This window comes from Bradyrhizobium ivorense (genome assembly GCF_900696085.1).
Classification (GTDB): Bacteria; Pseudomonadota; Alphaproteobacteria; order Rhizobiales; family Xanthobacteraceae; genus Bradyrhizobium; species Bradyrhizobium ivorense.
The window spans coordinates 1,415,496-1,471,901 of sequence record NZ_CAADFC020000004.1 but is presented as its reverse complement, the minus strand read 5'-3'; the positions used below and the strand labels follow the sequence as shown (position 1 = coordinate 1,471,901).

The window sequence follows — 56,406 nt, the reverse complement described above, 5'->3', positions numbered from 1 at the left end:
CGAAGCTGGCGGCTTCCGGATGCTTCTCGGGATAGGCGGAGACCGAAATCTCGATATCGGGATGGCGCTTCTTGATTCCGGCAACGAGCTCGGCCGAGCTCTGATAGCCGTCGGGATGGGTGAAATAGGGCGTGCCGATGCCGGCCGGCGGATCGCCGCGCAGCGCGACGATGTGGCGGACGCCGACCTCGTGATAGCGGTCGACGATCTCGTCGATCTCGGCGCGCGAGGAGCCGACGCAGGTCAGATGAGCGGCCGGCAGCAGGTCGGTCTCGCGCAGGATGCGGGTGATGGTCGAATGGGTGCGCTCGCGGGTCGAGCCGCCAGCGCCATAGGTGACCGACACGAAGTTCGGCGTCAGCGGCGCGAGACGGTTGATGGTCTCCCACAGATTGCGCTCCATCTCCTCGGTCTTCGGCGGGAAGAACTCGAAGGAGATTTTGGGCGCGCGATGCCCATTCGACACGGGAGAAACGGTCTCGGTCATGATACGCAAGGGCTCCGCAGCAGGTGGGCAGATGTCTCGCCTGGATATGGAGCCCCCAAGATAGGCGAAACCGGCCGTCCGAAACAGCCCATCGCACATGGGAAATTGCCCATTATTGTGAAATGCTTTGCAATCAATTCTCTCGCGAGTGAGAATTTGTGGGCAAGATGTTCGCTGCGTCGTTTGCGCAATTAATTGAAATTATTGAGTAAATATGCTTGTGGCTCGAGCCTGCGCCATCTGTCGGATGTGGGCTAGATTAGACCATCAGCAAACGGTCCTATTTCGTCCCAAAGCACGGGCCGTCAACGCCGGCGACACCGGCCCTCCGGCGCGGGCCTGATCTGCACGGCGGAGGGCTTTGTCGGCCCGCGGGGCGCCACTAGGTTCAGCGCCATGATTCCGCTCTCCGTTCTCGATCTTTCCGTCGTCACCACCGGCACCAAGCCGGCCGCGGCGCTGCGCAACAGCATCGATCTGGCGCGCCATGTCGACGGCCTCGGCTATGTCAGGTACTGGCTGGCCGAGCACCACAACCTCGCCTCGGTCGCGAGCCCGGCGCCGGACCTGATGATCGGGCAGATCGCGGCGGTGACGCGGCACATCCGGGTCGGCTCCGGCGGCGTGATGCTGCCCAACCATGCACCGCTGGTGGTCGCCGAGCGCTTCAAGATGCTGGAGGCACTGTTTCCCGGCCGCATCGATCTCGGCCTCGGCCGCGCCCCCGGCACCGACGGCGCCACCGCCTACGCGCTGCGTAGCCGGCTCGACAAGCGCGAGGGCGACGATTTCCTCGAGCGGCTGCACGAGCTAACCTTGTGGGAGACCCGCGATTTCCCGGCCGGCCATCCCTACAACAATGTGGTGGCGATGCCGGACGACTCGCCGCTGCCGCCGATCTGGCTGCTCGGCTCGAGCGATTATTCCGCCGAACTCGCCGCCCAGGTCGGAATGGGTTTTGCGTTCGCGCATCATTTCGCCACCCACGACGCGGTCGCGGTGATGACCAATTATCGCGCGCATTTCACGCCGTCAGGCTGGCGCGCGGCGCCGCAGGCGATTCTGGCGGTCGCGGCCGTCGTGGCGGAGACCGATGCCGAAGCGGAAGAGCTCGCGCTGTCGATGGATCTCAACCGCCTGCGCCGCGACCGCGGCCAGTATCTGCCGCTGCCCAGCGTCGAGGAGGCAAAAGCCTATCCCTACAGCGACGCCGAGCGCGCCGCGATTACGCGCAACCGCGCCCGCTTCTTCGTCGGCAGCCCCGCGACCGTGCTGACGAGATTGCAGCCGCTGATCACGGCGACACAGGCGGATGAGCTGATGGTGATCACCGCGGTGTATGACCACGAGGCGCGGAAGAAGTCGTACAGCCTGCTCGCGGAGGCGTTTGGGCTGAGCAAGAAGGTGGCGGCATAAATGCCGTCGTCCCGGCGAAGGCCGGTAACTTTTATGTCTGCTGACAAAACCGTCATCCTTAGGTGCGAGCCTCTTCGGCGAGCCTCGAAGGATGAATCGGCCAGCAGCCGGGCCGTCGACCCTTCGAGGGCCGCTGAAGAAGCGGCCACCTCAGGGTGACGGTGATAGGATGCACGCTAGGCCCGGACGACGCAAGGGAAGGCCCGGCCTAATCCCGCGTCTCGCTGAACGTGGCGCGGAACGGATGACCCGGATAAACCCCGACGATGCGGAATTCGCGCGAGAAGAATTTCAGCTCCTCCAGCGCAAAGGCCAGCCCGCGGTCCTCGGGGTGACCGTCGACGTCGGCGTAGAACTGGGTGGCGAAGAAATTGCCGTCGACCATGTAGCTCTCGAGCTTGGTCATGTTGACGCCGTTGGTGGCAAACCCGCCCAGCGCCTTGTAGAGCGCGGCGGGCAGGTTGCGCACCCGGAACACGAAGGTGGTGACCAGCGGCCCGGAGCCCTGCGCCGCCCATTTGGCCTCGCGCGCCAGCAGCACGAAGCGGGTGGTGTTGTGGGCCTCGTCCTCGATGTCCTCGGCCAGGATGTCGAGGCCGTAGATCTCGGCGGCGAGGCGCGAGGCGATCGCGGCGACGCTCTTGTCCTTGCGTTCGGAAATGTCGCGGGCGCTGCCGGCGGTGTCGGCGGCGACCATCGGCCTGATGCCGAGCTTGCGGATCACGCGCCGGCACTGGCCCAGCGCATGGACATGGCTCTCGACGCTCTTGATGTCGGAAAGCTTGGTGCCCTTGATCGCCATCAACTGGTGGCGAACCGGCAAAAACCATTCGCCGACGATGAACAGGCCGGAGGCCGGCAGCAGGTGATGGATGTCGGCGACGCGGCCGGCGACCGAGTTCTCGATCGGGATCATGCCGAGATCGGCCTCGCCCGAGGAAATCGCGGCGAGCGCGTCCTCGAAGGTCGCGCAGGGCAGCGGCTCGGCGTCGGGATAGGCCTCGACGATCGCGATATGGGAATTGGCGCCAGGCTCGCCCTGGAATGCGATTTTCAGCTTCTTGGTCATCGGTTCTTTCCTGGCCGGCCTTTTAGCACCCGGTCAGGCTTTGGAAAGTATCCTGCGCGCGGTTTCGAGGTCGGCCGGGGTGTCGACGCCGCGCGGGACGGTGTCGACGATGGTGACGTCGATCCGCATCCCGGCCTCCAGCGCGCGCAGTTGCTCGAGCTTCTCCTGCTGTTCCAGCGGCGAGGGCGGCAGCGTCACGAACCGCTCCAGCGCAGCGCGCCGGTAGGCATAGAGGCCGATATGGTGGTAGCGCGGTCCGTTGCCGTAGGGCGCGGAGGCGCGGGTGAAATACAGCGCGCGGAGCCGGTTCGGCCCGATCGGCGAGCCGACCGCCTTGACCACGCTGGGGGCCTGGTCCTCCTCCTCGGTATGGATGCGCGAGGCCAGCGTCGCGATATCGACCGCGGGGTCGGCCAGCGGCGGCATCACGCTGCGGATGGTGTCGGGCGTGATGGTCGGGAAATCGCCCTGCAGATTGACCACGATCTCGGCCGTCCCGTCCGGATCGAGCATCGTCATCGCCTCATGGATCCGGTCCGAGCCGGACGGGTGGTCGGCATGGGTCATCACCACCTCGCCGCCATGGGCGGTCACGGCCGCTGCGATCTCCGCCGTGTCGGTCGCGACCGCGACCCGGCCGATTCCGGCCGCCTCGGCCCGCCGCAACACGTGCACGATCATCGGCAGGCCGGCGATATCAAGCAGCGGTTTGCCGGGCAGCCGGGTGGCGGCCATGCGGGCGGGAATCAGCACCAGAGTACGAGGTTCGGTCATTGGCGTCGGGGCCTGTCCGGCCAGCGGAAATTGACGGGGAGGAGGTTGAATTCGGCGCGTTTATACGGGTTGCCAGAGCGCGGGCAAACCGATATCTCAAACCGGCTTGGGGGCGGTGCGAAAGGCCGATTCCCAGGTCTCTCCCCGCGGCCGTATTCCCGGCCTGAAGTCGACATTCAAGGCCCGGAGCCTGACCCCGATGGACTCCTTCGAACTGAACAAGATTCTCGGTGCGGTGCTCGGCACCTGTATTTTTGTCCTGGTGCTGAGCTTTGCCGCCGGCGCGGCGTTTTCGCCGAAGCTGCCGCAGAAGCCGGGCTTCGAGATCGCGGTTAAGGAGGAGACCCATGGCGGTGGCGAGGCCGCTGCGGCGTCGTCCGAGCCGATCGAGAAGCTGCTGCAGACCGCCTCCGTCGAGAAGGGCGCTGCCGCGGCCAAGAAGTGCCAGGCTTGCCACACCTTCGAGAAGGGCGGTCCCAACCGCGTCGGCCCGAACCTGTTCGGCGTCGTCGGCGAGAAGAAGGGCGAGGGCCGCGGCTTCAACTTCTCGGCGGCCATGAAGTCCAAGGGCGGCGAATGGACCTTCGACGACCTCAACAAGTTCCTGACCAATCCGAAGGGCTTTATCCCGGGCACCGCGATGGGCTTTGCCGGCGTGCCGAAGGACAGCGAGCGCGCCGACATCATCGCCTATCTGAATTCGAACTCGGAGCACCCGGCTCAGCTTCCGACCGCTTCGAAGTAGCGATTTGCTTCGCCACATTCCGCACCGATCAAACGGCCAGGCAATGCCTGGCCGTTTTCGCATGGAAATCACCTGTCGCGGGGTTGTTATCGGGACGTTTCGCCGCACCGGATTTGTTCCCGGGCAATTATCATGAGGAAAAAGCAACGTAATTTGTCGAACCGTTGCCTTATATTGGGTCCCATCTAACCGGGGGCCGCGAGCAGGAAGAGCGAAATTGGCGATCACCCGACGACACCTCCTACAAGGCACCGCGCTGGCCGCCATGGCGCCCGCGCTCGGACTCAACTCGGGGCTTTCGGCGATCACGCCGGCCCTGGCGAACGATGCTCCCGACGGGTTGAAATGGCGGCACGGGCTGTCGACCTACGGCGAAATCAAGTACCCGGCCGATTTCAAGCGCTACGACTATGTCAGGCCGGACGCACCGAAGGGCGGCGTGGTGCGGCTGTTCCAGCCCGGCACCTATGACAGCTTCAACCTCGTCGTTGCCGGCTTGAAGGGCACCGTGTCCACGGCGGTCAGCCGCATCTACGACTCGCTGATGGAAGCCTCGCTCGACGAGCCTGATACGTATTACGGCGAACTTGCCGAGGGCGCAGCCTTCCCCGACGATTTCTCCTATGTGATCTACCGCCTTCGCGCCGGTTCGCGTTGGCACGACGGCAAGCCCGTCACGCCGGAGGATGTGATCTTCTCCTTCCAGGCGCTGAAGGCCAACAGCCCGATGTTCAGCGGCTACTACCGGCATATCGAAAAGGCCGAGAAGATCGGCGATCGCGAGATCAAGTTCACCTTCGACAGCCCGGGCAACCGCGAGCTGCCGATGATCACCGGCCAGCTCATTATCTTCCCCAAGCACTGGTGGGAGGGCACCGATGCGCAGGGCAACAAGCGCGACATCACCGCGAGCACGCTGGAGCCGCCGCTCGGCTCGGGGCCGTATCGGATCAAGGAATTCGTGGCCGGACGATCCGTGGTGCTCGAGCGCGTCAAGGACTATTGGGGCAAGGATATTCCCATCGCGATCGGACAGAACAATTTTGACGAGCTGCGCTACGAGTATTTCCGGGACGACACTGTCGCGCGCGAGGCGTTGAAGGCCGACCAGTTCGACTGGTACGGCGAGCGCAGTGCGAAGGAATGGTCCACGGCCTATGACGTTCCCCCAGTCCGTGAGAAGCGGCTGCTCAAGGAGCTGTTCACGGTCCGCAATGTCGGGCGGATGCAGGGCTGGGTGTTCAATCTCAGGCGCCCGAAATTCGCCGATCCCCGGCTGCGCCGTGCCTTCAACTACGCGTTCGATTTCGAAGAGATGAACCGCGTGCTCTCGACCGGCGAGTATCACCGCGATTCCAGCTATTTCGACGGCATTCCCGATCTGATGGCGACCGGTCTGCCGGAAGGCAAGGAACTCGAGATCCTGGAGACGGTTCGGGACAAAGTGCCGCCCGAGGTCTTCACGACGCCCTACAAGGATCCGGTCGGCGGCACGCCGGAAAACGTGCGGGCCAATCTGCGCGAGGCGACGCGGCTGTTGAAGGAAGCCGGCTTCGAGATCCGCGATCGCAAGCTGGTCGATTCGTCCGGCCAGCCGTTCACCGTCGAGATACTCGGCAACAGCGGCGATTCCGGCATGGAGCGAATTGCGCTGTTCTACAAGCCGAGCCTGGAGCGCCTCGGCATCACCGTCAATCTGCGCGCGGTCGATACCGTGCAGTATCAGAACCGGGTGCGCGATTTCGATTTCGAGATGGTTACCCATGTCTGGGGGCAGTCGATCTCCCCCGGCAACGAAGAGCGCGACAATTTCAGTTCCCAGGCTGCCGATCGGCAGGGCTCGAACAATCTTCCCGGCATCAAGAATCCGGCGGTCGATGCCATCATCGAGCGCATCATCTTCGCGGGCAGCCGCGCCGATCAGGTCGCGGCCGCAAAGGCGCTCGACCGTGTCTTGCTCTGGAACTTCTATCTGGTTCCCCACTTCAATTACGACAAGCAGCGTTACGTGTACTGGGATCGTTTCAGCCATCCCGACCCGCTGCCGAAATACGGTGTGTCGGGATTCCCAAATCTCTGGTGGTACGACGCCGACAAGGCGGCCAAGCTCAAGCGTTCATAACGTCAAGGATTCGCGCATGGCGCTGTTTACCCGTCGGCACGCACTCGGTCTCGGCATCGGTGCGTTGAGTGCTGCAGGATTTCGTGCCACGCCGGCGTTGGCCGAAAACGGAGCCGAGATGCACGGCATGTCGGTGTTCGGCGACCTGAAATATCCGGCGGATTTCCAGGTGTTCGACTACGTCAATCCGAAGGCGCCGAAGGGCGGTTTTTTTTCAACGATCCCTTCGACCCGCGCCTATAACCAGTCGTTCTATACCTTCAGCTCGTTCAATGCCTTCATCCTCAAGGGTGAAGGTGCGAAGGGAATGGAATTGACCTTCGATTCGCTGATGGCGCGCGCGGCCGATGAACCCGATGCGATGTACGGGCTGGCAGCAAAATCGGTCTCGATTTCTCCCGACAAGCTCACCTACCGTTTCACGATGCGGCCCGAAGCGCGTTTCAATGACGGCTCGAAGCTGACGGCGCAGGACGTCGCCTTTTCGCTCAACACGTTGAAGGAGAAGGGGCATCCACTGATCGTGGTGCAACTGCGCGATTTCGTGAAGGCCGAGGCGGCCGACGACGCCACGGTGATCGTGACTTTCGCGCCCAACCGCGCCCGCGACGTGCCACTTTATGTTGCAAGTCTGCCGATCTTCTCGAAGACCTATTACGCGACCAGGCAATTCGAAGAGTCGACCATCGAAGTGCCGCTCGGCTCCGGGCCGTACAAGGTCGGTAAGTTCGAAGTCAATCGCTTCGTCGAATACAATCGCGTCAAGGATTGGTGGGCCGCCGACTTGCCGGTCAATCGCGGCAGCTACAATTTCGACATCGTGCGCTACGAATTCTACCGCGATCGCGACGTCGCGTTCGAAGGCTTTACCGGCAAGAACTATCTCTTCCGCGAGGAATTCACTGCGCGAGTCTGGGCGACCCGGTACGATTTCCCCGCCATCAAGGACGGGCGGGTCAAGCGCGAGACGTTGCCGGATGAAACGCCGTCCGGTGGACAAGGCTGGTTCTTCAATACCCGTCTCGACAAGTTCAAGGACCCGCGCGTACGCGAGGCATTGGTCTATGCCTTCGATTTCGAGTGGACCAACAAGACCATCATGTATGACGCCTACGCGCGTAGTGTCTCCCCGTTCCAGAATTCGGACATGGTGGCGACCGGTCTGCCGTCGCCGGAGGAATTGAAACTGCTCGAACCGTTCCGCGGCCAAGTGCCGGACGAGGTGTTCGGTGAGCCTTTCGTGCCGCCAGTATCGGATGGGTCGGGGCAGGACCGCGCACTGCTGCGCAAGGCTACACAACTGCTCAACGAGGCAGGATGCATCGTCAAGGACGGCAAGCGGCGACTGCCCAATGGCGAACCCCTTACGATCGAGTTTCTACTCGACGAGCCGACATTCCAGCCGCATCACGCCAGCTTCATCAAGAATCTTACCCCGCTTGGGATCGACGCCAACATCCGGCTGATCGACGTGGTGCAGTATCGTGCGCGGGTCGAGGCTTTCGACTTCGAGGTGACGACGCAGCGTATTAGCATGTCGGCAACGCCCGGCGACAGCCTGCGGCCTTACTTCACGTCCCACGCCGCCGCCACCAAAGGCTCGTACAATCTCGCTGGCGTGGCCAATCCGGCGATCGACGCATTGGTCGAGAAAGCCATTGCTGCCGAGACACGAGCGGACCTGACTTTTGCCTGCCGCGCGATCGATCGGGTATTCCGAGCCGGCCGCTACTGGGTGCCGCAATGGTATTCCGGCAAACATCGCGTCGCCTATTGGGATCAGTTCGCGCATCCGGAGAAGCCGGCGAAATATGCCCAGGGCGTCGGCGCGCCCGAGAACTGGTGGTACGATGCGGCGAAGGCCGCGAAGCTCGAGCAGGCGAAGTAGCCGATGAGCGCCTATATCGCCCGCCGAATTCTGCTGATGCTGCCGACCCTGCTCGGCATCCTGTTCGTGTCCTTCGTGGTCGTGCAGTTTGCGCCGGGCGGGCCGGTCGAGCGCGTCATCGCGCAGATCAATGGCGCCGACACCGGCGGCACCTCGCGTGTCTCGGGCGGCGGCGGCGATCTGGCCGCGCAGCGCGGCCAGGGTGCCGGGGCAGCCGGTGCTGCGATCAACTCGAAATACCGCGGCGCGCAGGGGCTCGATCCCGACTTCATCAAGAAGCTCGAGGTGCAGTTCGGCTTCGACAAGCCGGCGCCGGAGCGCTTCGCGCTGATGGTGTGGAATTTCGCCCGCTTCGATTTCGGCAACAGCTATTTCCGCAGCGTCAGCGTGATTCAGCTGATCAAGGAGAAGCTGCCGGTCTCGATGTCGCTCGGCATCTGGATGACGCTGTTGACCTATCTGATCTCGATCCCGCTCGGCATCCGCAAGGCGGTGCAGGACGGCTCGCGGTTCGACACCTGGACCTCGGCGGTGATCATCATCGGCTTTGCGATTCCGGGCTTCCTGTTCGCGATCCTCCTGATCGTGCTGTTCGCCGGCGGCTCGTTCCTCAACATCTTCCCGCTGCGCGGTCTCACGTCAGACGGTTGGTCCCAGTTCCCGTGGTACTGGAAGATCATCGACTATTTCTGGCATCTGACGCTGCCGCTGGTGTCGATGGCGCTCGGCGCGTTCGCCACCATGACGCTGCTGACCAAGAACTCGTTCCTCGACGAGATCCGCAAGCAGTATGTGATGACCGCGCGCGCCAAGGGCTGCAGCGAGCGCCAGGTGCTGTACGGCCACGTCTTCCGCAACGCCATGCTGATCGTGATCGCGGGTTTCCCGGGTGCCTTCATCCACGCCTTCTTCTCCGGCTCACTGCTGATCGAGACCATCTTCTCGCTCGATGGGCTTGGTCTGCTCGGGTTCGAGAGCGTGCTGAACCGCGACTATCCGGTGGTGTTCGGCACGCTGTTCATCTTTTCGCTTGTCGGGCTCGTGGTGAACCTGCTCTCCGATCTCGCTTATATGTGGATCGATCCGCGGATCGACTTTGAGGCGCGGGAGGTGTGATGACGATGCTCGCGCCCCAGCCGGTCGAAACCACGACGCAATCGCCGCTCGGCGAAGCCGTGCCCGCCACGCACCACGGCTTTGCACCGTCGCCGCTCAACAGGCGGCGCTGGCAGAATTTCAAGGCCAACCGCCGCGGCTACTGGTCGTTCTGGATCTTCCTGACCCTGTTCGTGGTGTCGCTGTTCGCCAACTTCATCGCCAACGACAAGCCGCTGCTCGTCAAATATGACGGCCATTTGTATTGGCCGGTGGTGGCCAACTACGCCGAGACCACGTTCGGCGGCGACTTCGAGACCGAGGCCGACTATCGCGATCCCTATTTGCAGAAGCAGATCGCGGCCAAGGGCGGCACCATGATCTGGCCGCCGATCCGCTACTCCTATGACAGCCGCAATCTGGATCCGCCGACCCCCGTACCGTCGAAGCCGACCTGGCTGCTGACCGAAGCGCAGTGCAAGGACGTGGTGCAACGGAAAGGGCTGACCGGCTGCCGCGACCTCGAATACAACTGGCTCGGCACCGACGATCAGGGCCGTGACGTGGTCGCGCGGCTGATCTACGGCTTCCGCATCTCGGTGCTGTTCGGCCTGACGCTCACCATCCTGTCCTCGATCATCGGTGTTGCTGCCGGCGGCGTGCAGGGCTATTTCGGCGGCTGGACCGATCTGATCTTCCAGCGCCTGATCGAGATCTGGACCGCGATCCCCTCGCTGTACCTGCTGCTGATCATCTCGGCGGTGCTGCCGCCCGGCTTCTTCATCCTGCTCGGCATTCTCCTGCTGTTCTCCTGGGTCTCGCTGGTCGGCCTGGTGCGCGCCGAGTTCCTGCGCGGCCGCAATTTCGAATACATCCAGGCGGCGCGCGCGCTCGGCGTCTCCAACGCCGTGATCATGGTCCGCCATCTGCTGCCGAATGCGATGGTCGCGACCATGACGTTCCTGCCCTTCATCGTGTCGTCCTCGGTGATGACGCTGACGGCGCTGGATTTCCTCGGCTTCGGCCTGCCGCCCGGCTCGCCGTCGCTTGGCGAATTGCTGTCGCAGGGCAAGGCCAATGTGCAGGCGCCGTGGCTCGGCCTCACCGGCTTCTTCTCGGTCGCGATCATGTTGTCGCTCCTGATTTTCATCGGCGAAGCCGCGCGCGACGCCTTCGATCCGCGCAAGACGTTCTCGAAGGGCTAACGCATGGATGCCAGCAACCAGCCCCTGCTCGATGTCAGTGACCTCTCGGTCGCGTTCGGCCGCGCGCTCGCGGTCGACGGCATCTCGTTCTCGATCAAGCGCGGCGAGTGCGTCGCGCTGGTCGGCGAGTCCGGCTCGGGCAAATCGGTCAGCGCGCTGTCGGTGCTGAAGCTCTTGCCCTATCCGGCGGCGTCACACCCCACGGGCGCGATCCGCTTCCGCGGCCGCGATCTGTTGACCGCATCGGATCAGGAGATGCGCGAGGTCCGTGGCAACGACATCTCGATCATCTTCCAGGAGCCGATGACCTCGCTCAATCCGCTGCAGACCATCGAGACCCAGATCGGCGAGATTCTGTCGCTGCACCGGGGGATCGGTGGCAGCGCGGCGCGGGCGCGGACGCTGGAATTGCTGCGCCAGGTCGGCATTCCCGAGCCGGAGACGCGGCTGCAGAGCTATCCGCACCAATTGTCCGGCGGCCAGCGCCAGCGCGTGATGATCGCGATGGCGCTCGCCAACGACCCCGATCTTCTGATCGCGGACGAGCCGACGACCGCGCTCGACGTCACCGTGCAGGCGCAGATCCTGGCGCTGCTCGCCGAGATCCGCGCGCGGCTCGGCATGAGCCTGCTGTTCATCACCCACGATCTCGGCATCGTCCGCCGCATCGCCGACACCGTCTGCGTCATGAACAACGGCAAGATCGTCGAGCAGGGGCCGGTCGAGCAGGTCTTCACCGCCCCGCAGCACGCCTACACCAAGGCTTTGCTCGCGGCCGAGCCGAAGCCGGATCCGGCGCCGCCGCAGCCGGACGCGCCGGTGGTGATGTCGGCGGACAATCTCAAGGTCTGGTTTCCGATCAAGCGCGGGCTGCTGCGCTCGACCGTCGGCCACATCAAGGCGGTCGACGGCGTCAGCCTCGCGGTGCGCAAGGGCGAGACGCTCGGCGTGGTCGGCGAATCCGGCTCCGGCAAGACCACGCTTGGGCTGGCGCTGCTGCGGCTGATCTCCTCCGATGGTCCGATCGTGTTTCTCGGCAACGACATCCAGGGCCTGCGCTTCAAGCAGATGCGGCCGTTCCGCCGCGACATGCAGATCGTGTTCCAGGACCCGTTCGGCTCGCTCAGCCCGCGCATGTCGATCGCCGACATCATCGCCGAAGGGCTCGAGGTGCACCAGAAGCAGCTGTCACGCGAGGAGCGCGAGGCGCGGGTGGTCAAGGCGCTGAAGGATGTCGGCCTCGATCCCGAATGGCGCTTCCGCTATCCGCATGAATTCTCCGGCGGCCAGCGCCAGCGCATCTCGATCGCGCGCGCGGTGGTGCTGGAGCCGAACTTCATCGTGCTGGACGAACCGACGTCGGCGCTCGACATGCTGTTCCAGGCCCAGATGGTCGACCTGCTGCGCGACCTGCAGCGCAAGCGCGATCTCACCTACATGTTCATCTCGCACGATCTGCGCGTGGTGGCCTCGCTGGCGAGCCACCTGATCGTGATGAAGTCGGGCAAGGTGGAGGAGGAGGGGCCGGCCTCCGTGCTGTTCAAGACCCCGAAGAGCGACTACACCCGCGCTTTGTTCGCCGCCGCGTTCCGGCTCGAGGCCGACGGCGACGGCGCGGTGGCGACGTAGCGATGCTGTCGCTTCGTTCTGTCTAGGATAGTGAAGTCTCAAAGGGGCGTCGTAAGGAGAGCACGCCGGTCAGGCTCCCTCCCCCCTTGCGGGGGAGGGTGGGGAGAGGGGTAAGCCCCAAGCGAGATGATCGACCTGGATTTCGCTTTCCCAATTCTGGCCATGCGTCGTTCAACGAATAGGGCGGAGAGAGTTCGCCGCGTGGCACCCCTCTCCCTAACCCTCCCCCGCAAGGGGGGAGGGAACCCGGCCGCCGGTGCTCACCTCACGCGATCCGACTACAGCCGCTTGATCGCAGCAACCTCGCTGCCGGCGGCCTTGATCCGCGCGATCGCGGCCTGGGTGTTCTCCACCACGGTTGCCATGTGATGCGCGTTGGCGTGCACGATGGTGGTGGCAGCGCGGACGATGGCGACATGGCCCTTCCAGAAGATCAGGTCGCCGCGCTGCGGATGCTTCGCCTCCGCGGCTGTCAGCGAGCGGCCGAGGCCGTCCTGCTGCATGTCACTGTCGCGCGGGCAGCCGGTGCCGGCTGCCGTCAGCGCGACCTGCACCAGGCCGGAGCAGTCGATACCGAGGCTGGATTTGCCGCCCCAGAGATAGGGCGTGCCGACGAACTGCTCGGCGACCGCGACGAAATCCTTTGCCATCACCTCGAGCGGAGCGACGTGCTGACGCGGCAGGTGCCAGCCTTCGCGAGTCACGGCAAACGGGCCCTCCTCGCGGATGACCGTCAGCTTGGTGCCCAGCGCCAGCGCCTCGACCGGCGGCAGCTTGATCGACGGCCCCGGGAAGGCGAGCGTGCGCAGCGTCGTCACCTTGTGCGTCGGCGCTGCACCCGGCCTGGTCAATGCCGCATCGGGAATCCAGCCGACATAGCCGTCATCGCCGAGCTGGCCCCACGCCCAGCCTTCGCCGTTGCGGTCGTAGATCGTGACCCGCTCGCCCTTCAGCGCCTGCGTCATCTGCTCGGCGTCGGACGCCGGGGCGCGGCGCAGCGGCGCGATCGCCTCGCCGACCTCGTAATCCTGGCCCTCGACGAAGCGCGCCGCCCGGACCTTGCCTTCGAGATACTTTGCGGCGAGGTCGTCGCGGGCCGGGGTCAGGCGGGGGTCATGCATAGCGCTGGCTCAAGAGTTTGTAGATCGCGCGCGCGGCCTGGCACTCGCCGCCCTCGGGGCGGCCGGGCTTGGCCGACGGCGTCCAGCCATAGATGTCGACATGCAGCCAGCTCGCCGCATGCTCGACAAAGCGCTGCAGGAACAGGGCGCAGGTGATCGAGCCGGCAAAGCCTCCCGACGGCGCGTTGTTGATGTCGGCGGTCTTGGAGTCGAGCCAGGCATCGTAGGCCGGCCACAGCGGCATCCGCCACAACGGATCGTTCTCCCCCCTGGCGTGCGCGGCGACGTCGGCGGCGAGCGTCTCATCATTGGTGTAAAAGGGCGGTAAATCCGGCCCCAGCGCGACACGCGCCGCGCCGGTCAGCGTGCCGAGATCGACCAGCAGGTCGGGCCTCTCCTCATCGGCCAGCGCCAGCGCGTCGGCGAGCACCAGCCGTCCCTCGGCGTCGGTGTTGCCGATCTCGACGGTGACGCCCTTGCGCGAGCGGAAGATGTCGAGCGGACGGAACGCATTGCCGGCCACCGCATTCTCGACCGCCGGAATCAGCACGCGCAGCCGCAGCTTCAGCTTGGCGTCCATCACCATCTGCGCCAGCGCCAGCACGTTGGCGGCGCCGCCCATGTCCTTCTTCATGAGCAGCATGCCGCTCGACGGCTTGATGTCGAGGCCGCCGGCATCGAAGCAGACGCCCTTGCCGACCAGCGTCACCTTCGGGTGGGCCGGGTCGCCCCAGCTCAGATCGATCAGCCGCGGTGCCCGCGTCGAGGCCATGCCGACGGCGTGGATCAGCGGAAAGCCCTGTTCGAGCGCCTCGCCGGTGATGCAGTCGAAGCCGGCGCCGAACCGCGCCGCCAGCTCGCGCGCGGCGTCGGCGAGCTCGGCGGGACCCATGTCGTTGGACGGCGTGTTGATGAGGTCGCGCGCCAGCGCCGCCGCATCCGCCATCCGCGCGATCTCTGCGGCATCGATGCCGTCTGATGGCACCAGTCGCACCTCGGGCACTTCATTTTTGCGATAGCGGCCGAAGCGGTATGCGCCGAGCGCGAACGCCAGCGCGGCGAGCCTCGTGTCATGCGGCGCGTTGGCAAAACGGTAGACGCCCGGCGGCAGCAGGCCGGGCAGCGCGCCCGGCCGGAACGGATCGCGCGCCTTGTGGGTCTCGTCCTCGAGACCGAACAGCACCTGCGCGATGCTGCCGTCGGCGGCCGGCAAGGTCAGGCACTTGCCGGGCTTGGCGGCAAAGCCGTTGGCTTCGGCAAACTGCCGCGCCGGCGCCGGCAGCTCGTTCCGGATCGCGTCCCAGGTCGATTTGGTGACGAAGGTGATCGGGATGGCGGCGGGGGTGGTTGCGGTCTCGAACACGGATGACATGCGGCTCTCGGCTGTTCAGGCGTCGTCGGTCGTACACGCCTTTCGCGGGCGATGGTAGCGCGCCGGCGTTGCGCGGCGGTGACCGGAACCTGCGGCATCCGGCGGTGGCGCGATCAGCCAATTAACCAGACGTTAGGGTTAACAGTCTATTGCTGGCACGCTCGGCTCGATCCATTTGCCCGATTTGTGAGTCAAAAGTGCCATGCGTCGACAATCCAGCCTGACCCGGCATGTTGCCCGGCATCTTGCCTCTGCCGCCCTGGTGGCGGCCGTGGCGGCGGGCCTCGGCGGGTGCCAGACCATGTCTGATGTGAAGGGGGCGCTGGCGTCCTCCTCCGCTTCGCGGTCGGACCCGGTGCCGGACGACCCGCGCAGCGCCGTCGAAGTCTATGGCGAGCGCTATCGCAAGAATCCCAAGGATGTCGACGCCGCGATCGCCTATGGCGAGGGCCTGCGCAAGACCGGCCAGCGGTCGCAGGCCTGCGCCGTGCTCGAACAGGCGACGATCGCCAATCCCGGCAACAAGCCGCTGCTGGCCGCCTATGGCCGCGCGCTTGCCGACAACGGCAATTCGCAGGCCGCGTTCGACGTGCTCAGCCGCGCCCACAGCCCCGACAATCCGGACTGGCGCATCCTGTCGGTGCAGGGAACCACGCTCGACAAGATGGGCCGTCACGACGAGGCGCGGCGCTATTATGACAGCGCCCTGCGGATGGCTCCCGAAGAGCCGTCGATCCTGTCGAATCTCGGTCTCTCCTACATGCTGACCAAGGAACTGCCGAAGGCCGAGGAGACGCTGCGCCGCGCCTATGCCAGCGCCCGCGCCGACACGCGGATCCGGCAGAACCTCGCGCTGGTCGTCGGCCTGCAGGGCCGCTTCGCGGAGGCCGAGACCATCGTCAAGGCCGATCTGCCGGCCGAAGAGGCCGCGGCCAATGTCGGCTATCTGCGCGACATGCTGAACCGCAGGGCTGGCCCGAAGACGGCCTCGCGCGCCGCGCCGGTGCTCGCCAAGGACGATTAGGCCGCTCGGCTCAGATCGTAGCCCGGATGAAGCGCAGCGCAATCCGGGACCGGCATTTCCGCTGACCGACTTTCCCCGGATTTCGCTTCGCTGCATCCGGGCTACGCGATGTCGCAGTTTCCCGCCTCCGCTTGAAAAGGGTGAGGGTGCGATTGCGCGATTTCGGAATATTGGAAGAATACCGCTGAGTTGCCCGACGTGTCAAGCTGCCTGGTCGAGCGTGCCTGGTCGAGCGCCGGCGGCCACCGGCTACTTTGCATGGGGTTGTTTTTCACATATTGGCAGCATCGCCCCTGCGACGGCCCTTCAAGGGGGGATAAGGCCGCCGCCGCGGGCTCAATGCATCGTCGCGATCTTGATGTAGGACGGTCCGAGAATCACGATGAACAGGCAGGGCAGGAAGAACAGGATCATCGGCACGGTCAGCTTGGGCGGCAGCGCTGCCGCCTTCTTCTCGGCCTCGTTCATCCGCATGTCGCGGTTTTCCTGCGCCATCACCCGCAGGCTCTGGCCGAGCGGGGTGCCGTAGCGCTCGGACTGCTGCAAGGCCATGCAGACCGACTTCACGCCTTCGAGGCCGGTGCGGCGGGCCAGGTTCTCGTAGGCGGCCTTGCGATCCTGCAGGTAGGACAGCTCCGCCGTGGTCAGCGCGAACTCCTCCGACAGCGCCACCGACTGGCCGACGATCTCGCTGGCCACCTTGCGGAACGCGACCTCGACCGACATGCCGGACTCGATGCAGATCAGCAGCAGGTCGAGCGAATCCGGAAAGGCGCGCTTGATCGAGAGCTGACGCTTGGTGATCGCGTTGTTCAGGAACAGCATCGGCGCCTGGAGGCCGGCATACATCGCCGCGACGCAGATGCCGATCTTGACCGTGAGCGACCAGCCCGCGCCGGCGATGAAGAACGTATAGATGATCGCGGCGACCAGCATCACGACCGGCGACACCGCGCGCGCCGCCAGGAAGTAGACGTACGGGGCGTGGCCGCGGTAACCGGCCATCACCAGCTTCTCGAGCGCGGACTCCTGGGCGACCCATTTGGTGAGGTTCAGGTTGTCCACCATGCTGGAGACGGCCTGCTTGGGCGTCTGGCGCAGCGAGACCTTCTCCGACTTGGCGAGGCGCTCGCGCTCGCGCTGCCGGATCCGCTCGCGCTCGCTGGCGACGGCCTTCATGCGCTTGTTGAGATCGCCGCCGGCCAGCAGCGGCATCACCAGCGTATAGACCGTCGCGCTCGCCGCGAAGAAGGCAAGCATCATGGTCATGAACCTGACGTCGTGGAGCTTGCCGATGAGGAAATCAATCATGCTGCACCGTCAGAAATCGAAGTTGATCATCTTCTTCATCACCATGATGCCGATCGACATCCAGACCACGCAGGCGACCAGCATCAGCTGTCCCATCGAGTTGGTCCACAGCAGCGCGATGTAGTCGGGCGTGGTGATGAACACCAGGATCATCACGATCGGCGGCAGTGAGCCGATGATGCCGGCGGAGGCCTTCGCCTCCATCGACATCGCCTGGATCTTGTCGGCCATCTTCTTGCGGTCGCGCAGCACCTTGGACAGGTTGCCGAGCGCTTCCGACAGATTGCCGCCGGATTTCTGCTGGATCGCGATCACGATGCCGAAGAAGTTGGCTTCCGGGAGCGGCATGCGCTCGTAGAGCCGCGCGCAGGCCTCGCCGAGCGGCATGCCGACTGCCTGGGTCTCGATGATGGCGCGGAACTCGCTGCGCAGCGGCTCCGGCGAATCGTTGACCACCACCTTGATCGATTCGAACAGCGGCAGGCCGGCCTTGATGCCGCGCACGATGACGTCGACGGCGTCGGGCAGCGCCTTCAGGAAAGCCTTTTCCCGCCGCTTCTTCAGGAAGCCGAGCAGCCAGCGCGGCATGCCGAGGGCCATGGCGAACCCGATGCCGGCCGCGCCGAGCATGCCGCCGCCGGCCAGGAATGCGGCGCCGAACCCGAACAGGCCGAGCACGCCGGAAATCATCCAGAACTTCTGCTCCGACCATTCCAGTCCGGCCTGCGAGATCCGCATGGCGAGCGGGACCTTCTTGTCCTTTTGGGCGCGCGCCTCGAGCTCCTTCAAGGAGCCCTCGACCTGCTCGCGGCGCGAACGCTGCGCGCGGTCGGCCTGTCGGGTGGCGGCGGGCTCGCTGCGCGCCACCGACGCACGGCGGGCCTCGGCCTTCTTCTCGCCGGAGAGGTAGGGATACAGGAAGACCCAGGCGAGACCGCCCACGAAGGCGGCGGCGAGGAAAGCGAGGGCTAGGGTTTGCATTTGCATGGTGCGTCCCCTTAGGCCGGCGGCGGGGCTTCGGAGGCGTCGAGCGCCGCCGCAAGCCGCTTCTCTTCGTTGTAGTAGCGGGCGCGTTCCCAGAATTTCGGCCGGCCGATCCCGGTCGAGCGGTGCTTGCCGATGATCTTGCCGTTGGCGTCTTCGCCGACGACGTCATAGACGAAGATGTCCTGGGTGATGATGGTGTCGCCTTCCATGCCCATCACCTCGGTGATGTGCGTGATGCGGCGCGAGCCGTCGCGCAGGCGCGCGGCCTGGATGATGACGTCGATCGAGGCGCACATCATCTCGCGAATGGTGCGCGACGGCAGCGCGAAGCCGCCCATCGTGATCATGGATTCGCAGCGCGACAGGGCTTCGCGCGGGTTGTTGGCGTGCAGGGTGCCCATCGAGCCGTCGTGGCCGGTGTTCATCGCCTGCAACAGGTCGAACGCTTCGGGTCCGCGGACTTCGCCGACGATGATGCGCTCGGGACGCATACGCAGGCAGTTGCGGACCAGTTCGCGCATCGTGACCTGGCCTTCGCCTTCGATGTTCGGCGGCCGGGTTTCCAGCCGCACCACATGCGGCTGCTGCAGCTGGAGTTCGGCGGCGTCTTCGCAGGTGATGACGCGCTCGTCGTGCTCGATATAGTTGGTGAGGCAGTTGAGCAGCGTGGTCTTGCCGGAGCCGGTGCCGCCGGAGATCAGGACGTTGCAGCGGACCCGGCCGATGATCTGCAGGATCGCTGCGCCTTCCGGCGTGATCGCGCCGAACTTAACCAGCTGATCCAGCGTCAGCTTGTCCTTCTTGAATTTGCGGATGGTGAGCGCGGGCCCATCGATCGCCAGCGGCGGCACGATGGCGTTGACGCGGGAGCCGTCGGCGAGGCGGGCGTCGCAGATCGGCGAGGATTCGTCGACGCGCCGGCCGACCTGGCTGACGATGCGCTGGCAGATGTTGAGCAGCTGCTGGTTGTCGCGGAAGCGGATGCCGGTGCGCTGGATCTTGCCGGCGACTTCGATGAACACCGTGCCGGCGCCGTTGACCATGATGTCGGCGATGTCGTCGCGCGACAGCAGCGGTTCCAGCGGGCCGTAGCCGAGCACGTCGTTGCAGATGTCGTCGAGCAGCTCTTCCTGCTCGGCGATCGACATCACGATGTTCTTGATCGCGATGATCTCGTTGACGATGTCGCGGATTTCCTCGCGCGCCGATTCGCTGTCCAGCTTGGCGAGCTGGGCGAGATCGATCGCCTCGATCAGGGCGCCGAAGATGGTCGCCTTGACCTGGTAGTAATTGTCGGAGCGGCGGGTCTCGACGACGGGAGCGGGCGGCGGCTTCGCCGGCGCAAGCGGCGGCGACGACATCACGGGTGCGGCGGTCTCGCGCGGCATCGCCGCCGGTCCGGCAGGTTCCGGCGCCTGAAACGCGGGCTTGGGTGCCCGCACATCCACATCGTTTCCGCTACGCTTACCAAACACGACGTCTTCACTCCATGCGGGCTATTTCGCCCGCAGCTTTTCCAGCAGGGGTGACAGGAACGATCCCCTCGGCTTCTTGGTTTCGCCGCGGCCTGTCAGCCGCTGCGCCATCTGCAGGAACATCTCGACCGCGCGGTGATTGGCGGCAATTTCCGCGATCATCTGCCCGTTGTTGGCGGCCGAGCCGAAGATCTGCGGATCGAACGGAATGGTGGCGATCGGCTGGCTTTCGATCGCCTTGGCAAACTCGGCGGCGGCGATCTCCGGACGCTTCGGCACACCGACCTGGTTCAGGCAGTACAACGGCGCACGGTCGTTGGGCCGGGATGCCTTCAGGAGATCGAACATGTTCTTGGCGTTGCGCAGATTGGCGAGATCGGGCGCCGCCACGATCAGGATGTCGTCGGCCGCGATCAGCGCGCGCTTGGTCCAGCCCGACCATTGGTGCGGCACGTCGAGCACGATGCAGGGCATCGTGCCGCGCAGCGTGTCGAACACCGCATCGAACGCCTCGGCGCCGAAATCATAGACCTTGTCGAGCGTCGCCGGCGCCGCCAGCAGGCTCAGATGGTCGGTGCATTTCGACAGCAGGCGGTCGACAAAGGCGGTGTCGACGCGGTCCGGCGAGAACACCGCGTCCGCGATGCCTTGCACCGGGTCCTGGTTGTAGTTGAGGCCGGCGGTGCCGAATGCGAGGTCGAGATCGGCCACCACCGAATCCAGCGCCAGGTCGCGGGCGATCGCCCAGGCGATGTTGTGGGCGATGGTCGAGGCGCCGACGCCGCCCTTGGCGCCGACGACGGCGACGATGCGGCCGACCGCCTTGGCCTCCGGCGCCGAGAACAGGTTGCAGACCGCGCGCACCACGTCGATCGCATGCGCCGGCGCGATCACGTAGTCGCTGACGCCGCGGCGCACCAGCTCGCGATACAGCGTGACGTCGTTGACCCGGCCGATCACGACCACGCGGGTGCCGGCGTCGCAGACCGTGGCGAGCTGGTCGAGGCCGGCCAGCACATCGCTGCGGCCTTCGGTTTCGAGGATGATGACGTTGGGCGTCGGCGCCGAGCGGTAGGCCTCGATGGCGGCCGCCATGCCGCCCATCTGGATCTTGAGATGCGCCTTGGCCAGCCGGCGGTCCTCGCCCGCAGACTGCACGGCGGCGGCGGTCTCGACGGTCTCGCAGAACGCCTGGACCGAAACCCGCGGTGCCGGCGCAATGTGATCCTCCACCGCCGGCGGCGTGACGTCCGGCTGCTCTTCGGAGTTTTGCTGCGCGTAGGTGATCATTTGCCGGTGTCGCTGAGTTTGGCCTTTTCGGCCTCGGAATAGGTCGTCGCGGTGCTGTCACCCTTGCGATATTTGTCGAAGGCGATGCTGCGACGCGGCGTGTAGGCGGGGGTCTCCGCCCGCGGCTGCACGAGGTCCGCCGGATCCTCGACCATGGCCGCCAGGTTGCGTTGATTGGCGCAGCCGAAATTGTAGTACTGCTTGTTCTCGAGGTAGGACTTGTTGTGGATCGACGGGCCGAGATCCTCCGGCCAGATGCCGCAGGGTCCGGCGGTGGCCGTCATCTTCGGATAGTTGACCCGGATCGCCGGCAACTGGCGTGGATCGTCGGGACGATATTTGCGAACCAGGATGCCGCGCGGCGGCACGCCGGCGGCGGCGAAGATCGCCTGGATCTCGCGCAGCGATTCCTGGGCGGCGCGCGCATTCGCCGTGTCGGCGGGAACGTCGACGGCCACCGCACCGGTGCCCTCGCGCATCCAGTCCCGCGCCAGACCCATCACCTGGGCGCGCTGCTCGGCGGTCAGGCCGCCGCGGCTGCGGCCGACGAATACCACGACCGAACGATCGGTCTCGGTGACCGCGATCGGATGACGCTGGCGGTAGTCGGCCGGCGCATCGATGTAAGCGAGACTGTTGTCGGGGCTGTGCTGGCAGGCGCCCAGCGCTACGGCGAGCCCGACCAGCGCGCCAGCGAGAGCGAGGGGGCGCTTGCGATCGGCTGAAGTGGTGGATGTCGTCTGTGTCATGTCCCCGCCTCAGTCGGTGATGAAGCCGTAAGTGCCACGGTAGTTCCGGGCCGGCTCGGTGCGACCGGGCACCCCGTAGATGCGATTGATGCTGCCCAGCAGGTCGGCCTGCGGGTCGGAGGCGTTGGTGAAGCCGTCATCCGGACGCGAGAGGTCCTTCTGGGCGACGGCGCGGACGATATAGGGCGTCACCAGCACCATCATTTCAGTCTGGTTGTTGACGAAGTCGCGGCTGCGGAACAGCGTTCCGAGCACCGGCAGCGACGCCAGCCCGGGCAGGCCGTTGATGGCCTGCTTGGTCTGGTCCTGGATCAGGCCGGCCATCGCCATCGAGCCGCCCGACGGAATCTCCAGCGTGGTCTCGGCGCGGCGGGTCTTGATCGAGGGGATCGTCGTTCCGTTCTGGCCGCCGGTCAGCGAGTTCTCGGTCGACACTTCCGAGACTTCCGTCATCACCCGCAGGCTGATCCGTCCCTCGGTCAGCACGACGGGCGTGAAGTTGAGCGAGATACCGAATTTCTTGAAGCTGACCGTCTGGACGCACTGCCCGATGGCGCCGCTCGTCGTGGTCTGGCAGGTCACGCCGGTCGGAATCGGAAATTCACCGCCCGAGATGAAGGTGGCCGATTCGCCGGAGATCGCCGTCAGGTTCGGTTCGGCGAGCGTGCGGACGACGCCGGCGCTTTCCATGGCGCGGACCGTCGCCGACACCGACGGGGCGGACCCGAACGAGGTGGTGATGGCGTTGGTGGGCACCAGCGGCGCGTTGTTTGCCGTAAACGGGTTGCTGTTGGCGAACTTCACCACCGCCGTGCCGTAGTTGAGGTTGGCGGTGAGGTCGATGCCGAGCTGCTTGATCAGTCTGCGCGAGACTTCCGCGACGGTCACCTTCAGCATCACCTGGTCGCGGCCGCGAACCGTGATCGAGTTCACGACTTTTTCGGCGCCGCCGACCAGCCGCGTCGCGATATCGGCGGCCTGCTGCGCCTCGATCGGGGTCGCCGCGGAGCCGCTCAGCATGACGCCGTCGCCGACGCCCTCGATCTGGATGTCGGAATTCGGCAGCGCCTGGCGCAGCGCCGCGCGCACGCCGTTGAGGTCGCGCTTGACCGCGATGTCATAGGCCGCGATCTGCTGCCCGGCGGCGTCGAAGAACACGATGTTGGTCTGGCCGACCGTCGCGCCGATGATGTAGGCGCGCTGCGCCGAGCGGACCACCGCGTTGGCGATCTTGGGATCGGCGACCAGCACGTCCTTGATGTCGCGCGGCAGGTCGATCACCAGCGACTTGCCGACGCCGAGCGACAGGAAGCGGGCGTTCATCTGGCCGTCGGCCGCGGCAGGCGCGGCGGCGCGGTAATCGCCCGCCAGCACCGGGGTCAATGCCGGGTTGAGGGTGAGCGCCGCGACGGCCGAAAACGACAGGGCGCGGACCAGCAAGGTCCGCATCGTCCGTGGTGTTGCCCCGCACTTCATCTCGTGTGCCCTCATCGTCACTTCTGCATTGTCGCCTGGCTGGCGACGCCGTAGCGGATGACGTTGACCGTCTCGCCGCGTCTATTGTTGTCGTCTTCGGTGGGGGCATCGACCACATTGGCGTCGGCGATGCTGCGCAGCGCCAGCGACAGCACGCCGCTCTGGCGCGAGCGAGCCAGCGTTTCGGTCTGCTCGGGCTTCAGCTCGAGCGTCACCGTCTTGCCGACCACCGTGTTGGAGCCGTCCTTTTCCTTGGGCGCCTGGTCGATCGCCAGCACGCGGACATTGGTCAGGATGACCTCGGTCCTGATGATATCGGCGCCGTTGCGGTCGGGATTCTTGTCGCGCTTGGACAGCAGGACGTCGACCTTGTCGTTCGGCAGGATGAAGCCGCCGGCGCCGGTCTCGGGTGAAATCTCGGTCGATACCGCGCGCATGCCGCTCGGCAGGATCGCCGCCATGAAGCCGCCGCCGTCGGATTTGACGAGCTTCTGCTCGCGGATCGGCTCGCCCTGGATGAACGGGGCGCGGACGATCGAGCCGGTGACGTCTTTGATGGCCTCGGCGTTGGTGTCCCTGCGCAGGAAGCTGGTGCTGGCGGTGGCGGCCGGCCAGGTCTGCCACTGCAGATCCTCGGCTTTCACCGTGGCGCCGAGGCCGATGTCGGTGCGTGCGACCAGGACGTCGACCGTCGGCAGCTGCGCGACCGGGGGCGCGGGCTCCGGCTTGTTGTCGCTGCCGCTCGCGAGATAGAGCGCCGCGAGGCCGGCGCAGCCTGCAATAGCGAGGACCAGAATGCGGGCCGTATTCATTACGCTTCACTTTCCACATGACGCCGCGACGCCGCCGCCGCCGTGATGGGAGTTGACCAGCTATTCGTCAAAGCATGGTTAATGAGGCGTATCTAAATCGCCTTAACGAGCGGTTACCCGTTGCTTTCAGCGCATGGCAAAGTGCGCGAGGTCCAGCGCCTTAATCCAGTCCGTCTCCGGATAGACCAGCAGCGCGCCGAGCGCGAGCGCAATGCCGTAGGGGACGCCGGCCTGCTTGTCGTGGAGCCGGGCGATCCAGGCCTGCGACGCCAGCGGGTAGGGCAGCGGCCATTGCCTGACCTGCAGCAGCAGCACGGTCAGCGCGCCGCCGAACAGCGACGCAAACACCAGAAAGGCGAGCAGGTGGTCGAACCCCAGCCAGAGGCCGGCCGCCGCCGCCACCTTGGCGTCGCCGCCACCGACCCATCGCATGGCAAACATGCCGAACGCCACCACCAGCACCAGTGCGCCGGCGCCGGCATGGCTGAGGATGTCGTAGGCGCCCATCCCGCTCAGCGGCGCCAGAATGAAGAAGCCGGCCAACAGGCCCAGCGCGACCCGGTTCGGGATCGTCATCGTCAGCAAGTCGCTCGCCGCCGCGAATGCCATCAGGGCCGGAAACAGCATCAAGCGTGCGATATCGATAATCATGGGCGAACGCCGTCAAGCTGGAGCGAGGTCGTGACCCGACGCTAGCGGCCAATGGTGAACAATCGGGAAAGGACCGGCCGCGCCTTTCAGCCAGGCATGCCGGCCGGGTCCGATAAATAGCAAAGGTCCCGGCCACGCCGGGACCTTTGAATGCCGAGGTGCCGGAGACGGCTTACTTCAGCGAGCCCGAGATCGAGTTGAAGGTGCCGGACAGCTTGGAGCCGACGCCGTTGACCGCGGCAATGATCGCGATCGCAATGCCGGTCGCAATCAGGCCATACTCGATAGCGGTCGCGCCGGATTCGTCCTTCACGAAACGCGAAACGAGGTTCTTCATCAATCACTCCTATGTACACGTGGCTGGTCGAACTAGGTTTGGTCTGGCCGGCGTTCTCAGCACCGTGACCATTGCCGCACCGTAGGGTTCGACGATTTCGGCGCAGTTAATTTGATTGCAGAAACTGCGGCGGAACCTGCTGTTGTTACGCACAGTAAATTTGGCATTAAACGGCTTGCTAAAATTGCAGATTGTTGCTGCGGCCCAACGGCTTGCTGCGGCGTTCACAGCTCCTTAAGCGCGAGCCTTTACCCATGGGCCTTCTGCAGAACGAGGCCGTGATGTCCAGCTTGCCGTTTGAAGTCGCCGAGATGATGGGCCAGACGCTGGCGAGGGTGGTGCCGATCACGATCGTGCTGGCGGTCATCTTCGCGGTGCTGACTCACTTCTGGGCCTGCAATCCCGGCAAGCCCTGGTGGCGCAAGCGCGAGCTCGTCACCGACATGTGCTACTGGTTCTTCGTGCCGGTGTTCTCCCGCGTGTTCCGCATCGGGCTGCTGGTGGTGGGCGCGGCCGCGGTCTTCAACGTCCACGGCGCCGACGACCTCATCGCGTTCTACGAAAACGGGCACGGTCCGCTGTCCGAGCTTCCGCTCTGGCTCCAGGCGATCATCTTCGTCGTCGCCGCCGACTTCATGCTGTACTGGCTGCACCGGATGTTTCACGGCGGCGGCTTCTGGAAGTATCACGCCATCCATCATTCATCCGAAGACCTCGAATGGATTTCGGCGGCGCGCTTCCATCCCGTCAACCTGTTGATCGGCACCATCACCGTCGACGTGATCCTGCTGATGGCCGGCATCTCGCCCAACATCATGGTGTGGGTCGGTCCGTTCAACACCTTCCACTCGGCGTTCGTGCACGCCAATCTGAACTGGACGCTCGGCCCGTTCAAATACGTGATCGCGACTCCGGTGTTCCATCGCTGGCATCACACCGCGCTCGAGGAAGGCGGCGACACCAACTTCGCCGGCACCTTCCCGCTCTGGGATATCCTGTTCGGAACGTTCCGCATGCCGGAAGGCAAGCTGCCCGACGATTACGGCGTCGACGCCGAGCAGGGCGTGCCGCACGAAATCGGCGGACAGCTGGCGTATCCGTTCAGGCAATGACATCGTCGTTCGGCCCGTGACGCCATGAGCGCTGAGATGAGTGCTGAGGTCGCCATCATTCCACGCGAGCGGACCTCGGCGTTTGCCGCGGTCCCCGCCTGGTTCTGGATCGCCTGTGGCGTCTACGCCCTGCTGCTGATCGTCGGCGTCAGGCTGCTCGGCGATCCCGACACCTACTGGCAGATCACCGTCGGCCGCTGGATCCTCGATCACGGCGCGCTGCCGTCGGTCGACATCTACTCGTTCACCAAGGCGGGCGAGCCGTGGGTGTCGTCGTCCTGGCTGGCGCAGCTCGTGTTCGCGAAAGCCTATGATCTCGCCGGCTGGAGCGGGCCCGTGGTGCTGACCGCGGCTTGCGCCGCCGCCGCCTTCGCGCTGCTCGCCGCCATCCTCTGCCGCGCGATGCCGGCGACCTATGCCTGCGTCGTGACGCTGGCAGCATTCATGCTGACATGCGGGCACCTGCTGGCCCGCCCGCACGTGCTGGTGCTGCCGATCACGCTGCTGTGGGCGAACAGCCTGATGGTCGCCAGCGAGCGTCGCGAGGCGCCGTCGTTCTGGCTGCTGCCATTGCTCGCGCTGTGGGCCAATCTGCATGGTGGCTTTCTGTTCGGTCTGGTGCTGCTCGGCGCCTTCGCGCTCGATGCGATGTGGAATGCCGCCCCGGCACAGCGGATGTCGCTGGCGCTGCGCTGGACGGCGTTCGGCATCGGCGCGCTCGCCGCATGCTGCGTGACACCCTACGGCTGGGGCTCGATCCAGGCCGCGCTGAAGATTCTCAGCCTCGGTGAGCTCTTGCATCTCATCGCAGAGTGGATGTCGGTCGACTTCAGCCACCTCGGCATGTTCGAGGCGATCCTGCTAGGCCTGATCGGCGGCGCGCTGTTCTGCGGGGTGCGGTTGCCGCCGGTGCGGATTGTCTTGGTGCTCGGCCTGCTGCACATGGCGCTGTCCCATGTCCGGAATATCGATCTGTTCGCCCTGCTGCTGCCGCTCGCCGTGCTCACGCCGGTGGCGTCGCAGTTCGGCCTGCGCGCGGCGGCTGCCGTCCGGCTGAAGGCCGCTCCGGCGGCGCTGCTGGTCGCGGGGCTCTGCGTCACCACCGTGGCGGTTGCGGCGCGCGGGGATGTCGCGCCGCCGGCCGTGCATTCGCCGGCCGCCGCGGTCGATGCGCTGAAGGCGCACAACGCCAGGCGAGTGCTGCACGATCTGCAGTTCGGCGGCTACCTGATCTGGCGGCAGGTGCCGGTGTTCGTCGACGGCCGCGCCGAACTCTACGGCGAGAAATTCGAGATGGACTATTACCGCGCGCTGCAGCTCAAGGACGTCGACGGCTTTCTCGACCTGCTCAAGACCTACGACATCGACGCGGTGATGCTCGAGCCGACCACGCCTGCCGTCAAATTGCTCGACCGCATCGGCGGCTGGCAGCGCCTCTATGCCGACGAGCGGGTGGTGATCCATGTGCGTAGCGCCAATTGAGCCCCAGGGCGGAGCCACGCCGCCATGACGACGCGCAATCAATCGCTGGATCTGTTGCGCGGCATTGCCATCCTGATGGTGGTGGCCTCGCACTGCGCCAACCATGCGACGAGCTTCATTCCGGGGTTTCTCGCCTTCACCTATGACTACGGTCAGCTCGGGGTGCAGCTGTTCTTCATCGTCAGCGGCTATACGATGATGCTGACCTATGGCGGCAGGACCGATCTCGCGGCCGCGGGCTCGTTCTATCTGCGCCGCGCGTTCCGGATCGTGCCGCTGTTCTGGATCGCGATCGTGTTCTATCTCGTGATCACCAGGGGCGAAGGCGTCAAGCAATGGGCTCCCGAGGGCCTCGGTGCCCCGGATGTCGTCCTGACCGCGCTGTTCCTGCATCTGTTCAGCCTGACCGCGTTCAACTCGGTGGTCCCGGGAGGCTGGAGCATCGGCGTCGAGATGCAGTTCTATCTGCTGTTTCCGCTGATCATTCGGCTGTTCAGGCAGCCGAACGGTCCGGTGGCCTGCTATGCCCTGATTGCCGCAACGAGTGTGGCGGCCGGCGCGCTGGCGAAGTTCTATCTGGTCCCGCACCTTGCCGCGTCATTGCCACCGCAGCAGGCCTATCTCGCCGAGGGCTTCTACTTCTGCTGGTTGCCCCGCCAGGTGATCTGCTTCGGTCTCGGCCTCCTGTTTTACGATATCGTCGAGCGCGGCAATCGGCCCCGGCTCGGCGCGTTGCTGTTGGCCGGGGCGTGCCTGACCTCGGCTTGGGGCGCGCAGGTCGCGCTGCTCGGGGCGATGGCCTACGTCCTGCTCAAGGGCAGCGTTGCGAATTCGGTGCTGGGCCTGCTCGGACGTCACTCCTATGCGATCTATCTGGTGCATTTCCCGGTGGTGCCGGCGATCGCGGCGTGGCTGCATGTCGATATTCTGCTGCTGACAATGCTGGTGGCAGGAGCCTCGCTGGCGTTGAGCTATTTCATCATCGAGCCCATGATCGAGCGGCGCTTCAACCGGCTGGGTCATCAGCTGGCTGCGGATCTCGGCCGCAGCCGGGGCGTCGCGACCGCCTGAGGCGCGATCGGCGCGTCAGCCCATCGGCGCAAAGCGATGGGGTAGGGCGCTGGCCGATCCGTCGCCGAAGTCTCGACATGCGCGCAATTCGGCGGGCGATTTTTGCTCTTCTTAAATGAATTGCCGTCAGATTCGCCTGCGTCGGGCGCCGGTCCGCTGCGTATCGCTTTTGCCGGCTTGTCAACGTCCCGGGGTAGAGTATGTCGTTTCAGACCCAGCGTATTCGCGCCGTCGCGCGCATTGGATTCATCTCGCTCGCCGCAGCCGTGCTGCTGTGGCCTGCCATCTCTACGGCTGCGCCGGATCCCGACAGGATCGCGGTCAATGTCGATCAGGCCAAGCTCGTCAAGCTGCCCTCGGGGATCGCCACGATCGTGGTCGGCAACCCCCTGATCGCCGACGTGACCTTGCAGAACGGCGGGGTCGTCGTCGTCACCGGCAAGGGCTACGGCGCCACCAACTTCATCGCGCTCGACCGCACCGGCCAGGTACTGGTGGATCGCCAGATCCAGGTCGAAGGCCCACCTTCCGACCAACTCGTCACGGTCTATCGCGGCATCGATCGCGAGACCTACAGCTGCATGCCGGTCTGCCAGCGTCGCATCACCCTCGGCGACGGCGAGAACTACTTCAAGGCGACGATGACCCAGGCCGGCTCGCTCAGCCGGGAGGCCACGACGTCGGGGGCCGTTGCGTCCCGGCCGTCCAACTGAAACGTCTCGGCTGCGGCGCTTCCACGCGCCGGGGCCGCCACCCGGCATGGTTAACACTGACCTAACGGATCGGGTCGCCCTGTCTCGATCCGGCGAAACACTTCAACAATGAGTCTTGGGTAGTTGTTGCCGCCATGCTGATCCGGGGTTGTTAATGCCGCTGCCCGCTCGTTCTTCCCGAAACCTCCTGCGTCGCTTTCGCCGTAACGACCGTGGCTCGGCCGTGGTCGAGTTCGCGCTGATTGCGCCCCTGTTCTTCGGCTTGTTGTTCGCGATCATCGAGGTCTCGATGATCTTCTTCGCCAGCCAGGTGCTCGAGACCGTGACGCAGGATTCGGCGCGCATGGTCATGACCGGTCAGGCGCAGGGCGCGTCGTACACCCAACAGCAGTTCAAGGACTTCGTCTGCGGCCGGGTCGCCGCGCTGTTCGACTGCACCAACGGCGTCTATGTCGACGTGCGCAGCTATCCCAACAACGGCTTTGGCAGCATCAACATCGCGCCTCCGATCGACAGTAGCCAGGCGTTCAATCCCAACATGAAATACTGTCCCGGTAGTGCCGGCGACGTCGTGGTGGTGCGCCTGTTCTATCAATGGCCGCTGTTCGTCACCAAGCTTGGCTTCAACACCGCCAACCTCGCCAACGGCAAACGCCTGCTGACCGCGACCGCGACGTTCAAGAACGAACCCTCCGGCGTCAGTGGCGCGACATGCTCATGAGCAAAGTCATGAAGACCGTACCTGCGATCCTGCGCCGCGTCACCACCGCATTCAGGGACGACTGCCGGGGTCTGGCAGCCGTCGAATTCGCGTTCATCCTGCCGCTGATGCTGGTGATGTTCTTCGGCACCGTCGAGATCTCGTCCGGCGTCGCGGTCGACCGCAAGGTGACGCTGATGGCGCGAACGCTGTCGGACCTGACGTCCCAGGCGATTCAGGTCTCGGACAGCGATCTCAAGGCCTTCTTCACCGCCAGCGTCGGCATCATGACGCCCTACGACGCCTCGCCGACCAAGGCGACGTTGTCTGAGATCTACATCGACAGCAACAAGATCGCGAAGATCAAGTGGAGCAAGGCCGCGACGATTGCCAGCGGCGCCACCCAGGCGACGCTGACGAACTCGACCCGCACCGTGGGGCAAGACGTCTCCAGCCTGATTCCGACGGCGCTGCTGGTGCCGGGCACCTATCTGATCTTCAGCGAGATCAGCTACAAATATGTTCCGACGATCGGCTATGTGATGGCGAAGACGGGCATCAACCTCAGCGATGTTGCCTATACCCGTCCGCGGCAATCGCTGTGTGTGATCTATCCGACGACATCGCCTTTGCCGTTGTGCCCGACGTGACGGCATCAGCTTTCTGATCGAATATGCGGCGTGCGAGCGCGCCCTAAAACAACAAGCCCACCTGAGGGTACGGCAAAAACAACAAGGGCCGCACCCGGGGGTGCGGCCCTGCTGTTTTGACGCAATTTCCCGGAGCATTTCGGCTCCCGGAAATCGGCTTATCCGGCGGCGCGCAGATTGTCGGCCGAGGATTTGCCGGAACGGCGGTCAGCCACGATCTCGTAGGAGATCTTCTGGCCTTCACGCAGAGTGCCAAGGCCGGCGCGCTCGACTGCACTGATGTGCACGAACACGTCGTTCCCGCCTTCATCCGGCTGGATGAAGCCGTAGCCCTTGGTCGCGTTAAACCACTTCACGGTTCCCATGCTCACGTGGGTAGTCCCTTCTCAGATATACAAGTTCAAGACCCGCTGATTGGCGGGGTGGTGAGATCGAATTTTTGGAAGGGTCGTCAGCGTCTGAACCGGCTGTACCGGTGTTAGCTAATGTCGTCCGGCCGAAAATCGATGGGCCCTATATTATTCGATAGAGGGGCTCAAAACAATCCTGACGTGCGCGATTTTTTGGCCGGCGGGCCCGCCGGCCAATTGCCGCGCAGGACATCAGGGTGTCATGCGCGCAACAGTTGCAAACTTGCGGCCTAGCGGCGGCGGAACTGGCCGCCGCGCTGCGGTCCGCCCCGCGGCGGGCCGCCCGGCGTGCTCGGGCGCTCGTCCTTGTGACGGAAGATCAACCGGCCCTTTTCGAGATCATAGGGCGACATTTCGATCGTGACGCGGTCGCCCGCGAGCGTCTTGATGCGGTTCTTCTTCATCTTGCCGGCGGTGTAGGCGACGATCTCGTGCCCGGCATCGAGTTGCACCCGGTAACGAGCGTCAGGGAGGATTTCGGTCACCAGTCCTTCGAACTGGATCAGCTCTTCCTTAGCCATGTGGTTCTCCAGATCGAGCGACGGCTAGTGCTGCGGTTGCTTGTTGCGGTTGGGTTGCTGTTTCGGCCGGCTCTCGCGATGCAAGAAGGCGACGCCTTGAATGCTCTCGCTGCTGCCGGTCTGCGACGGACGTGGCGACTCGCCCCGGTTCGTCTGCGCTGCCCCATTATTACCACCTCGACGGCGGCGGCGGCGAGGCCCTTTTGCGCTTTGGGCATGCTCATTCCCACGGACATTATGTGCGCGGGGCGCAGAGCGGCCGCTCCGGTGCGGCTGGGCGGCCTGCGCCGGTGCGGCGGCGTCGCGGTTGCCATCACGGTTGCCTGGCGTGCGGCGGTCTTCCCGCGGCACGGTGATCCGGATCAGCCGCTCGATATCGCTCAGATAGCCCATTTCCTCGGCGCCCGCGACCAGCGAGATCGCGACCCCGTCGGCGCCGGCGCGCGCGGTGCGGCCGATGCGGTGGACATAGGTTTCCGGGATATTCGGCAGGTCGAAATTCACCACATGGCTGATGCCGTCGACGTCGATGCCGCGGGCGGCGATGTCGGTCGCCACCAGCGTGCGGATTTCGCCGGAACGAAATGCCGCCAATACGCGTTCCCTATGGTTTTGCGATTTGTTGCCGTGGATGGCGTTGGCCTCGATGCCGGCCTTGGCGAGGCCCTTCACCACCTTGTCGGCGCCATGCTTGGTGCGGGTGAAGACCAGCGCGCGGTCGACCGGCTCCTGCTTGAGGATCTGGGCCAGCACCGCCGGCTTGGCCGTGAAATCGACCTGGATCGCGCGCTGGGCGATGCGGTCGACGGTCGAGGACACCGGGGTCACCGCGACGCGGGCGGGGTCGCGCAGCATCGCCTCGGCGAGCTCGGCGATGTCCTTCGGCATGGTGGCCGAGAAGAACAGCGTCTGCCGCCGGATCGGCAGCTTGGCGACGATTTTGCGGATGTCGTTGATGAAGCCCATGTCGAGCATGCGGTCGGCTTCATCGAGCACCAGGAACTCGACCTGGTTGAGCTTGAGCCCGTTGCTCTGCACGAGGTCGAGCAGGCGGCCGGGGGTGGCCACCATTACCTCGACGCCCTGCATGACGGCGCGGACCTGGCGGCCCATCGGCACGCCGCCGATCGCCAGCGCCGAGGACAGCCGGATGTGGCGGCCATAGGCGTTGAAGCTGTCGAGGATCTGCCCGGACAGTTCGCGGGTCGGCGACAGCACCAGCACGCGGCAGCTCTTCGGCTGCGGGCGGACGCGGTTCTCGAGCAGCCGGTGCAGGATCGGGAGCGCGAACGAGGCGGTCTTGCCGGTGCCGGTCTGGGCGATGCCGACGACGTCACGGCCGGCCAGCGCGAGCGGGATGGTCTGGGCCTGGATGGGGGTCGGCGTGAGATAGTTCTCTTCTCGAAGCGCGCGGGCGATGGGATCGGCGAGGCCGAAATCCTGAAAGGAGGTCAAAAGGGTCGTTCTTTCCATAAAAGCGATCGTCGTCCCGGCGGAAATCGCCAGGATCGCACGAGGGCGTCGGGACACCCGCGTGTCTGGGGCATCAAGCTTGGTTGGGTGAAAGGCGAGCCAGAAGCCGTTGAAACGACCCGGAACACGCAGCTCGCGCGGCACACCGCGATTCTCGCGGGCACGGCATGGATATGGACCAGGAACGCGGCGCTTTCAAGGTGTTATGCTGCCCTGCGGCATTGACGTTCGCCGATCAACCGCGCAAAGCGCTCGCAAAGTTGTTGCCGGAAATTTAGCCAAAAGGGTGTTTTTGCCTACAAAATAGCCTTAATGCCCTTTCGGCATACATTTTTGTAGCCCAACAATTAGGCATCGAGCTCCCGTATTTTCCCGGAACTTGATAAATATTGTAGAAAAATCATAAGCTTAAGTCGTCTCCGTACCGTGGCATAGTTCTTGCGATTCCCTTAATCGCAGGCGGCCAGACGGGCCGTTTCGCAAGCGTTCACGCCTGCGTCAGGGAGATGACATTTCATGCTTACTCGGCTTACTCACGACATAGCGACGATGACCCGTCGCCGCCTTCTCGCGGCGACCGCCGGCCTGGTTTTGGGCTTGGCAGCGGTCTCGCCGTTCTCGCCCGCGCAAGCGGCCGACGACACCATCAAGGTGGGCGTCCTGCATTCGCTCTCCGGCACCATGGCCATCAGCGAGACCACGCTGAAGGACACCATCCTTTTCCTGATTGACGAGCAGAACAAGAAGGGCGGCGTGCTCGGCAAGAAGCTCGAGGCCGTCGTGGTCGACCCCGCCTCGAACTGGCCGCTGTTTGCGGAGAAGGCGCGCGAGCTGATCACCAAGGACAAGGTCGCGGTCGTGTTCGGCTGCTGGACCTCGGTGTCGCGCAAGTCGGTGCTGCCGGTGTTCAAGGAGCTGAACAACATCCTGTTCTACCCCGTGCAGTATGAGGGCGAAGAGTCCGAGCGCAACGTGTTCTACACCGGCGCCGCGCCGAACCAGCAGGCGATCCCCGCCGTCGACTATCTGATGAAGGAAGAGAAGGTGAAGCGCTGGGTGCTGGCCGGCACCGACTACGTCTATCCGCGCACCACCAACAAGATCCTGGAAGCGTACCTGAAGTCGAAGGGCGTCGCCCAGGACGACATCATGATCAACTACACGCCGTTCGGTCACTCCGACTGGCAGACCATCGTGGCCGACATCAAGAAGTTCGGCTCGGCCGGCAAGAAGACCGCCGTGGTCTCCACCATCAACGGCGACGCCAACGTGCCCTTCTACAAGGAGCTCGGCAACCAGGGCATCAAGGCGACCGACATCCCGGTGGTCGCGTTCTCGGTCGGCGAGGAAGAGCTCGCCGGCATCGACACCAAGCCGCTGCTCGGCCATCTCGCCGCCTGGAACTACTTCCAGTCGATCAAGACGCCGGAGAACGAGAAGTTCATCAAGGAGTGGCAGGCCTACACCAAGAACCCGAAGCGCGTGACCAACGATCCGATGGAAGCGCATGTGATCGGCTTCAACATGTGGGTGAAGGCGGTCGAGAAGGTGAAGTCGACCGATCCGGACAAGGTGATCGATGCGCTTCCCGGCACCGAGGCGCCGAACCTGACCGGCGGAATCTCCAAGATGCTGCCGAACCACCACATCACCAAGCCGGTGTTCATCGGCGAGATCAAGGGCAACGGCCAGTTCGACGTGGTCTGGAAGACCCCGGGCCTCGTCGCCGGCGACGCCTGGTCGAAGGAGCTCGATGGCTCCAAGGACCTGATCGGCGACTGGGTCGAGAAGAAGTGCGGCAATTACAACGTCAAGACCAACAAGTGCGGCGGCCAGGGGTCTTAAACTCCCTGAGCTGACAACGACACACACAACCTTCCAACACCGGAGAAGGCGGCGCGATCCGCCGCCTTCTCCCCCACTCCTGCCGGGGTACTCACGTGTTTGGCTTTTGTTTCGGTCGCGCGCACGCGCTGTTTCTGTCCATTCTGCTGCTGAGCTGCTTCGCCTTGCCGGCGCTGGCCGGTCCGTTCGAGGATTCGGTCGCCAAGTTTGCCAATGACGAATTCTCCGACACCGAGGCTGCGGTCGGCGAGGTTGCGTCGTCGGGCAATCCGCAGGCCTTTCCCATCATCAGCTCGCTGAAGGACGGCCGGCTGTCGGCCGATCCTGACAGCAAGAAGGTCTTCATCACCCAGGCCGACGGCAAGATCGTCGATGCCGCCAGCGGCGCCGCGGTCGACAAGCTGCCGGACAACGCTGCCGCGGTCCGCCTCAACAACCGCCTGCGCCGCAGCGTGGAGGCCGCGCTCGGCGGCCTGACGCTGCTGTCGCCGGATCCGGCGAGGCGCCTCGCCGCCGCGCAGTCGGTGTTCAAGAGCCACGAGGAGAACCTGCTGCCGACGGTGGACAGCGCGCTCGCCAAGGAGAGCGTCAAGTCGATCAAGCAGGCGTTCACCGAGGCGCGCGCCGCCATCATCCTGTTCAAGTCCGACGCGTCGGAGAGCGACAAGCTCGACGCCATCTCCGTGGTCAAGGCGCGCGGCGACCAGGAAGCGCTGGCGCTGCTCACCAGCCTCGGCGGCGACGCGCCGCCGCTGGTCGCCAAGGCCGCCACCAGCGCAGTCGCCGCGATCCAGAGCAATCTTGCGATGTGGTCGATGGTGCAGAACGCCTGGTACGGCCTGTCGCTCGGCTCGGTGCTGCTGCTCGCCGCCATCGGCCTTGCCATCACCTTCGGCGTGATGGGCGTCATCAACATGGCGCATGGCGAGATGGTGATGCTCGGGGCCTACACCACCTTCGTGGTGCAGGAGGTGATCCGCACCCGCTATCCCGCGCTGTTCGACTATTCGCTGCTGATCGCGGTGCCGCTGGCCTTCCTGGTGGCGGGCGCGATCGGCGTGCTGATCGAGCGTAGCATCATCCGCTTCCTCTACGGCCGGCCGCTGGAAACCCTGCTCGCGACCTGGGGCCTGTCGCTGGTGCTGCAGCAGGCGGTGCGCACCGCGTTCGGCCCGACCAACCGCGAGGTCGGCAACCCCTCCTGGATGAGCGGCGCCTTCGAGCTCGGCCAGATCACCATCACCTATAACCGGCTCTGGATCCTGTGCTTCACGCTCGCCGTGTTCGCGATCCTGCTGGCGATGCTGCGCTACACCGCGCTCGGCCTCGAGATGCGCGCGGTGACCCAGAACCGCCGCATGGCGGCCTCGATGGGCATCGCCACCTCGCGCGTCGACGCGCTGACCTTCGGCCTCGGCTCCGGCATCGCCGGGATTGCCGGCGTGGCGCTGTCGCAGATCGACAATGTCAGCCCCAATCTCGGCCAGAGCTACATCATCGACAGCTTCATGGTCGTGGTGTTCGGCGGCGTCGGCAATCTCTGGGGCACGCTGGTCGGCGCCTTCACGCTCGGCATCGCCAACAAGTTCCTCGAACCCGTGGCCGGCGCGGTGCTCGGCAAGATCGCGATCCTGGTCTTGATCATCCTGTTCATCCAGAAGCGGCCGCGCGGCCTGTTCGCGCTCAAGGGACGGGCGGTGGAAGCATGACGCCGCACATCCTCACCCGTTCGCTGGATCGCGCGGCGACCTCCTTCATCCTGATCGTCGCCGGTGTCGGCGTGCTGATTCCGCTGTCGAACCTGCTGATGCCGCAGGGCTCGATCTTCCAGGTGCCGACCTATCTGGTGGCGCTGTGGGGCAAGTATCTCTGCTACGCCATCCTGGCGCTGTCGATCGACCTGATCTGGGGCTATTGCGGCATCCTCTCGCTCGGCCACGGCGCGTTCTTCGCGCTCGGCGGCTACGCCATGGGCATGTACCTGATGCGGCAGATCGGCAGCCGCGGCGTCTACGGCAACCCGGTGCTGCCCGATTTCATGGTGTTCCTGAACTGGGACAAGCTGCCCTGGTACTGGTACGGCTTTGACAAGTTCGCCTTCGCCGCGCTGATGGTGCTGCTGGTGCCGGGCCTGCTCGCGTTCTGCTTCGGCTGGCTCGCGTTCCGCTCCCGCGTCACCGGCGTCTATCTCTCGATCATCACCCAGGCGATGACCTATGCGCTGCTGCTCGGCTTCTTCCGCAACGATTTCGGCTTCGGCGGCAACAACGGCCTGACCGACTTCAAGGACATCCTCGGCTTCAACGTGCAGGCCGACGGCACGCGCTGCGCGCTGTTCTTCCTGAGCTGCCTGGCGCTCATGATCGCCTTCCTGATCTGTCGCGCGGTGGTGACCTCGAAGCTCGGCAAGGTGCTGATCGCGGTGCGCGATGCCGAAAGCCGCACCCGCTTCCTCGGCTACCGGGTCGAATCCTACAAGCTATTCGTGTTCACGCTGTCGGCCTGCATGGCCGGCGTCGCCGGCGCGCTCTACGTGCCGCAGGTCGGTATCATCAATCCGAGCGAATTCGCGCCGGGCAACTCGATCGAGGCGGTGATCTGGGTCGCGGTCGGCGGCCGCGGCACGCTGGTCGGCGCGGCGCTCGGCGCCGTCGTCGTCAACTACGCCAAAACCTTCTTCACCTCGGGACCGCTGGCGCCGTACTGGCTGTTCATGCTGGGCGCGCTGTTCATCCTGGTGACCTTGCTGCTGCCCAAGGGCATCGTCGGCACCTTCAATGCCTGGTGGGAGCCGTGGAGGACAGGGCGCAGCACCGGCCTTGCGGCCGATGAGGAAAGCGCCGCCCGCGAAGACGGCATCGGCGCAGCGAACGCAGCGGAGTAGGCCAATGAACGTCATGGATACCCGCGCCACCTCGGCCATGCTCTATCTCGACGGCGTGCACGTCTCGTTCGACGGCTTTCACGCCATCAACAATTTGTCGCTGACGCTCGAGCCCGGCGAGATGCGCGCCATCATCGGCCCCAACGGCGCCGGCAAGACCACGATGATGGACATCATCACCGGCAAGACCAAGCCGGACGAGGGCACTGTGCTGTTCGACGGCACCGTCGACCTCACGCGCCTCGACGAGACCCGCATCGCCGAGCTCGGCATCGGCCGCAAGTTCCAGAAGCCGACGGTGTTCGAGAGCCAGACCGTGCAGGACAATCTCTTGCTCGCGCTCAATGTCGATCACTCGGTGCGCGGCACGCTGTTCTGGCGCGGCAGCAAGGCCGAGTCCGAGCGCATCGACAAGGTGCTGGAGACCATCCGCCTGACCGACGCCCGCAACCGCCTCGCCGGCAGCCTCAGCCACGGCCAGAAGCAGTGGCTCGAGATCGGCATGCTGCTGGCGCAGGATCCGAAGGTGCTGCTGGTCGACGAGCCCGTCGCCGGGATGACCGATGTCGAAACGCATCTGACCGCGGAGCTGCTGAAACAGATCAACAAGAACCACACCATCATGGTGGTCGAGCACGACATGACCTTCGTGCGCGAGCTCGGCGTCAAGGTCACCTGCCTGCATGAAGGCTCGGTGCTCGCCGAAGGCTCGATCGACCAGGTGTCGGCGAACGAGCGCGTGGTCGAAGTCTATCTGGGACGCTAGAGCGATGCTGAAGGTCGACAACATCAATCTGTTCTATGGCGCGGCGCAGGCGCTGCGCGGCGTGTCGCTGACGGCCGAACCCGGCAAGGTCACCTGCGTGCTCGGCCGCAACGGCGTCGGCAAGACCTCGCTGCTGCGCGCCATGGTCGGGCAGTATCCGATCGCCTCGGGCGCGATCAATTTCGACGGCAAGGACATCACTGCGCTAAAGCCCTATGAGCGGGCGCGGCGCGGCATCGGCTTCGTGCCGCAGGGCCGCGAGATCTTTCCGCTGCTCACGGTCGAGGAGAACCTCAAGACCGGCTTCGGTCCGCTGAAGCGCGAGGACCGCAACATCCCCGACGACGTGTTCTCGCTGTTTCCGGTGCTGCAGACCATGCTGGGCCGCCGCGGCGGCGACCTCTCCGGCGGCCAGCAGCAGCAGCTCGCGATCGGCCGCGCGCTGGTGATGCGGCCAAAGTTGCTGCTGCTCGACGAGCCGACCGAGGGCATCCAGCCCTCGATCATCAAGGACATCGGCCGCGCCATCTCCTATCTGCGCAACCTCGGCAACATCGCGATCGTGCTGGTCGAACAATATCTCGACTTTGCCTGCGAACTCGGCGACAGTTTTGCGGTGATGGACCGGGGTGCGGTGAAATATACTAGCGACCGCGCAAGCCTCGATCCCGCCGAGATCAGCCGTCAGATGGCGCTGTGAAAATGTGACGTCGCATCCGCGGCGTGGGTGAGGGAGCGCGAGGGGGAATGCGGAGCGGGATCGCAAGCGCGACGGCGGCAACGTTTGCGGCCAACCGCGCCCTGGGCGCGGTCCGCTTCGGCGTGCACCATGCCGATGGCATCACCCGCCGCGGCGACCTCCACGAGTCAGGCTCGCTGCGCGTCCGCTTTCCATCGTCGGAGGATGACGGCCTGTCGGCGATGTTCGTCAACACCGCCGGCGGCATTGCCGGCGGCGACCGCTTTGACATCGGTATCGCAGCCGGCGAGGGCGCCCGGCTGACACTGACCACGGCCGCGGCCGAAAAAGTGTACCGGGCGCCAGGCGCGGCGGCCCGGCTCGACATCGCGCTCAAGGTGGATGCCGGCGCGCATCTCTCCTGGCTGCCGCAGGAGACCATCCTGTTCGACCGCGCGCGTATTGTCAGAAGCTTCGACATCGAGCTCGCCGAGGACGCTTCGCTGCTGCTCTGCGAGATCGTGGTGTTCGGCCGCGCCGCGATGGGCGAGACCATGCGGCATGGCGAATTCGTCGACCGCTGGCGCATGCGCCGCGGCGGCCGGCTGGTGTTTGCGGAGACGGTAAGACTCGACGGCGAGATCGGCGAGAAGCTCGCGCGGCGCGCCATCGCGGGTGGCGGCACCGCGATCGGCACCGCGCTGATCGTGCCGGGCGACGAGGCGCTGGTCGAGCGCATCCGCGAGGCGTCGGAGCGTTTTGGCGGCGAGGTCGGCATCTCCGCCTGGAACGGCTTTGCAATGGCGCGCTTCTGTGCCCAAGATGCCGCACGGCTGCGCACCGACATGATGACGGTGCTCGGCCGCGCCTCCGCCGTGCCGCTGCCAAGACTCTGGCTTAACTAAGAGGCTGTGGCTCAACTAATCCTTTGAGAACGATCAGAGTGCTCGCATGAATTTGTCTCCCCGCGAAAAGGACAAGCTGCTGGTGTCGATGGCCGCCATGGTGGCGCGCCGCCGCCTCGAGCGCGGCGTCAAGCTCAACCATCCGGAAGCAGTGGCGCTGATCACCGATTTCATCGTCGAGGGCGCGCGCGACGGCCGCACCGTTGCCGAACTGATGCAGGCCGGCGCCAAGGTCCTGACCCGGGATCAGGTGATGACCGGCATCCCCGAGATGATCCACGACATCCAGGTCGAGGCGACGTTTCCCGACGGCACAAAACTCGTCACCGTGCACGAGCCGATCCGCTAGCCACGCACGCGTCGTTCCGGGGCGGCCGCAGGCCGAACCCGGAATCCAGAGATTGCTTTACAGAGATTCCGGGTTCGATGCTCCGCATCGCCCCGGAATGACGGAGAAGGAAAAATGATCCCCGGCGAACGCTTCATCAAGGACGGCGAGATCGAGCTCAATGCCGGCCGCAAGACCGTGACGCTCTCGGTCGCCAACACCGGCGACCGCCCGATCCAGGTCGGCTCGCACTATCATTTCTTCGAAACCAACCCGGCGCTGAAATTCGACCGCAAGAAGGCCCGCGGCATGCGCCTCGACATCGCGGCCGGCACCGCCGTCCGCTTCGAACCCGGCCAGACCCGCGACGTCCAACTCGTCGCGCTGGCCGGAAAGCGCGTGATCTACGGCTTCCGCGCCGAGGTGAAGGGGAAGCTGTGATCGCTGTTGCAGTAGTTCATTGTGAGGTGAGCAAACCGGTCAGGCTCCCTCCCCCCTTGCGGGGGAGGGTTGGGGAGAGGGGTAAGCCCCGGGCGCTGACCGACGAGATTCTGCGAGTGCGCGCAATCCAGCTCGGCAGCGCCAACGGCGCAAGCGTGATTCTCGCCTCACGTCACCCAGCGGAGCAAGCGGCACCCCTCTCCCTAGCCCTCCCCCGCAAGGGGGGAGGGAACCCTTCCGCCGATGCGTCCCTCACCTCCGAGACCGATGGAGCGGAGGAACGCTGATGGTACAGAAAGTAGTCGTAACGCGAAGTGAGGTGAGCACGCTGCTCAGGCTCCCTCCCCCCTTGCGGGGGAGGGTTGGGGAGAGGGGTAAGCCCCGGGCGCTGACCGATGAGATCTTGCGTGCACGCGCAATCCAGCTCGGCAGCGCAAACGGCGCAAGCGTGATTCTCGCCTCACGTCACCCAGCGGAGCAAGCGGCACCCCTCTCCCTAACCCTCCCCCGCAAGGGGGGAGGGTACCCTTCCGCCGGTGCGTCCCTTACCTCCGAGACCGATGGAGCGGAGGAACGCTGATGGCACAGAAAGTAGTCGTAACGCGATGTGAGGTGAGCACGCCGCCCAGGCTCCCTCCCCCCTTGCGGGGGAGGGTTGGGGAGAGGGGTAGGCCCCGGGCGCTGACCGACGTGGTTTTGCGGAGAGGGGCATGCCGCACACTCAGGTGAGCGACACGCAGCGCGATCGCGCCAAGCAGCTCCGCCGCACCATGACGCGCGCGGAGACTTTGCTGTGGCGTCACCTGAAGGCTGATCGCCTCGCCGGCCTCAACTTCCGTCGCCAGGCGCCGATCGGCACCTACATCGCGGATTTCGTCGCGCATTCGTGCAAGCTGATTGTCGAAGTCGACGGCGAGAGCCACGATTTCGAAGAACGTATTCGTCGCGACGAACGGCGTGATGCGTGGTTGGCGTCGCGCGGTTACCGTGTGCTGCGGTTCACCAACGACGACGTGATGAAGAACTTGGAAGGTGTCGCTCTTGCGATCCTTCAGGCAGCGGAGCAAGCGGTACCCCTCTCCCTAACCCTCCCCCGCAAGGGGGGAGGGAACCCTTCCGCCGGTGAGTCCCTTACCTCTGAGACTGATGGAGCGGAGGAGCCGTGATGCGACGAGCGCAGGCTGCGAATTTCGGTGAGGTGAGCACGCCGCCCAGGCTCCCTCCCCCCTTGCGGGGGAGGGTTGGGGAGAGGGGTAGGCCCCGAGCGCTGACAGCGGTAGTGGGAGCGCCGTAACCCCATGCTCCCCCCGATCCGCCTCGTCTCCGAAGCCGCCCAACTCGCCGCGCGCCGTCACAACGGGATGGCGCGCAAGGGGCGGGGCAATGAGCCTTACATCAACCATCTTGCCGAGGTCGCGAATTTGCTTGCGCAGGTGACCGATGGCGCCGATGCGGAGCTGGTGGCGGCGGGGTGGCTGCACGACACCATCGAGGACACCGGGACCACGCGCGAGGAGCTGGCCCAGAAATTCGGCGCGCGCGTCGCCGACCTCGTGGTCGAATGCACCGACGACATGAGCCTGCCGAAAGCCGAGCGCCGGCGGAAGCAGATCGAGGATGCTCCGCACAAATCGCCGGATGCGAAGCTGATCAAGATTGCCGACAAGATCAGCAACACGCTCGCTCGCATCGTGCCGCAACCAAGCGCGGACGAGCGCGACGATCTCGCGGACTATGTCGCGTGGGCCGAGAAGGTCGTCGCAGGTTGTCGCGGCGTCAATGCGACCCTCGACCGAATGTTCAACGAAGCAGTCAGGCTTGCCAGGAGCACGCTGTGAGCACCAAAATCAAACGTTCCGTCTATGCCGACATGTTCGGCCCGACCACCGGCGACAAGGTTCGGCTCGCCGACACCGACCTCATCATCGAGGTCGAGAAGGATTTCACCACCTACGGCGAGGAGGTGAAATTCGGCGGCGGCAAGGTGATCCGCGACGGCATGGGACAGTCGCAGGTGACCAATGCGCAGGGCGCGGCCGACACCGTCATCACCAATGCGCTGATCGTCGATCACTGGGGCATCGTCAAAGCCGATGTCGCGATCAAGGAAGGCATGATCGCGGCGATCGGCAAGGCCGGCAATCCCGACATCCAGCCCAATGTCACCATCATCATCGGTCCCGGCACCGACGTGATCGCAGGCGAAGGAAAAATCCTCACCGCTGGCGGCTTCGACAGCCACATCCATTTCATCTGTCCGCAGCAGATCGAGCACGCGCTGATGAGTGGCGTCACCTCGATGCTGGGCGGCGGCACCGGCCCGTCGCACGGCACCTTCGCCACCACCTGCACGCCCGGCCCGTGGCACATGGGCCGGATGATCCAGTCGTTCGACGCCTTCCCGGTCAATCTCGGCATTTCAGGCAAGGGCAACGCCTCGCGTCCGGCGGCGCTGGTCGAGATGATCAAGGGCGGCGCCTGCGCGCTGAAGCTGCACGAGGACTGGGGCACCACGCCGTCGGCGATCGACACCTGCCTCTCGGTGGCCGACGACTACGACGTCCAGGTGATGCTGCACTCGGACACGCTGAACGAATCCGGCTTCGTCGAGGACACCGTGAAGGCGTTCAAGGGTCGCACCATCCACGCCTTCCACACCGAGGGCGCCGGCGGCGGCCATGCGCCTGACATCATCAAGATCGCCGGCCTGAACAACGTGCTGCCGTCCTCGACCAACCCGACCCGGCCGTTCACCCGCAACACCATCGACGAGCATCTGGACATGCTGATGGTGTGCCATCACCTCGATCCGTCGATCGCCGAAGACCTCGCCTTCGCCGAAAGCCGGATCCGGAAAGAAACCATCGCCGCCGAGGACATCCTGCACGATCTCGGCGCGCTCTCGATGATGTCGTCGGACTCGCAGGCGATGGGGCGGCTCGGCGAAGTCATCATCCGCACCTGGCAGACCGCCGACAAGATGAAGAAGCAGCGTGGTGCGCTGCCGCAGGATAAGGGCAACGACAACGACAATTTCCGCGTCAAGCGCTACATCGCCAAGTACACCATCAATCCCGCGATCGCGCATGGCGTGTCGAAGCTGATCGGCTCGGTGGAGAAGGGCAAGCTCGCCGACCTCGTGCTGTGGTCGCCGGCGTTCTTCGGCGTCAAGCCGGACTGCATCATCAAGGGCGGCTCGATTGTGGCGGCTCCGATGGGCGATCCCAACGCCTCGATCCCGACGCCGCAGCCGGTGCACTACCAGCCGATGTTCGCCGCGTTCGGCAAGTCGCTGACGGCGTCCTCGGTGGTGTTCACGTCGAAGGCCGCGGTGACCGGCGGCCTCGCCCGCAAGCTCGGGATCAGCAAAAAACTCTACGCGGTGCAAAACACTCGCGGAAAAATCTCCAAGAAGAGCATGATCCACAACGACGCCACCCCCGAGATCGAGGTGGATCCCGAGACCTATGAGGTCCGCGCAGACGGCGAGCTTTTGACCTGCGCGCCGGCCGAGGTGCTGCCCATGGCACAGCGCTATTTTATGTTCTAAAACCCATCCCGGTATCTAAAGCCAAAAGAGAAAACCGGGAGGAATTTCCGTGATTTACGTCGTCGCTACGCTGACCATCAAGCCCGAGACCCGCGCCGAATTCATCGCTGCGGCGACCGCCTGCATCAAGGAGACCCGCAAGGAGCCCGGCAACATCGCCTACGATTTGCACGAGAGCGTCACCGACCACAGCAAGATGGTGTTCGTCGAGCAGTGGGAGAACGCCGAGGCGCTGGTGCCGCATCGCACCGCCGAGCACATGAAGACGTTCGGCCGGGTCGCGGTGAAATGCATGGTCGCGCCGCCGCGGATCGAGGTCATCACGCCCGATAAGGTCGACGTCCGTTAAGCAAGAACAAGAACAGGAAGCGCATCATGATCTACGTCATCGCCACCACGCCGATGAAGCCCGAGAACCGCGAGGACTTCATCAAGGGCCACAAGGCCTGCACGGTCGAGACCCGCAAGGAGAAGGGCTGTCTTGCCTATGACGGCCACGTCAGCGTCAACGACCCCAACCTCTACGTCGTGGTCGAGCGCTGGGAGACCCGCGACGACCTCAACGCCCACGCTCGCGCGCCGCACATGAAGGTGTGGCGGGAATATTCCGCGCAGATGAAGACCGCGCCGACGGTGATCGAGATCATCAGCGACGGCAAGGTCGAGAAGCTTTGAGCTGATCATGCGTCAAACCGCGCCACGAACTCCACTTCACCTCGCCCCGCCTGCGGGGAGAGCGATAGGCCGCCTCCGGCGGCCGTCCCTAAGAACGCCGAAGCAAAGCTTCGGCTATGACGCACCGTTAGATTCGTTACGGGTGAGGGGGAGTCTCCGCGGACGCATCTGTCACCGTCTATGCGGAGACAGCCCCTCACCCCAACCCTCTCCCCGCAAGAGCGGGGCGAGGGGGCGCACGGTGATCGTGGTCGACACTCGACCTCATCGCATCGCGCTCCAACGCATAACACGAAGGCAACGATGATCCGCGCGACCAAGGTTTTGGGGCAACATCGCTGGACGCACGCCGCGGCCGACACCGTCGTGCTCGATTTCGACGACCGGCACCGGCGGCGGATGGCGATGACGGGGACGCGCGGGCTCGAATTCCTGCTCGATCTTGAAAATGCCGTCGCCTTGCGCGGCGGCGATGCGCTGGTGCTGGAGGACGGCCGCCTGATCGAGGTGGTCGCCGCGCCGGAGCCGCTGCTCGAAATCCGCGGCAGCGATCCGCATCATCTGATCCGGGTCGCCTGGCATCTCGGCAACCGTCATCTGCCGACCCAGATCATGCCGAAGGGGCTGCGCATCCGCCGCGACCATGTCATCGAGGCGATGGTGAAGGGTCTTGGCGCCCGCGTGCTCGAGATCGAGGCGCCGTTCGATCCCGAGGGCGGCGCCTATGCCGGGCACGCCCATGCCGAGGAGCCCGCGCACGGTCACACCGGGCACGATCATGCCCACAGCCATGCGCATGATCACGGCCATCACCACCATCATGATCACGATCACCATGATCATGATCATCACCACCACCATCACGACGAGCATTGCGGCCACGATCACCATCACGACCACTCCCATGCTCATGACCACAAATGAGTCCGATCCCGCTGCCGTCAGCGGCGGGATCCCGGAGCATGAGGCCGCTGCGCTGTACCGGCTGATGACGTGGCTGTCGCCATCGTTCCCGGTCGGCGCGTTCGCCTATTCCAGCGGCATCGAATGGGCGGTGGAGGCCGGCGACATCAGCGATGCCGCCTCGCTGCGCGACTGGCTCGCCGCTCTGCTCACCGACGGTAGCGGCTTTTGCGACGGCGTCTTGCTCGCGCACAGCCATCGCGCCGCGGCGGAGCAGGATGCCGCCACCTTGAAGCGGATCGCCGAACTCGCCGCCGCCCTGGTGCCGTCGCGCGAGCGCCAGCTCGAGACCACGACCCAGGGCCGCGCCTTCATCGAGATTGCCCGCACCGCCTGGAATTCGCCCGGCCTCGACGACAGCATTGCAGCCTGCGATGGCCCGATCGTCTATCCGGTCGCGGTCGGTCTCGTCAGCGCCGCGCACGGGATTCCGCTGGCGCCGTCGCTGCACGCCTTCCTGCATGCCGTGGTCTCCAATTGGATTTCCGCCGGCAGCCGGCTGATCCCGCTCGGGCAGACCGACAGCCAGCGCGTGCTCGCCGCGCTCGAGGGCGAGGTCGCCGCCACCGCAGCGCGCGCCGCGACCGCTTCGCTCGACGACCTCGGCAGCGCGACGTTTCGAGCCGATCTCGCCAGCTTGCGGCACGAGACGCAGTATACGAGGTTGTTCAGGTCATGATCTGCGACTCTCTCCACGCGTCGTCCCGGCCTAGTGCGCAATGCGCACGGGGGCCGGGACCCATAACCACAGGCCTTTGTGGTTGTGCAGCGCTGTGGCCCCAGCGTCGCGCAGCAACTCAATTCGGCGGTAATGGGTCCCGGCCCCCGTGCGCATTGCGCACTAGGCCGGGACGACGATGGATGGATTGACATGCCTACTTCTCACGGCCCGTTGCGCGTCGGTGTCGGTGGTCCGGTCGGCTCCGGCAAGACCGCGCTGATGGATCTGCTCTGCAAGACGATGCGCGAGCGCTACGACATCGCCGCGATCACCAACGACATCTACACCAAGTGGGACGCCGAATTTCTGGTGCGCTCCGGCTCGCTGACGCCGGACCGCATCGCCGGCGTCGAGACCGGCGGCTGTCCGCACACCGCGATCCGCGAGGACGCCTCGATGAATCTCGCCGCGGTCGCCGACATGCGGGCCAAGTTTCCGAACCTCGATCTGGTGCTGATCGAATCCGGCGGCGACAATCTCGCCGCGACCTTCTCGCCGGAATTGGCCGACCTGACCATCTACGTCATCGACGTCGCCGCCGGCGACAAGATCCCCTCCAAGGGCGGCCCCGGGATCACGCGCTCCGACCTGCTCGTGATCAACAAGATCGACCTCGCCCCCCATGTCGGTGCGTCGCTTGAGAAGATGGAGACCGATGCCAGGCGGATGCGCGGCGAGCGGCCCTTCGTGATGACCAACCTGAAGAAGAGCGATGGCCTGGAGCGCATCGTCAGCTTCATCGAGACCAAGGGCGGCCTTCGGTCGCAGGCCGGGCCGCCGAGGCGCGGTAACCGTTAATCATTGTGGCGAAGCGTTACCAACCCGATCTTGGTCCCGTCACCCTGAGGTGCGAGCCCTTGCGAGCCTCGAAGGGTCGACGGCCCGGTCAGTGGCCGATTCATCCTTCGAGGCGCGCAAGAGCGCGCACCTCAGGATGACGGGGAAGCAGCCGTACCGAGCTCCCCCCGCCGCAAAAAAGCTGTGCAATCGCCGGAACAATTGCCAACTTTGCCGATTAGCAATCCTTGGCGCCGCCAATCATCGGCCGGGTGGCGTCGGCGTTAATGCTGCCGACCGGCTTCAGTTGCGTACCAATGATCGCTACTCCATATTCCGGTGCGGCTGGTGTACTTCACGTGTTGATTTGTCGCCGCCCCCGCAGACCCGAGATGCCATCCGTCCCGTTTCGCCACCCCTTGATTGCCGAGTAAACGCGTGGTTCGGCTGGGCTTTATCGTCGCCTTGATCGCGTTGATCGGGATCCTGCTCTCCGGTCTCGCGGCCTATCGGGTGCACGATCAGGAGCTGGCGATCGACGGCATCGCGCTGGCGCGGGCGATCGACGTTCACGCCAGCCTGGTGCAGGACCGCCTGACCGAGCGCGAGCTGCTGGCGCGGGTGGCCTCCGGCCTGTTCCGGGCGCCGTCGATGGTGAAGGCCAACATGCTGCAGCCGCTGCGCTCGGCGATCTACGCCTTCAAGACCGACTTCGTCGTCGCCACCTGGATCGCGCGGCTGAGGCCGAACGAGCTGACCGCGGCCGAGGCGGAGCTGAAGGCCGCAGGCTTCACCAACCCGCAGATCAGGGATTTCGACGACCAGCCGCTCGACATCAAGGCGCTCGTCAAGCCGATCAACGTCTTGATGGACGTCGAGCCGCGCAACCCGGAGACGCTGAGCATCCCGGGCCGCGCCTTCGACCGCCACTCCGTGGTCGGCCCGATGCTGACCAAGGCGATGGCCGAGGCGAAGCCGGTGGCCTCGGATCCGATTCCGCTGTTGCGGCAAAATGGCCCGATCGGCGTCGCGCTTGCCGCGCCGGTGTTCCAGGAGGGCGCGTCGGAGCCGGCCGGCTTCGTCACCTTTTCCTACGAGCTGTCGTCGCTGATGCTGACCAATGACGACACCTCGCTGTTTGCCGTGGCGCTGAAGGATCCGCGCGATTCCAATGATGAGTTCACCGCCAACGAGCAGGGCGTCGTCACCTCGCGCGCGGTGCGTCAGGACGGTCCGCTGCCGTCGATGGTTCGCACCGTGACGTTCGGCGGCCGCGACTGGTCGCTCGACTACTACGCCAAGAGCAACGCCACCGTGCGCGCGCAGCAGACTGCGACCATCGTCGCCGCGATCGGGCTTGCGCTGACCGGCATCGTCTGCGGCCTGTTCGGCTACGTCGCCTACAACAATCTGCGGCTCAGCCGCGAGATCGAGGTCCGGATCGGCTTCGAGCGGCGGCTGACCGCCGTGATCGACGAGCTCAATCATCGGGTCAAGAACATCCTCGCCGTGATCCAGTCGATCGTGACGCGCACGCTGCGCCATGGCACCGACATCGACGTCGCGCGCGAGCTCTTGATCGGGCGCATTCATGCGATGTCGAACGTGGTGACGCTGCTCAGCGAGAGCCAGTGGCAGGGCGTCAAGCTGAAGGGCCTGTTCGAGTCGCGCTCGATCCCGCACGCAGACCGCATCGCGGTCAACGGCCCCGACATCACCGTCAGCGCCCGCGCCGCGCAATCGCTGTCGCTGCTGTTCTTCGAGCTCGCATCGCATTCCGACGAGGGGCTGTCGCTGGTCGGCAAGCATCCGCACATCGTGGCCAATTGGGAGGTCAACGGCGATGCCGCCGACGCGATCTTCCATTTCCGCTGGGAGGAGTTCAACACCAGCCAGGCGACGCGGCGCGCCGACAGCGATTTCGGCCTGATCCTGCTCGACCGCGTCGCGCCCGAAGCGCTCGGCGGCACCGCCAAGCGCTACTTCACCGACGTCTCCTACGTCTACGAGCTCACCGCGCCTATGGACACCGTCGTCGACATGACCGAGCGCGACCGCACCGAGCAGTTTTCGGCGCCGCTGCGCCCGGTGAAGAAGTGAATGGTCAGCAATCGTGACGGGATAGGGGCCTTGAGCGGCGTCTGATCGGAACCAGCCGACCTCGGCCCGCGTAAGGGAAGCACCAGCGGCCGGGTTCCCTCCCCCCTTGCGGGGGAGGGCTAGGGAGAGGGGTACCCACGGGGACTCTCTCCGAATGCCAACCAGATCGCGCAACTCGAATTGTGAGGGCTCGAATCGCGTCGGCCATCTCGCCCGGGGCCACCACCCCTGTCCCCAACGCTCCCCCCGCTCCCCGCAAGGGGAGAGGGAGCCTGAGCGGCCTGCTCACCTACGCGGGCACACAGCACCCACCCCTCAACGGGAATCCTGGCTCCCGTCCGTAATCCCCGCAACCGATCGTTAAAACTTCATTGAATATGCTTGTGCATATAGCGGGCAGGATACCGTCTGAGGAACCCAATGAGACTTTGGGTCGGCCTGACCTTGCTCGCGGCACTTGCGCCGGTCGGGCTGTCGTTTGCGTTGAACGCGACGACGGCACCCGGCAGCGTCGCGGCAGGCCGCGCCAGCTATCGCCGGCCGGACGCCGTTCCCTATCCCGCCAGCAATCCGTGGTCCGAGGCGAAATCCACGCTTGGGCAGATGCTGTTCTTCGATCCGCTGCTGTCGCGGTCGAAGACGCGCGCCTGCGCGACCTGCCACAACCCGGCGCTCTCATGGGGCGACGGCCTGCCGCGCGCCGTCGGCGAAGATCCGAAGGGCCTGCCGATCCGCTCGCCGACCCTGATCGATGTCGCCTTCTTCGAGCCGCTCGGCTGGGACGGCAAGTTCAAGACGCTGGAATCGGTCGCGTTCGGGCCGATCGAGAATCCGGCCAACATGAACATGACGGAGCCCGAACTGCTTGCGCGGCTCTCCGCCATCCCCGGCTATGTCGATGCGTTCACCCGCGCCTTCGGCGATGGCGCGATCACGCGGCCGAGGATCGAAGCATCGCTGGCGACCTTCGAGCGCTCGATCGTGGCGGGCGAGGCGCCGTTCGACCGCTGGATCAGGGGCGACAACAGCGCGATCAGCCCGGCGGCACAGCACGGCTTCGAGCTATTCAACGGCAAGGCGCGTTGCGCCGCCTGCCACAGCGGCCCGTCGTTCTCGGACGGCTCCTTTCAGGATATCGGCACCGCCAAGGGCCATGACATCGGCCGCGGCCGCTTCTTTCCGGCGTCGGCGAAGCTGCGCTTCGCGTTCAAGACCCCGACATTGCGTGACGTGGCGCGCCGCGCCCCCTACATGCACGACGGATCGGTCGCGACGCTGGACGATGTGATCGAGCTCTACAACAAGGGCGGGGTCGACCGGCCGAGCCGATCGCCCGACATCAGGCCGTTGTCGCTGACGGCAAGCGAGAAGGACGACCTGATCGCGTTTCTGCAAACCCTGACCGCGAATTCACCGGTTCCCGCAGGCCCAAGATTGCCGCGCTGATCGCGGCCGCAAGCCTATCGGCGCGGACGCCTGTCAGAGCAGGTGAGGCAGCGCCGATCCGAGCAGGCCGAGCCCGACGAGCAGGAACGCGCCGGCGCAGGCCTCCAGAGCCGCAGTGCGCGATGGGTACAACTTTGTCGCGAAGGCGAGCGCCGACCCCACCCCGATACTGACGACGCTCAACGCAGCTCCGAACATGGCGCGGCCTCCCGATCCGACGTGTTCGGAGCCTTCATAGGACAGTTGAATTGAGCTCCCGTGCTGGAATTAGCTAAAGCTTTATGCAACTGCCGCGTGAAAACGAGTGCCCGCTACCGGGCAGAACGGTTAACCACAATGCAACCAAAGGTGTCCGTGGCCGGGCAAATCGTTAAGATTTGATGTAAGTTGGAACAAGTCGTTAAGCGTGGGCAGTCGGTGTGATGTTCAGTGAATGGGGGCGAGAGGCCGGTACGGCACTCCGTGGGCGCTCCTTGTTCGCCAGGTGCATCGTAGCGCTCCTGTTTTGCGTGGTGTCGGCACGGTCTGCCGAGGCGCATGTCAAATGGTTTTGCGCGTTCGATGTCGCCGGGCAGCCGCGGGGACTCGAGAATGTACTCTGTCTCGATTTCGAGCTGCTGCTCGGCATCGCGGTATTCTGGCTGCTTGCCGGCTGCCTGATCGAGCCCACCTCGCTGGGCGCCGCGACGATCCGCGCGATGGATCGCATCACCGAGGGATTGCAGCGGCACACCGAAGTGATGATGCGCGCCGTCACTGCGTTCTTCTTCATCTCGATCTGGGCGGTGGGCGGCATCCTGCTGACGCCCGAGTTGAAGACGGCGTCACCGCTGGTCGGCGCGCTGCAACTCGGCATTGCCGCGGGCATGCTGTCGCGGCGGACGATGCCGCTGTCGGCGGCGGGGATCGCGATCCTGTTCGGCATCGGGGTCTACAATTACGGCGTCTTCCATCTCGCCGACTATCCGATCTTTCTCGGCGTCGCCGGCTATCTGGCGCTGGTCGGGCTGAAAAAGGATTTGTTCGGTGTCGTGCCGCTCGACGTGATGCGGTATGCCGCCGGAATAACCCTGATGTGGGCCTCGATCGAGAAATGGGCCTATCCCGAATGGAGCTTTCCGCTCCTGATCGAGCACGCCTCGATCACCCTCGGCTTCGACAACGAGTTCTACATGCGCGCCGCAGGCATGGTGGAATTCGTGCTCGCCTTTGCCTTGATGTGGACGCCGCTGATCCGGCGCTGTGCGGCAGCCGTGCTGACCGGAATGTTCATCAGCGCGTGCTTCGAATTCGGCAAGCTCGACACCATCGGCCACTCGGCGATCATCGCCGTGCTGCTCGCGATCGTCTGCGACAACCGGGTATCGGCGGGCGATCGCCGCGCGCCGTGGCTTGCCCCGGTCGGGCTCTGCGCCGCGCTGGCGGCGACGCTGTTCGTCTACTATGTCGGGCACGCCGCGCTGTTCAAGACGTCGATCCTGTAGCGATCGTTGCCGGCAGGATCGTTACCTCCGGCATCATTTGGCGACGTGGACGGCGAGCTTCATCTTCGGATGAATGCCGCACAGCACCATGAAGTCGCCGGGCACCGAGAAGGCGACGTCGAACTTGCTGCCCGGCTGCTGATCGCCGGAGTCGAAGCTGAAAGTGTCGGTGCTCAAATAAGCGTGATGCAACAGTTCCCCATCATCGTTAATGAATCGTAAAGTCTCGCCGCGCTTGATCGCAATCTGCGCCGGCCTGAATTCGCGATCCTTCTGCGAAATGGTATACGGGCCCGCGCCCAGGGCCGCTCCTGCAAGGATTCCCGTGAAGATCACAATCAGAAACTGCACGCGGCCGCGCTGGGCCACGCGCGAGGTGCGCAACAAGCCTGACTGCATGTCAACCCCGCATCAACGTCCGATACCCGGAACCCTAAGGCACAAATGTGCTCGCCGGATTACCTGAGGTGCGGATTATCGCCAGCTCATCTTAACGATTTCAGCATCAGTTCCGGTCACTACTAGCGGAATTTGAGCCAACAATCATTTCCGCAGTGCCGCGCCCTTTGCGTGGCTTGAGCAGCGAGCACGGCAGCACGGCAAACGCGGGTATGGATACGGTCTTCGACAACCTCAAGGTGAAAAGTGTTGCGGCTTTCCAGTTCGCGGCCGGTCGTCTTTCGAGGCTTGCCCTGACCACGGGATCGATTCGCACCCAGATCCTGATCTTTTGCCTGGCGATGAGCGCCATTGCGGTGGCGCTCGGCGGCTACTCGACCCTCGGCATCCGCCATGCCGGCGATCTGGTGACGCGGACGTTCGACGAATCCCTGATGTCGATCAACTATGCCCGTGCCGCGGGTGCCGACTTCGCGGCGATGCGGGTCGCCTCGTCGCAGCGCCTGTTAACCACCGACCCGGCGATCCACGCCAGCCTCGACAAGCAGATCGACGAACTCGCCAAGACGCTGTCGGAAGACCTCGCGATCGCCGCCGACCGCTCGCAGTCCTCGCGGGCGGCGAACGCCGCCGCCAAGGTGCAGGAAGCCGCCGACGCCTGGATGGCGCTGCACCGCATCGCGGTCGAATCCTCCTCCGACGGCAGCTTCGCGAGCGATACGCCCGGCACCTCGATCGGCGACGTCGACCGCTACTCCAGGATCGTCAGCCAGCAGGTCGAGCTGCTGGTCAACTACACCGCCGGCGACGGCTTCCTGTTCCGGCAGCGCGCGCTCTCGACGATCCGGCGCGATCTGCAGCTCAACGTCGCCGGGCTGACCCTCGCACTGTTTCTGTCGGCGCTGTTCTCGTGGCTGCTGGCGCGCCGCGTCATCGGGCCGGTCGCCATTGCGTCCCGGGCCGCGCGGCGCATCGCCGACGGCGACCTCAACGCGACGATCCCGAAGGGCGGCACCGACGAGCTCGGCACGCTGCTCGGCGCGATGGAAACCATGCGCGACAACATCCGGCGGACGGTCAATCAGGAGGTGTCGGAACGCCGCTCCGCGCAGGCGCGGCTGTCCGATGCGCTGGAGAGCTCCCGCGAAGGCGTCGTGCTGCTCGACGCCGACGGCCAGATCGCGCTGGCCAATTCGCGCGCCAGCGAGCTGATCCATCTGTCGCCGCAGCTCCTGCATTCGGACCGGCTCGATGCCGCGGCGCCGGCGACCGCCGCAATCGACAGCGACAGCGATCCGTTCGCCAGCGAGGCGCAGCTTCCCGACGGGCGCTGGTTGCGGGTCAGCCGCAGCGAGACCCAGGAGGGCGGCGTCATCCTGGTCTACAGCGACATCACCACGCTGCGGCAGCAGAAGGCCGAGCTGCACGAGACCAATCTGCGGCTCGATGCGGCGCTGACCCACATGTCGCAGGGGCTGTGCCTCTACAACAGCGAGGCGCGGCTGCAGGTCGCCAACCGCAGGTTCTGCGAGATATTCGATATTTCCCCCGAGCTCGTCGTCCCCGGCATGACGATGGAGGACATCTTCGGTCTGAGCATCGCCGCCGGCAATCACGGCAGCTGCACCGTGGTCGACCTGATGGCGGAACGCGACCGCTCGCTCGCGCAGAACGAGGGTGGCAACTATCTGCAGCATCTCGCCGACGGGCGGATCATTTCGATCGCGCAGCGGCCGACCACGGACGGCGGCTGGCTGGTCACCTGCGAGGACGTCACCGAGCAGCAGCGCGCCGAGTCGCAGATCGCGTTCATGGCGCGGCACGACGCGCTGACGCGGTTGCCGAACCGCACTCTGCTGGCCGAACGGATCGAGCTTGCGGTCGCGCAGGCCGGCCGCGGGCTCGGCTTTGCGGTGCACTGTCTCGATCTCGACAATTTCAAGCAGGTCAACGACACGCTGGGCCACCCGGTGGGCGACGAATTGCTGTGCGCGGTCGCGGACCGGCTCAACGCCTGCGTCCGCGAGATCGACACCGTCGCGCGTCTCGGCGGCGACGAATTCGCGGTGATCCAGTCCGGCCTGCATGACGGCGCGGAGGCCGAGCATCTTGCGCGACGGATGGTCGAATGCGTCGGCATGCCCTACGAGCTGAACGGGCATCGTGTCGTGGTCGGCTGCAGCGTCGGCATCTCGATATCTCCGGGCGACGGCACCTCGGGCGAGAAGCTGTTGAAGAACGCCGACGTCGCGCTGTACCGCGCCAAGATGGAGGGCCGCGGCACCTGGCGGTTCTTCGAGCCCTCGATGGACGCCAGCCTGCAGCGGCGCCGGGCGATCGAGCTCGATCTGCGCGAGGCGATGGCCAAGGACGAATTCTCGCTCTACTACCAGCCGCTGTACGACCTGCACCTCGATCGCATCTGCGGCTTCGAGGCGCTGCTGCGCTGGCATCATCCGAAGCGCGGGATGGTGCCGCCCGACCAGTTCATCCCGATCGCCGAGGAGATCGGGCTGATCGGCCCGCTCGGCGAATGGGTGCTGCACCGGGCCTGCGAACAGGCCGTCACCTGGCCGGGCGAGATGAAACTTGCGGTCAATGTCTCCGCGGCGCAGTTTCGCGATTCCGGCTTCATCGACATCATCGCCGACGCGCTCGCGGCGTCGCAATTGTCGCCGCGCCGGCTCGAGCTCGAAATCACCGAGTCGGTCTTCCTCGCCAACAGCGCCGAGACGCTGGCGACGCTGCACAAGCTGAAGGCGCAGGGGCTGCGCATCGCGCTCGACGATTTCGGCACCGGCTATTCCTCGCTGAGCTATCTGCGCAGTTTCCCGTTCGACAAGCTCAAGATCGACAAGTCCTTCGTCCGCGACGCCACCGCGACCCATGGATCGAAATCGATCGTGCGGGCGGTGATCAGCCTCGGCAGGAGCCTCGGCATGACGACGATTGCCGAGGGCATCGAGACGGTCGAGCAGCTCAACCACATGCGCGCCGAAGGCTGCAACGAGGCCCAGGGTTTCCTGTTCAGCCACCCGGTGCCGGTGACCGAGATCGCCGCCAAAATCCTCGAGCTCAGGAACGGCTTCAAGACATCAGCGCTCAGAAATGCGATGGCGAGCTAGGGCGCGATGAAGTTAGGTTGAATCGGTTTGACCGCGGGTTCGATCCACCTCTCCCCGACGGGGAGAGGTCGATTTGCGCAGCAAATCGGGTGAGGGGCTCCAGCTCCAACGAGAGACCGTAACCCCTCACCCGGCACTTCGCCATAGCCGA

The 56,406-nt window shown here is 65.1% G+C and carries 53 protein-coding genes (1 of these 53 cut by a window edge); 34 read left to right on the top strand and 19 right to left on the bottom strand.

The window, feature by feature from the left end; translation table 11 throughout:
* Window positions 1–487, bottom strand: the 5' portion of a protein-coding gene (gene metF, locus CI41S_RS07665; protein WP_139858195.1) for a methylenetetrahydrofolate reductase [NAD(P)H]. Its footprint begins 419 nt before the window's first position; only the first 487 of its 906 coding nucleotides appear in the window; its start codon is at window positions 485–487; its stop codon lies off the left edge, out of view.
* A gap of 396 nt (window positions 488–883) precedes the next feature.
* On the opposite strand from metF, the gene CI41S_RS07660 reads away from it, so the two are divergent.
* Window positions 884–1,903 carry an LLM class flavin-dependent oxidoreductase gene (locus CI41S_RS07660; protein ID WP_139858193.1) on the top strand — a complete coding sequence of 340 codons (1,020 nt, stop codon included), beginning with the start codon at window positions 884–886 and terminating at the stop codon, window positions 1,901–1,903.
* Window positions 1,904–2,111: 208 nt separating this feature from the next.
* Here the strand turns inward: CI41S_RS07660 and CI41S_RS07655 are convergent, their stop codons facing one another.
* Both CI41S_RS07655 and CI41S_RS07650 read right to left on the bottom strand, forming a co-directional pair.
* The gene (locus CI41S_RS07655; RefSeq protein ID WP_139480322.1) at window positions 2,112–2,972 is read right to left on the bottom strand and encodes a prephenate dehydratase; all 861 of its coding nucleotides are present in this window, start codon (window positions 2,970–2,972) and stop codon (window positions 2,112–2,114) included.
* A 33-nt stretch (window positions 2,973–3,005) separates the two neighbouring features.
* The gene (locus CI41S_RS07650; protein ID WP_139858190.1) at window positions 3,006–3,746 is read right to left on the bottom strand and encodes a 3-deoxy-manno-octulosonate cytidylyltransferase; all 741 of its coding nucleotides are present in this window, start codon (window positions 3,744–3,746) and stop codon (window positions 3,006–3,008) included.
* Between the two features lie 199 nt (window positions 3,747–3,945).
* Here CI41S_RS07650 and CI41S_RS07645 point away from each other — a divergent pair, with 199 nt between their 5' ends.
* The 6 genes from CI41S_RS07645 to CI41S_RS07620 all read left to right on the top strand — a co-directional run bounded on the left by CI41S_RS07645 (window position 3,946) and on the right by CI41S_RS07620 (window position 12,430).
* Window positions 3,946–4,491 (top strand): c-type cytochrome, encoded by a 546-nt coding sequence (locus CI41S_RS07645; protein ID WP_139858188.1) that lies wholly within the window; start codon window positions 3,946–3,948, stop codon window positions 4,489–4,491.
* A gap of 265 nt (window positions 4,492–4,756) precedes the next feature.
* The gene (locus CI41S_RS07640) at window positions 4,757–6,613 is read left to right on the top strand and encodes an extracellular solute-binding protein (RefSeq protein WP_139858595.1); all 1,857 of its coding nucleotides are present in this window, start codon (window positions 4,757–4,759) and stop codon (window positions 6,611–6,613) included.
* Between the two features lie 16 nt (window positions 6,614–6,629).
* The gene (locus tag CI41S_RS07635; protein WP_139858186.1) at window positions 6,630–8,501 is read left to right on the top strand and encodes an extracellular solute-binding protein; all 1,872 of its coding nucleotides are present in this window, start codon (window positions 6,630–6,632) and stop codon (window positions 8,499–8,501) included.
* A gap of 3 nt (window positions 8,502–8,504) precedes the next feature.
* Window positions 8,505–9,617 carry a microcin C ABC transporter permease YejB gene (locus tag CI41S_RS07630; protein ID WP_139858184.1) on the top strand — a complete coding sequence of 371 codons (1,113 nt, stop codon included), beginning with the start codon at window positions 8,505–8,507 and terminating at the stop codon, window positions 9,615–9,617.
* Window positions 9,617–10,801 carry an ABC transporter permease gene (locus CI41S_RS07625; RefSeq protein ID WP_139480317.1) on the top strand — a complete coding sequence of 395 codons (1,185 nt, stop codon included), beginning with the start codon at window positions 9,617–9,619 and terminating at the stop codon, window positions 10,799–10,801. Before CI41S_RS07630 ends, CI41S_RS07625 begins: the two co-directional genes overlap by 1 nt.
* A 3-nt stretch (window positions 10,802–10,804) precedes the next feature.
* Window positions 10,805–12,430, top strand: a complete 1,626-nt coding sequence (locus CI41S_RS07620) for an ABC transporter ATP-binding protein (RefSeq protein ID WP_139858182.1) — start codon at window positions 10,805–10,807, stop codon at window positions 12,428–12,430.
* A 278-nt stretch (window positions 12,431–12,708) separates the two neighbouring features.
* Here the strand turns inward: CI41S_RS07620 and CI41S_RS07610 are convergent, their stop codons facing one another.
* Window positions 12,709–13,551, bottom strand: a complete 843-nt coding sequence (locus CI41S_RS07610) for a C40 family peptidase (RefSeq protein WP_139858180.1) — start codon at window positions 13,549–13,551, stop codon at window positions 12,709–12,711.
* Window positions 13,544–14,923, bottom strand: a complete 1,380-nt coding sequence (locus CI41S_RS07605) for a leucyl aminopeptidase family protein (protein ID WP_139858178.1) — start codon at window positions 14,921–14,923, stop codon at window positions 13,544–13,546. The genes CI41S_RS07610 and CI41S_RS07605 overlap by 8 nt, the downstream gene beginning before the upstream one ends.
* Window positions 14,924–15,125: 202 nt before the next feature.
* On the opposite strand from CI41S_RS07605, the gene CI41S_RS07600 reads away from it, so the two are divergent.
* Window positions 15,126–15,947 carry a tetratricopeptide repeat protein gene (locus CI41S_RS07600; protein WP_139858176.1) on the top strand — a complete coding sequence of 274 codons (822 nt, stop codon included), beginning with the start codon at window positions 15,126–15,128 and terminating at the stop codon, window positions 15,945–15,947.
* A 336-nt stretch (window positions 15,948–16,283) separates the two neighbouring features.
* Here CI41S_RS07600 and CI41S_RS07595 read toward each other — a convergent pair whose 3' ends face one another.
* The 9 genes from CI41S_RS07595 to CI41S_RS07555 form a co-directional block, all read right to left on the bottom strand.
* Window positions 16,284–17,258: a type II secretion system F family protein gene (locus tag CI41S_RS07595; RefSeq protein ID WP_139858173.1), complete on the bottom strand. Its 975-nt coding sequence runs from the start codon at window positions 17,256–17,258 to the stop codon at window positions 16,284–16,286.
* A gap of 9 nt (window positions 17,259–17,267) precedes the next feature.
* A complete protein-coding gene (locus CI41S_RS07590; protein ID WP_139858171.1) occupies window positions 17,268–18,245 on the bottom strand; it encodes a type II secretion system F family protein in 978 nt (325 codons plus the stop codon).
* 11 nt (window positions 18,246–18,256) lie between these two features.
* A complete protein-coding gene (locus CI41S_RS07585) occupies window positions 18,257–19,720 on the bottom strand; it encodes a TadA family conjugal transfer-associated ATPase (protein WP_139480309.1) in 1,464 nt (487 codons plus the stop codon).
* A gap of 21 nt (window positions 19,721–19,741) precedes the next feature.
* Window positions 19,742–21,010 (bottom strand): CpaE/TadZ family protein, encoded by a 1,269-nt coding sequence (locus CI41S_RS07580; RefSeq protein ID WP_139480308.1) that lies wholly within the window; start codon window positions 21,008–21,010, stop codon window positions 19,742–19,744.
* Entirely contained in the window at window positions 21,007–21,759 is a 753-nt protein-coding gene (locus CI41S_RS07575) for a CpaD family pilus assembly protein (protein WP_139858169.1), read from the bottom strand. The genes CI41S_RS07580 and CI41S_RS07575 overlap by 4 nt, the downstream gene beginning before the upstream one ends.
* 9 nt (window positions 21,760–21,768) lie before the next feature.
* On the bottom strand, window positions 21,769–23,235 hold the full coding sequence (locus CI41S_RS07570) for a type II and III secretion system protein family protein (RefSeq protein ID WP_172627940.1): 1,467 nt from the start codon (window positions 23,233–23,235) through the stop codon (window positions 21,769–21,771).
* Between the two features lie 17 nt (window positions 23,236–23,252).
* The gene (gene cpaB / locus CI41S_RS07565) at window positions 23,253–24,047 is read right to left on the bottom strand and encodes a Flp pilus assembly protein CpaB (RefSeq protein WP_139480305.1); all 795 of its coding nucleotides are present in this window, start codon (window positions 24,045–24,047) and stop codon (window positions 23,253–23,255) included.
* A 126-nt stretch (window positions 24,048–24,173) separates the two neighbouring features.
* Window positions 24,174–24,698, bottom strand: a complete 525-nt coding sequence (locus CI41S_RS07560; RefSeq protein WP_139858165.1) for an A24 family peptidase — start codon at window positions 24,696–24,698, stop codon at window positions 24,174–24,176.
* A 172-nt stretch (window positions 24,699–24,870) separates the two neighbouring features.
* Entirely contained in the window at window positions 24,871–25,035 is a 165-nt protein-coding gene (locus tag CI41S_RS07555) for a Flp family type IVb pilin (RefSeq protein WP_139480303.1), read from the bottom strand.
* Between the two features lie 281 nt (window positions 25,036–25,316).
* On the opposite strand from CI41S_RS07555, the gene CI41S_RS07550 reads away from it, so the two are divergent.
* The 6 genes from CI41S_RS07550 to CI41S_RS07525 all read left to right on the top strand — a co-directional run bounded on the left by CI41S_RS07550 (window position 25,317) and on the right by CI41S_RS07525 (window position 30,763).
* Window positions 25,317–26,147, top strand: coding sequence for a sterol desaturase family protein (locus CI41S_RS07550; protein WP_139480302.1), 831 nt, complete (start codon window positions 25,317–25,319; stop codon window positions 26,145–26,147).
* A 36-nt stretch (window positions 26,148–26,183) separates the two neighbouring features.
* Complete coding sequence (locus CI41S_RS07545) at window positions 26,184–27,629, top strand: hypothetical protein (protein ID WP_139858163.1); 1,446 nt, start codon at window positions 26,184–26,186, stop codon at window positions 27,627–27,629.
* 24 nt (window positions 27,630–27,653) lie between these two features.
* Window positions 27,654–28,700 (top strand): acyltransferase family protein, encoded by a 1,047-nt coding sequence (locus CI41S_RS07540; RefSeq protein ID WP_139858161.1) that lies wholly within the window; start codon window positions 27,654–27,656, stop codon window positions 28,698–28,700.
* Between the two features lie 200 nt (window positions 28,701–28,900).
* The gene (locus CI41S_RS07535; protein ID WP_139480300.1) at window positions 28,901–29,413 is read left to right on the top strand and encodes a pilus assembly protein N-terminal domain-containing protein; all 513 of its coding nucleotides are present in this window, start codon (window positions 28,901–28,903) and stop codon (window positions 29,411–29,413) included.
* A 154-nt stretch (window positions 29,414–29,567) separates the two neighbouring features.
* A complete protein-coding gene (locus CI41S_RS07530) occupies window positions 29,568–30,134 on the top strand; it encodes a TadE/TadG family type IV pilus assembly protein (RefSeq protein WP_139858159.1) in 567 nt (188 codons plus the stop codon).
* Window positions 30,135–30,142: 8 nt separating this feature from the next.
* A complete protein-coding gene (locus CI41S_RS07525; RefSeq protein WP_244626422.1) occupies window positions 30,143–30,763 on the top strand; it encodes a TadE/TadG family type IV pilus assembly protein in 621 nt (206 codons plus the stop codon).
* A gap of 158 nt (window positions 30,764–30,921) precedes the next feature.
* Here the strand turns inward: CI41S_RS07525 and CI41S_RS07520 are convergent, their stop codons facing one another.
* The 3 genes from CI41S_RS07520 to CI41S_RS07510 all read right to left on the bottom strand — a co-directional run bounded on the left by CI41S_RS07520 (window position 30,922) and on the right by CI41S_RS07510 (window position 33,167).
* A complete protein-coding gene (locus CI41S_RS07520; protein ID WP_016842648.1) occupies window positions 30,922–31,134 on the bottom strand; it encodes a cold-shock protein in 213 nt (70 codons plus the stop codon).
* Between the two features lie 269 nt (window positions 31,135–31,403).
* Window positions 31,404–31,694, bottom strand: coding sequence for a translation initiation factor IF-1 (gene infA / locus CI41S_RS07515; RefSeq protein ID WP_139480297.1), 291 nt, complete (start codon window positions 31,692–31,694; stop codon window positions 31,404–31,406).
* A gap of 24 nt (window positions 31,695–31,718) precedes the next feature.
* Window positions 31,719–33,167, bottom strand: coding sequence for a DEAD/DEAH box helicase (locus CI41S_RS07510; RefSeq protein ID WP_244626421.1), 1,449 nt, complete (start codon window positions 33,165–33,167; stop codon window positions 31,719–31,721).
* Window positions 33,168–33,683: 516 nt separating this feature from the next.
* On the opposite strand from CI41S_RS07510, the gene urtA reads away from it, so the two are divergent.
* From urtA to CI41S_RS07410, 18 genes are all read left to right on the top strand, one after another.
* Window positions 33,684–35,012 (top strand): urea ABC transporter substrate-binding protein, encoded by a 1,329-nt coding sequence (urtA, locus tag CI41S_RS07505; protein WP_139480296.1) that lies wholly within the window; start codon window positions 33,684–33,686, stop codon window positions 35,010–35,012.
* 128 nt (window positions 35,013–35,140) lie between these two features.
* Window positions 35,141–36,721, top strand: a complete 1,581-nt coding sequence (gene urtB / locus CI41S_RS07500) for an urea ABC transporter permease subunit UrtB (RefSeq protein WP_430650008.1) — start codon at window positions 35,141–35,143, stop codon at window positions 36,719–36,721.
* The gene (gene urtC, locus CI41S_RS07495; protein WP_139858153.1) at window positions 36,718–37,896 is read left to right on the top strand and encodes an urea ABC transporter permease subunit UrtC; all 1,179 of its coding nucleotides are present in this window, start codon (window positions 36,718–36,720) and stop codon (window positions 37,894–37,896) included. Before urtB ends, urtC begins: the two co-directional genes overlap by 4 nt.
* 4 nt (window positions 37,897–37,900) lie before the next feature.
* Window positions 37,901–38,662, top strand: a complete 762-nt coding sequence (gene urtD, locus CI41S_RS07490) for an urea ABC transporter ATP-binding protein UrtD (RefSeq protein ID WP_139858151.1) — start codon at window positions 37,901–37,903, stop codon at window positions 38,660–38,662.
* Between the two features lie 4 nt (window positions 38,663–38,666).
* Window positions 38,667–39,362 carry an urea ABC transporter ATP-binding subunit UrtE gene (gene urtE / locus CI41S_RS07485; RefSeq protein ID WP_139480293.1) on the top strand — a complete coding sequence of 232 codons (696 nt, stop codon included), beginning with the start codon at window positions 38,667–38,669 and terminating at the stop codon, window positions 39,360–39,362.
* Between the two features lie 47 nt (window positions 39,363–39,409).
* A complete protein-coding gene (locus tag CI41S_RS07480) occupies window positions 39,410–40,246 on the top strand; it encodes an urease accessory protein UreD (protein ID WP_139858149.1) in 837 nt (278 codons plus the stop codon).
* A 46-nt stretch (window positions 40,247–40,292) separates the two neighbouring features.
* Complete coding sequence (locus CI41S_RS07475; RefSeq protein ID WP_139480291.1) at window positions 40,293–40,595, top strand: urease subunit gamma; 303 nt, start codon at window positions 40,293–40,295, stop codon at window positions 40,593–40,595.
* A gap of 114 nt (window positions 40,596–40,709) precedes the next feature.
* Window positions 40,710–41,015 (top strand): urease subunit beta, encoded by a 306-nt coding sequence (locus tag CI41S_RS07470; protein ID WP_139480290.1) that lies wholly within the window; start codon window positions 40,710–40,712, stop codon window positions 41,013–41,015.
* Between the two features lie 710 nt (window positions 41,016–41,725).
* A complete protein-coding gene (locus CI41S_RS07460; protein ID WP_139858144.1) occupies window positions 41,726–42,181 on the top strand; it encodes an endonuclease domain-containing protein in 456 nt (151 codons plus the stop codon).
* A gap of 132 nt (window positions 42,182–42,313) precedes the next feature.
* The gene (locus CI41S_RS07455) at window positions 42,314–42,853 is read left to right on the top strand and encodes an HD domain-containing protein (RefSeq protein WP_139858142.1); all 540 of its coding nucleotides are present in this window, start codon (window positions 42,314–42,316) and stop codon (window positions 42,851–42,853) included.
* The gene (gene ureC, locus CI41S_RS07450; RefSeq protein ID WP_139858140.1) at window positions 42,850–44,565 is read left to right on the top strand and encodes an urease subunit alpha; all 1,716 of its coding nucleotides are present in this window, start codon (window positions 42,850–42,852) and stop codon (window positions 44,563–44,565) included. The genes CI41S_RS07455 and ureC overlap by 4 nt, the downstream gene beginning before the upstream one ends.
* Window positions 44,566–44,614: 49 nt before the next feature.
* On the top strand, window positions 44,615–44,914 hold the full coding sequence (locus tag CI41S_RS07445; RefSeq protein ID WP_139858138.1) for a putative quinol monooxygenase: 300 nt from the start codon (window positions 44,615–44,617) through the stop codon (window positions 44,912–44,914).
* Between the two features lie 26 nt (window positions 44,915–44,940).
* Window positions 44,941–45,240 carry a putative quinol monooxygenase gene (locus CI41S_RS07440; protein WP_139858136.1) on the top strand — a complete coding sequence of 100 codons (300 nt, stop codon included), beginning with the start codon at window positions 44,941–44,943 and terminating at the stop codon, window positions 45,238–45,240.
* A gap of 303 nt (window positions 45,241–45,543) precedes the next feature.
* Window positions 45,544–46,164 (top strand): urease accessory protein UreE, encoded by a 621-nt coding sequence (locus CI41S_RS07435; protein ID WP_139858134.1) that lies wholly within the window; start codon window positions 45,544–45,546, stop codon window positions 46,162–46,164.
* A complete protein-coding gene (locus CI41S_RS07430; protein WP_139858132.1) occupies window positions 46,145–46,882 on the top strand; it encodes an urease accessory protein UreF in 738 nt (245 codons plus the stop codon). Before CI41S_RS07435 ends, CI41S_RS07430 begins: the two co-directional genes overlap by 20 nt.
* Window positions 46,883–47,074: 192 nt before the next feature.
* Window positions 47,075–47,722, top strand: coding sequence for an urease accessory protein UreG (gene ureG, locus CI41S_RS07425; protein ID WP_139858130.1), 648 nt, complete (start codon window positions 47,075–47,077; stop codon window positions 47,720–47,722).
* Between the two features lie 417 nt (window positions 47,723–48,139).
* Complete coding sequence (locus tag CI41S_RS07420) at window positions 48,140–49,801, top strand: CHASE domain-containing protein (protein ID WP_139858128.1); 1,662 nt, start codon at window positions 48,140–48,142, stop codon at window positions 49,799–49,801.
* A gap of 420 nt (window positions 49,802–50,221) precedes the next feature.
* Complete coding sequence (locus CI41S_RS07410; protein WP_139858126.1) at window positions 50,222–51,247, top strand: cytochrome-c peroxidase; 1,026 nt, start codon at window positions 50,222–50,224, stop codon at window positions 51,245–51,247.
* Between the two features lie 33 nt (window positions 51,248–51,280).
* On the opposite strand, the gene CI41S_RS43325 is transcribed toward CI41S_RS07410, so the two are convergent.
* The gene (locus CI41S_RS43325) at window positions 51,281–51,445 is read right to left on the bottom strand and encodes a hypothetical protein (protein ID WP_172626644.1); all 165 of its coding nucleotides are present in this window, start codon (window positions 51,443–51,445) and stop codon (window positions 51,281–51,283) included.
* A 302-nt stretch (window positions 51,446–51,747) separates the two neighbouring features.
* Between CI41S_RS43325 and CI41S_RS07405 the strand changes: the two genes are divergently transcribed.
* On the top strand, window positions 51,748–52,731 hold the full coding sequence (locus CI41S_RS07405) for a hypothetical protein (protein WP_139858593.1): 984 nt from the start codon (window positions 51,748–51,750) through the stop codon (window positions 52,729–52,731).
* Between the two features lie 33 nt (window positions 52,732–52,764).
* On the opposite strand, the gene CI41S_RS07400 is transcribed toward CI41S_RS07405, so the two are convergent.
* The gene (locus tag CI41S_RS07400; protein ID WP_139480279.1) at window positions 52,765–53,130 is read right to left on the bottom strand and encodes a methylamine utilization protein; all 366 of its coding nucleotides are present in this window, start codon (window positions 53,128–53,130) and stop codon (window positions 52,765–52,767) included.
* A 212-nt stretch (window positions 53,131–53,342) separates the two neighbouring features.
* Between CI41S_RS07400 and CI41S_RS07395 the strand changes: the two genes are divergently transcribed.
* Window positions 53,343–56,255, top strand: coding sequence for an EAL domain-containing protein (locus tag CI41S_RS07395; RefSeq protein WP_139858123.1), 2,913 nt, complete (start codon window positions 53,343–53,345; stop codon window positions 56,253–56,255).
* Window positions 56,256–56,406: the final 151 nt, after the last annotated feature.

Excerpts from the sequence above, each read along its gene's own strand:
- CI41S_RS07435 (WP_139858134.1), top strand. The coding sequence starts at position 45,544 with ATGATCCGCGCGACCAAGGTTTTGGGGCAACATCGCTGGACGCACGCC.
- CI41S_RS07395 (WP_139858123.1), top strand. The coding sequence starts at position 53,343 with ATGGATACGGTCTTCGACAACCTCAAGGTGAAAAGTGTTGCGGCTTTC.
- CI41S_RS07635 (WP_139858186.1), top strand. The coding sequence starts at position 6,630 with ATGGCGCTGTTTACCCGTCGGCACGCACTCGGTCTCGGCATCGGTGCG.
- CI41S_RS07475 (WP_139480291.1), top strand. The coding sequence starts at position 40,293 with ATGAATTTGTCTCCCCGCGAAAAGGACAAGCTGCTGGTGTCGATGGCC.
- CI41S_RS07480 (WP_139858149.1), top strand. The coding sequence starts at position 39,410 with ATGCGGAGCGGGATCGCAAGCGCGACGGCGGCAACGTTTGCGGCCAAC.
- CI41S_RS07630 (WP_139858184.1), top strand. The coding sequence starts at position 8,505 with ATGAGCGCCTATATCGCCCGCCGAATTCTGCTGATGCTGCCGACCCTG.
- CI41S_RS07540 (WP_139858161.1), top strand. The coding sequence starts at position 27,654 with ATGACGACGCGCAATCAATCGCTGGATCTGTTGCGCGGCATTGCCATC.
- CI41S_RS07460 (WP_139858144.1), top strand. The coding sequence starts at position 41,726 with ATGCCGCACACTCAGGTGAGCGACACGCAGCGCGATCGCGCCAAGCAG.
- CI41S_RS07455 (WP_139858142.1), top strand. The coding sequence starts at position 42,314 with ATGCTCCCCCCGATCCGCCTCGTCTCCGAAGCCGCCCAACTCGCCGCG.
- CI41S_RS07610 (WP_139858180.1), bottom strand. The coding sequence starts at position 13,551 with ATGCATGACCCCCGCCTGACCCCGGCCCGCGACGACCTCGCCGCAAAG.
- urtE (WP_139480293.1), top strand. The coding sequence starts at position 38,667 with ATGCTGAAGGTCGACAACATCAATCTGTTCTATGGCGCGGCGCAGGCG.
- CI41S_RS07595 (WP_139858173.1), bottom strand. The coding sequence starts at position 17,258 with ATGATTGATTTCCTCATCGGCAAGCTCCACGACGTCAGGTTCATGACC.
- CI41S_RS07660 (WP_139858193.1), top strand. The coding sequence starts at position 884 with ATGATTCCGCTCTCCGTTCTCGATCTTTCCGTCGTCACCACCGGCACC.
- CI41S_RS07605 (WP_139858178.1), bottom strand. The coding sequence starts at position 14,923 with ATGTCATCCGTGTTCGAGACCGCAACCACCCCCGCCGCCATCCCGATC.
- CI41S_RS07550 (WP_139480302.1), top strand. The coding sequence starts at position 25,317 with ATGTCCAGCTTGCCGTTTGAAGTCGCCGAGATGATGGGCCAGACGCTG.
- CI41S_RS07570 (WP_172627940.1), bottom strand. The coding sequence starts at position 23,235 with ATGAAGTGCGGGGCAACACCACGGACGATGCGGACCTTGCTGGTCCGC.
- CI41S_RS07410 (WP_139858126.1), top strand. The coding sequence starts at position 50,222 with ATGAGACTTTGGGTCGGCCTGACCTTGCTCGCGGCACTTGCGCCGGTC.
- CI41S_RS07530 (WP_139858159.1), top strand. The coding sequence starts at position 29,568 with ATGCCGCTGCCCGCTCGTTCTTCCCGAAACCTCCTGCGTCGCTTTCGC.
- CI41S_RS07655 (WP_139480322.1), bottom strand. The coding sequence starts at position 2,972 with ATGACCAAGAAGCTGAAAATCGCATTCCAGGGCGAGCCTGGCGCCAAT.
- CI41S_RS07535 (WP_139480300.1), top strand. The coding sequence starts at position 28,901 with ATGTCGTTTCAGACCCAGCGTATTCGCGCCGTCGCGCGCATTGGATTC.
- CI41S_RS07640 (WP_139858595.1), top strand. The coding sequence starts at position 4,757 with ATGGCGCCCGCGCTCGGACTCAACTCGGGGCTTTCGGCGATCACGCCG.
- CI41S_RS07525 (WP_244626422.1), top strand. The coding sequence starts at position 30,143 with ATGAAGACCGTACCTGCGATCCTGCGCCGCGTCACCACCGCATTCAGG.
- CI41S_RS07510 (WP_244626421.1), bottom strand. The coding sequence starts at position 33,167 with ATGGAAAGAACGACCCTTTTGACCTCCTTTCAGGATTTCGGCCTCGCC.
- urtC (WP_139858153.1), top strand. The coding sequence starts at position 36,718 with ATGACGCCGCACATCCTCACCCGTTCGCTGGATCGCGCGGCGACCTCC.
- CI41S_RS07580 (WP_139480308.1), bottom strand. The coding sequence starts at position 21,010 with ATGATCACCTACGCGCAGCAAAACTCCGAAGAGCAGCCGGACGTCACG.
- CI41S_RS07625 (WP_139480317.1), top strand. The coding sequence starts at position 9,617 with ATGACGATGCTCGCGCCCCAGCCGGTCGAAACCACGACGCAATCGCCG.
- CI41S_RS07470 (WP_139480290.1), top strand. The coding sequence starts at position 40,710 with ATGATCCCCGGCGAACGCTTCATCAAGGACGGCGAGATCGAGCTCAAT.
- ureG (WP_139858130.1), top strand. The coding sequence starts at position 47,075 with ATGCCTACTTCTCACGGCCCGTTGCGCGTCGGTGTCGGTGGTCCGGTC.
- cpaB (WP_139480305.1), bottom strand. The coding sequence starts at position 24,047 with ATGAATACGGCCCGCATTCTGGTCCTCGCTATTGCAGGCTGCGCCGGC.
- CI41S_RS07590 (WP_139858171.1), bottom strand. The coding sequence starts at position 18,245 with ATGCAAATGCAAACCCTAGCCCTCGCTTTCCTCGCCGCCGCCTTCGTG.
- CI41S_RS07560 (WP_139858165.1), bottom strand. The coding sequence starts at position 24,698 with ATGATTATCGATATCGCACGCTTGATGCTGTTTCCGGCCCTGATGGCA.
- CI41S_RS07575 (WP_139858169.1), bottom strand. The coding sequence starts at position 21,759 with ATGACACAGACGACATCCACCACTTCAGCCGATCGCAAGCGCCCCCTC.
- CI41S_RS07600 (WP_139858176.1), top strand. The coding sequence starts at position 15,126 with ATGCGTCGACAATCCAGCCTGACCCGGCATGTTGCCCGGCATCTTGCC.
- CI41S_RS07430 (WP_139858132.1), top strand. The coding sequence starts at position 46,145 with ATGCTCATGACCACAAATGAGTCCGATCCCGCTGCCGTCAGCGGCGGG.
- CI41S_RS07645 (WP_139858188.1), top strand. The coding sequence starts at position 3,946 with ATGGACTCCTTCGAACTGAACAAGATTCTCGGTGCGGTGCTCGGCACC.
- infA (WP_139480297.1), bottom strand. The coding sequence starts at position 31,694 with ATGGCTAAGGAAGAGCTGATCCAGTTCGAAGGACTGGTGACCGAAATC.
- CI41S_RS07650 (WP_139858190.1), bottom strand. The coding sequence starts at position 3,746 with ATGACCGAACCTCGTACTCTGGTGCTGATTCCCGCCCGCATGGCCGCC.
- CI41S_RS07400 (WP_139480279.1), bottom strand. The coding sequence starts at position 53,130 with ATGCAGTCAGGCTTGTTGCGCACCTCGCGCGTGGCCCAGCGCGGCCGC.
- urtD (WP_139858151.1), top strand. The coding sequence starts at position 37,901 with ATGAACGTCATGGATACCCGCGCCACCTCGGCCATGCTCTATCTCGAC.
- CI41S_RS07440 (WP_139858136.1), top strand. The coding sequence starts at position 44,941 with ATGATCTACGTCATCGCCACCACGCCGATGAAGCCCGAGAACCGCGAG.
- CI41S_RS07620 (WP_139858182.1), top strand. The coding sequence starts at position 10,805 with ATGGATGCCAGCAACCAGCCCCTGCTCGATGTCAGTGACCTCTCGGTC.
- CI41S_RS43325 (WP_172626644.1), bottom strand. The coding sequence starts at position 51,445 with ATGTTCGGAGCTGCGTTGAGCGTCGTCAGTATCGGGGTGGGGTCGGCG.
- CI41S_RS07545 (WP_139858163.1), top strand. The coding sequence starts at position 26,184 with ATGAGTGCTGAGGTCGCCATCATTCCACGCGAGCGGACCTCGGCGTTT.
- urtA (WP_139480296.1), top strand. The coding sequence starts at position 33,684 with ATGCTTACTCGGCTTACTCACGACATAGCGACGATGACCCGTCGCCGC.
- CI41S_RS07555 (WP_139480303.1), bottom strand. The coding sequence starts at position 25,035 with ATGAAGAACCTCGTTTCGCGTTTCGTGAAGGACGAATCCGGCGCGACC.